We start from the raw sequence: 56,181 nt of genomic DNA, 5'->3' as shown, positions 1-56,181 counted from the left end.
TTGCGCCGCTATTCCTGACGAACTGGCAACAAGGGAAGAAGGCGCTGTGGCTGTAGCCACAGCCATTGAAGCTGGCGACGAACGCCGTGCTCGAGCAAAATTTCACTGGCAATTCCTGGAACATTATCCGGCTGCTCAGGACTGCGCTTATAAATTTATTGTCTGCGAGGATAAACCTGGCATACCCCGCCCTGCCCTCGATTCATGGGATGCTGAATATATGCAGGAAAACCGCTGGGATGAGGAGTCTGCTTCTTTTGTCCCGGTTGAGACTGAATCCGATCCGATGAACGTCACTTTTGACAAGCTGGCCCCTGAAGTACAGAACGCTGTCATGGTTAAGTTCGACACATGTGAAAACATCACCGTTGATATGGTTATTAGCGCACAGGAATTGTTGCAGGAAGACATGGCAACATTCGACGGACATATCGTTGAAGCGTTGATGAAAATGCCAGAAGTTAACGCCATGTATCCGGAGCTTAAGTTGCACGCCATTGGGTGGGTTAAGCATAAATGTATTCCTGGTGCTAAATGGCCCGAAATTCAGGCAGAGATGCGCATCTGGAAAAAACGTCGCGAAGGTGAACGCAAGGAAACCGGAAAATACACGTCTGTTGTTGATCTCGCCCGCGCCAGAGCCAATCAACAGTACACTGAAAATTCAACAGGAAAAATCAGCCCGGTCATTGCTGCCATTCATCGCGAATACAAGCAGACATGGAAAACACTGGATGACGAACTGGCCTACGCTCTCTGGCCTGGTGATGTGGATGCCGGAAACATTGACGGCAGCATCCATCGCTGGGCAAAAAATGAAGTTATCGACAACGACCGCGAAGACTGGAAGCGTATCTCGGCATCAATGCGCAAACAGCCTGATGCCCTTCGCTACGACCGCCAAACTATTTTTGGCCTTGTCCGTGAGCGTCCGATCGACATTCACAAAGATCCCGTAGCACTGAACAAATATATCTGCGAATACCTGACGACAAAGGGCGTGTTTGAGAATGAAGAAACAGACCTGGGCACTGTTGATGTTCTCCAGTCATCAGAAACACAAACTGATGCAGTGGAAACTGAGGTATCTGATATCCCAAAAAATGAAACCGCGCCGGAAGCTGAACCATCTGTAGAGCGTGAGGGGCCGTTCTATTTCCTCTTCGCAGATAAGGACGGAGAAAAATACGGTCGCGCAAACAAACTTTCTGGTCTGGATAAGGCACTGGCTGCTGGCGCCACTGAAATCACAAAAGAAGAATATTTTGCCCGAAAAAATGGCACATACACGGGCTTACCGCAAAATGTAGATACCGCTGAAGATTCAGAACAACCAGAGCCGATAAAAGTTACCGCTGACGAAGTAAACAAAATTATGCAGGCAGCCAATATCATCCAGCCTGACGCCGATAAGTTGCTTGCTGCATCACGTGGTGAATTTGTTGAAGGGATTAGTGACCCGAATGATCCGAAATGGGTTAAGGGGATCCAGACCCGCGATTCTGTGAACCAGAACCAGCATGAATCGGAACGGAACTACCAAAAAGCGGAACAAAACAGCCCAAATGCGTTACAAAACGAGCCAGAAACGAAACAGCCTGAATCAGTGGCGCAACAGGAAGTGGAAAAAGTCTGCACCGCCTGCGGTCAGACCGGCGGCGGCAACTGCCCTGATTGTGGCGCGGTAATGGGCGACGCAACATACCAGGAAACATTCGATGAAGAGTATCAGGTTGAAGTTCAGGAAGATGATCCGGAGGAAATGGAAGGCGCTGAACATCCACACAAGGAGAACACTGGCGGCAATCAGCATCACGATAGCGATAATGAAACTGGCGAGACGGCAGATCACTCAATTAAGGTGAACGGTCATCAAGAAATCACATCCACCAGCAGGACGTGTGACCATCTAATGATCGACCTTGAAACCATGGGAAAAAATCCTGATGCCCCGATCATCTCAATAGGTGCAATATTTTTCGATCCGCAAACCGGAGATATGGGACCGGAATTTAGTAAGACTATCGATCTGGAAACTGCTGGCGGAGTCATTGATCGGGACACCATTAAATGGTGGCTTAAGCAATCACGCGAAGCGCAATCTGCCATTATGACCGATGAAATCCCGTTAGATGATGCACTGTTACAATTGCGGGAATTTATCGACGAAAACTCCGGTGAATTTTTTGTTCAGGTCTGGGGAAATGGAGCCAACTTCGACAACACGATTTTGCGCCGTTCATACGAACGGCAGGGGATCCCCTGCCCGTGGCGTTACTACAACGATCGCGATGTACGCACAATCGTTGAGCTGGGGAAAGCCATAGACTTCGATGCCAGAACGGCTATTCCATTCGAAGGTGAGCGCCATAATGCACTTGATGACGCCCGTTACCAGGCAAAATACGTTTCAGTTATCTGGCAAAAACTGATCCCGAGTCAGGCTGATTCTTAATGTTCAACTGTCGCCGGTTGTGACTGGTATTCTGCAACCGGCGCTCGTCTGATGTAAGAGATAAAGAAATCGATGAGCGAAGTAATCATGATTGTCTCTCCCGGCAAATGGGTATCCGAAGAGCAGTTAATTGCGCTGAAAGGAATAAAAAAAGGTACGTTAAAAAAGGCCCGGGAAAAATCGTTTATGGAAGGAAGGGAATATAAGCATGTCGCTCATGACGGTATGCCATGGGATAACAGTCCATGCTTTTACAACCTGGAAGAAATTGATCGCTGGATTGAGCGCCAGGCATCAGCAAGACCAAGACGTCATCTTACTTGACTAAAAGCCACACTAACTAATGAGAGAAATTGAAATGAAATATCCGACAGGCGTGGAAAACCATGGAGGGAAATTACGCATCTGGTTTGTTTATAAAGGCGTAAGAGTCAGGGAAAACCTGGGGGTTCCTGACACAGCAAAAAACAGGCGCGTTGCAGGTGAGCTACGCGCCTCTGTTTGTTACGCAATAAAAACTGGTGTTTTCGACTATGCAAAACAGTTTCCCTCCTCACGCAATCTGGAAAAATTTGGTGAGACCCGACAAGATTTAACCATAAAAGAACTGGCTGAAAAATTTCTGGCACTGAAAGAAACTGAAGTCGCAAAAACATCACTCAACACATACCGTGCCGTCATCAAAAATATCCTGAGCATAATCGGTGAAAAAAATCTTGCCTCATCGATTAATAAAGAAAAATTACTGGAGGTTCGTAAAGAGCTACTGACTGGATACCAGATCCCCAAAAGTAACTATATTGTTACACAACCAGGGAGATCGGCTGTAACTGTAAATAATTACATGACAAATCTTAACGCCGTGTTCCAGTTTGGTGTTGATAACGGTTACCTGGCAGATAACCCGTTTAAGGGGATCTCGCCATTAAAGGAATCAAGAACCATTCCGGATCCTCTTTCGCGGGAGGAATTCATCCGTCTTATCGATGCGTGCAGAAATCAGCAAGCCAAAAATTTATGGTGTGTTTCTGTTTATACTGGCGTTCGCCCTGGTGAGCTGTGTGCACTTGGATGGGAGGACATAGATCTGAAAAATGGAACAATGATGATCAGGAGAAATTTAGCAAAAGACCGTTTCACGGTACCAAAAACACAGGCGGGAACCAATCGGGTCATTCATCTTATTAAGCCAGCAATCGACGCTCTCCGGAGTCAGATGACATTAACGAGACTGAGCAAAGAGCATATCATTGATGTTCACCTCAGAGAGTATGGCAGAACAGAAAAACATAAATGCACCTTTGTTTTTCAACCTGAAGTGTCAGCGAGAGTAAAAAATTATGGTGACCATTTTACCGTTGACTCAATAAGGCAGATGTGGGACGCAGCGATAAAACGTGCCGGACTCCGCCATCGAAAATCATATCAGTCGAGACATACTTATGCCTGCTGGTCGCTGACAGCTGGTGCTAACCCGGCATTTATAGCAAACCAGATGGGCCATGCAGATGCGCAAATGGTATTTCAGGTATACGGAAAATGGATGTCTGAAAACAATAATGCACAGGTAGCTTTGTTAAATACACAGTTAAGCGAGTTTGCCCCAACCATGCCCCATAACGAAGCAATAAAAAATTAATTTAATATTTATCAAATAGTTGACACGTATGACTCTTGAAATCCATAAATTCCAGGGCGGTGCCCAGCCAGCCAGATACGGCGGCTTTCACCAAATCTGACGTACTTCTTTGAGGTTGTGCTTGAGTCATAATGGCTATCTCTGAAAGGTAAGATGCGTACCACTTAGAGCCTGTCTTCGCAGGCTCTTTACCGCGTGAATTATTATTGGTCGAACGTGAGCAAGACTTTGCAGCACTGCCGCTGGTCTTTTTCAAACAGTTCGATGGCGTCTGTAACGTGGTGATAGTCAAATGTATGGGTGACCAGTTTTTCAGGGTCGATCAGCCCTTTTTCCAGCCAGTCAATGACCACCGGGAATTTGTTGGCATTCAGGCGCGAAGAGAAGATCGACAGCTCTTTGCCGGTGATCCCCTGCTGCACGATCTGGCTCGGGTCGCTGGAAAATCCCATCAGCACGATGCGCGCCGCCGGAGACGCCAGCGTAATCGCTTCCTGCAAAATGGACGGATGACAGGCAGCATCGATGATTAATGTCGGCTTGATGCCTTTTTCATCCAGCGCAGTCTGTAACGACTGCTCGCCGTTGTTGAAGACCCAGTCTGCGCCGCTGCGTTGCGCCATCTCCAGCCGCTCATCAATGCGATCTACCACGATGACCTGCTTCACCTTGTAAACGCCCTTCAGCGCCTGCACGGTGACCAGCCCCATCGGGCCTGCGCCGTAGATCAGCGCCACGTCCTGTTCGGTGGGTTTCGCCTGCCCCGTCACGTTGGCGGCAATGGTGAATGGCTCAACCATCACCGCGTGTTTGTCAGGGATCGCATCCGGAATGTGCCAGGCATTTTTCGCCGGCACGACGGCGTATTCGCTGAAACCACCGTCGCGATGGACGCCCAGCACCACCAGCGAGGTGCAAACGTTCGGTTTACCAACGGAACAGGGGTAGCAGTGCCCGCAGCTGATCACCGGATCCACCGAAACGCGCTGACCCAGTCGGGTGCCCTCCACGCCTTCGCCAACCGCGTCTATTTCGCCAAAGAATTCGTGACCGATTACCCGCGGATATTTTGCAAACGGGTTATGCCCGCGATAGATATGGCTGTCTGAACCGCAGATACCGGCGAGCTTAATTTTGACGCGGACGTCGCCTGCCCCCGGCAACGGGAGAGGACGCTCCTCAATCTCCAGCGCATTCGGCTGTTGGATCACTACGCTTTTCATCATTCGCTCCTCGTTTACCAGTTCCAGAGAGTGCCGTCTTCCAGACGGGCCACCGGCAGATAAGCCGGATCGTACGGGTATTTCGCTGCCAGCTTCTCATCAAACTCAATGCCCAGCCCTGGCTTGTCGCCCGGGTGCATATAGCCGTTATCGAAGCGCCAGCTGTGCGGGAACACTTCCAGCATCTGCTCTGAATAACCCATATACTCCTGCACACCAAAGTTCGGTACCCACAGGTCAAAATGCAGCGCCGCGGCGTGGCAAATCGGCGACAGATCCGACGGGCCGTGTGAGCCGGTACGCACCTGGTAGAGTGAGGCAAAGTCCGCAATGCGACGCATCCCGGTGATGCCGCCCGCATGGGTTATGGTGGCGCGGATATAGTCAATGAGCTGCTCTTCAATCAGCTGCTTGCAGTCCCAGATGCTGTTGAACACTTCCCCCACCGCAATTGGCGTGACGGTGTGCTGGCGGATCAGGCGGAAACACTCCTGGTTTTCAGCGGGAGTCGGATCTTCCATCCAGAACAGGCGGTACTCTTCAATACTTTTGCCGAACCGCGCCGCTTCGATGGGCGTCAGACGGTGATGCATGTCGTGAAGGAGATGTTCACTGAAACCGAACTGGCTGCGCACTGCGTCGAACAGTTTGGGCGTGAAGTCGAGGTATTTCTCGGTGGACCACAGCTGCTCTTCCGGCCAGGCGCCCTTGGTCGCAGGTTCATACGCCAGCCCTTTGCCTTTGGCCATGCCGTAGGTGGTTTTCATTCCCGGCACGCCGCACTGCACGCGAATTGCCTTGAAGCCCATCTCTTTATGACGGGCATAATCTTCCAGCACGTCGTCAATGGTGTGCCCGGTGGTGTGACAATAAACCATCACCCCTTCCCGGGAAGCCCCGCCCAGAAGCTGATAGAGCGGCATGTTCGCGGCTTTCGCCTTAATGTCCCATAGCGCCATATCCACGGCAGAAATCGCTGACATGGTGACCGGACCACGACGCCAGTAAGCGCCTTTATAGAAGAACTGCCAGATATCTTCGATGCGGTGCGCATCGCGGCCAATCAGCTGAGGGCACAGGTGATCTTTCAGGTAAGAGGCAACGGAAAGTTCGCGTCCGTTCAGCGTGGCATCACCCAGGCCGACAATGCCCTCATCGGTCGTAATTTTAAGGGTGACAAAGTTACGCCCCGGGCAAGTGACAAATACTTCAGCCCCGACAATCTTCATAATCCATTTCCTTACATCGCTCGTTGTGATGCAGGAAATTTACGCAACTACACTACTACCATACAAGTATAATGATCGTAAAATCAGCGGGCGATCACACTATAAGGACGCTTATGCGCGTCCCCAACCGGCCACGATGATCAACATGCCGCACAGGGCAATCAGCGCGCCTGCCCAGTCATACAGGCTTAGCCTGACGCCATCGACAACGCGCAGCCACAGCAGCGCGGTACAGACGTACACTCCGCCGTAGGCCGCATATACCCTCCCGCTGGCGGCCGGATGCAGGGTGAGCAGCCAGACAAAAAGGGCCAGGGACACACCCGCCGGGATCAGCAGCAGCGCGGAAGCGCCCCGCTTTAGCCAGAGCCACGGCAAAAAGCATCCGATGATTTCGCACAGCGCGGTCGCGAAAAAAAGCAGCGTCGTTTTGAACATTTTTCTCGTTTCGTGAGGATTGATTTAGACATCATACGCGATAATGTTCACATCGTTCCCATACCTGCCGCGCGGGTATGACACCCTTTCGGATTGGTGTAGAATCCAACGGGATAATCCGATTGTCTGCACCCGTTTAAAGGAAACGCTATGACTACATTAAGCAAACGCCTTTGTCTGGCAGCCGCACTGGCACTGTCCTCGTTCGCCTTCGCCGCAACGGCATCAGCCGAAACCAGCAAACTCATCATTGAGTCTGGTGACAGCGCGCAAAGCCGCCAGAATGCTGCCATGGACAAAGAACAATGGAATGACACCCGCAGCCTGCGTCAGAAAGTGAATAAGCGCGTGGAGAAAGAGTGGGATAAAGAAGACGTCGCGTTTGATGCCCGCGACAAATGCCAGCAAAGTGCCAACGTCAACGCTTACTGGGAGCCTAACACCCTGCGCTGTCTCGATCGTCGCACTGGCCGCACGGTAGCACCGTAATGTCGACGCCGTGTGACGTTAAGCTCCGTCCGCTGGAGCGCGAAGATTTACGCTTTGTTCACCAGCTCGACAACAATGCCAGCGTGATGCGCTACTGGTTTGAAGAGCCTTATGAGGCGTTTGTCGAGCTGTCCGATCTCTACGATAAGCATATCCACGATCAGAGTGAACGCCGGTTTGTGGTGGAGTGCGAAGGTGAAAAAGCCGGGCTGGTTGAACTGGTTGAGATCAACCACGTTCACCGTCGGGCGGAATTTCAGATCATTATTTCACCGGAGCACCAGGGGAAAGGTCTTGCGTCGCGAGCGGCAAAGCTGGCGATGGATTACGGGTTTAACGTCTTGAATCTCTACAAGCTTTACCTTATCGTCGACAAAGAGAACGAAAAAGCGATTCATATCTACCGTAAGCTGGGCTTTATGGTGGAAGGTGAACTGATCCATGAGTTCTTTATTAACGGCGAATACCGTAACACCATACGCATGTGCATTTTCCAGCATCAGCATCTGGCCGGGCATAAGTCCTCCTCCGCCAGCCTGCTTAAACCCACCGCGCAGTAACCTGCGCGGTTTTATTCTCAATAATATTCAATGCTGTTTTTGATGGTGTACTTGCGCTCAACGGCAGGTTTGACGCTGTCATCTGTTATCACCAGCTCACAGTTCACCGGGTTGTTGTGGCGATCGTAATCACAGCTCTGCTTTACATTGCCCATCGGTTTATCGTTCAACAGGCTTACCGCCGTATAATCCATGCGCTTGCGCAGATCTTTCGAAGGCACCGACTTGACCGATAAACGCTGGTCGCCGGAAACCGTAGTTTTACCCAGCGGGTAGCCGTCGGCGTCATACTGGTACTTCACTTCCATCTCTTTACTGTGCGCTGCAACCACAAACCCGTTATCGTCGGTGTCCCACGTCAGGCCGGCAGACGGCAGTTCCGCCAGCTGGCATTTCCCCTGTAACTTTACCTTCTGCTGCTGGGTTTCCGCATCGACGTAGTAGTTAGCATCCAGCACCAGCGCAACGCCCGTATTCGCTTCGAGATCGTGCAGTTCAAGCGTATCGAAACACCCTTCCGTTGACATCGTGCCGGTCACACGTTTAGAGACTTCACCCTTATCGTTGAATAGCGTCTGGGTAAAATCCTTCACCGGCCCGCGCAGAGGATCAAAGTCAAACTCGTTCGAAAAGCTCGCCATCTCCGGCGTAAATGACAGCGGCGCGGTGTTGTTGTCGCATCCCACCAGTACCGTTGCCAGTAGCGTTATCGCTGCGTATTTGTTCACATCATTTACCAAAAGGATGAAAGGATAGTGGCACTTATAGTAGCAAATAGTATGGTAACGATGTTGAATTGATTCAAATACTGGTAAAATGTAAGAATGTAGATGTAGTCCAGTCAAACAGTCTTTAAGGAACGTTCAAAGGATGAGAACTTTTATAATCAATCTCAAACACTCGCTCGAACGTCGTGCAAAAATGGAATCTCAACTATTAAAGCTGAACATAGCACACGAATTTATCGAAGCAATTGATGGTCGGAAAATGGCTGAAGCTGAACGCAAAAATGTTACGCGCGAGGTAAATTATGCTTTTCTCCCGGGTGAAGTTGGTTGCGCATTAAGTCATCAGGAAATATATAAAAAAATAATATATGAAAATATCGACACAGCTCTCATCCTCGAAGATGATGTTGTAATAAATAATGATTTACGTGAAATACTCGACAACGTAACGCTTAGCGCGACTAAACCTGAGATTATACTTCTTAGTCGAGTTAATAAATATTACAAAAAGCCTCTTAAAAGCATAAGCGGCTCATATAGCATTCATAAAACTCAACAAGCCACGACTGCTCACGCTTATATTATTAATCAAAAAGCTGCCAGTAATCTCCTTCAAAACCTATATCCTGTGTGGATGGTTTCTGACAAATGGACCTTGTTTGAAGATTTATCTTTAGCGAAAATTCATTCAATCGTGCCTTTTCCAGTACGTCTTTCCGAAGAAGCGAACGCCTCGACTATTAATGAATCGAAAGGCGATGCTGCTTTAGATGCCAAAAAGAAAGAAATCTGGGAGTTGCTGATGCGGGAAAGACCTTTAGCTGCAAAGCTTCGCCACCGTTATCGACGCGCGATTACGCCACTGTTCAATACAATAATTAATCAAGGGAAAGGGTAAGCTTATTATTCTTTTTGATTACAGCGCGTTTCAGCACCACCAGGACAATTCAGAAAGACAGACCCAAAAACAAAAGCTTACCCTAGCCCTGCTATGCTTACAGTCTACACAGTGAAAAGGAGCTACAGATGAAACGGTTACCCTGGATTACCGCCCTGCTGTTAATGAGTGCTTCACCCGCTCTTCTTGCGGCCCCGGATTCCTGCGAGCGCGTGAAAAGCGACATTCAGCAGAAGATTATCAACAACGGCGTACCGGAGTCTGGCTTTACCCTGAACATCGTCCCGAACGATCAGGCCGATCAGCCGGATGCGCAGGTCGTTGGGCATTGTGCCAACGATACTTTCAAAATTTTGTACACCCGCACCAGTAGCGGCAACTACCCGGTGAGCGGCGCAGGTACGCAGGAGAATGCGCCCGCTGAGCCGCAATGATTTTCCCACTCAATTCCCCTGATTTGACGAGGATTAATATTTAATACCTCTAAATAAGTAACACTCCCCCCATCATTAGCCCGGTTGTAGTCACGGGTGAAAATAATTATTAACAATGATGGGGTGAGTCATGTCCGAAGTTGAACATCACGGCGGGATAAGCCGTCGAACTCTGGTTAAATCTACTGCCATAGGATCTCTGGCGCTTGCCGCCGGTGGGATCGCATTACCTTTTGGTCTAAAAAGCGCCGCCGCCGCTGTGCAGTCCGCTATTCAGCCCGCAGATGACAAAGTCGTCTGGGGCGCCTGCTCGGTAAACTGCGGTAGCCGTTGTGCGCTGCGTCTGCACGTTCGCGATGACGAAGTCTATTGGGTTGAAACGGATAATACCGGCGAGGATGTTTACGGCAACCATCAGGTTCGCGCCTGCCTGCGAGGCCGTTCAATTCGCCGTCGCATCAATCACCCAGACCGTCTGAACTATCCGATGAAACGCGTGGTCGAAAAATACGGCAACGAAGCGGTCTACATTAACTACTCCTCCGGAATTGTAGGCGGCAACATCACCCGTTCCTCCCCTTACGCCTCGCTGGTCGCGCGCCTGATGAACTGCTACGGCGGCTTCCTCAGCCACTACGGCACCTACAGCACCGCGCAGATCGCCTGCGCAATGCCCTACACCTACGGCAGCAACGACGGCAACAGCACATCGGATATCGAAAACACCAAACTGGTGGTGATGTTCGGCAATAATCCGGCGGAAACGCGCATGAGCGGCGGCGGGATCACATACTTCCTTGAGCAGGCGCGCGAACGGTCAAACGCGCGGATGATCGTTATCGATCCGCGTTATACCGACACTGCCGCAGGGCGTGAAGACGAGTGGATCCCGATTCGTCCGGGCACCGATGCCGCGCTGGTGGCAGGTATTGCGTGGGTGCTGATTAATGAAAATCTGGTCGATCAACCTTTCCTCGATAAATACTGCGTGGGTTATGACGAAAAAACCCTGCCGGAAGGCGCACCAGCTAATGGTCATTACAAAGCCTATATTCTCGGCCAGGGTGATGACAAAACCGCGAAAACTCCGGATTGGGCGTCTCGCATAACGGGCATCCCTGCCGAACGCATCATTAAGCTGGCCCGTGAAATCGGTTCGGCGAAACCGGCCTACATTTGCCAGGGCTGGGGCCCGCAGCGTCAGGCAAACGGGGAGCAAACGTCCCGCGCCATCGCCATGCTGCCGATCCTGACCGGCAACGTCGGCATTAACGGCGGTAACAGCGGCGCACGCGAATCGACCTACACCATCACCATCGAACGCATGCCGCTGCCGGAAAATCCGGTGAAAACGCAAATCTCCTGCTTCAGCTGGACGGATGCCATCGTGCGTGGACCGGAGATGACCGCCCTGCGCGACGGCGTACGCGGCAAAGATAAGCTCGATGTGCCGATCAAGTTCATCTGGAACTACGCGGGTAATACCATCATCAACCAGCACTCCGATATCAACAAAACTCACGACATTTTGCAGGATGAGAGCAAGTGCGAAACGATCGTCGTCATTGATAACTTCATGACCTCGTCTGCGAAGTATGCCGATATTGTTCTGCCGGATCTGATGACCGTCGAGCAGGAAGATATCATCCCCAACGATTACGCCGGCAACATGGGATACCTGATTTTCCTCCAGCCGGTTACCGCCCCGAAGTTCGAGCGCAAGCCCATTTACTGGATCATGAGCGAAGTGGCGAAACGCCTCGGACCGGATATCCATCAGAAATTCACCGAAGGCCGTACGCAGGAGCAGTGGCTGCGCTACCTGTACGCCAAAATGGTCGCCAAAGATCCGCTGCTGCCGTCCTACGACGCGCTGAAAAAAATGGGTATTTATAAGCGCAAAGATCCAAATGGACATTTTGTGGCCTATAAAAAATTCCGTGACGATCCGGATGCCAATCCGCTGAAAACCCCGTCGGGCAAAATCGAGATCTACTCCAGCAAGCTGGCGGATATTGCGGCAACCTGGGAACTACAAAAAGACGAAACCATCACCCCGCTGCCGGTCTATACCTCAACCTTTGAAGGCTGGGACGCGCCCGAGCGCAGCAAATTCCCGCTGCAATTGTTCGGTTTCCACTTTAAAGCCCGTACCCACTCCAGTTACGGCAACGTAGATGTGCTCCAGGCCGCCTGTCGCCAGGAGGTGTGGCTTAACCCTGTGGATGCAGAGCAACGAGGTATCAAAAATGGGGATATGGTGCGCGTCTTCAACGACCGCGGCGAAGTGCGCATTGCTGCGAAAGTCACCCCGCGCATCATGCCCGGCGTAAGCGCGATGGGCCAGGGCGCCTGGCATGACGCCAACATGAACGGCGATCGTGTCGATCACGGCTCCTGCATCAATACCCTGACCACGCACCGCCCGTCACCGCTGGCGAAAGGCAACCCGCAGCACACGAACCTGGTGCAGATCGAGAAGGCATAAGGATTAACCGATGACAACCCAGTATGGATTTTTTATTGATTCCAGCCGCTGCACCGGGTGCAAAACCTGCGAGCTGGCCTGCAAGGATTACAAAGATCTGACCCCGGACGTTAGCTTCCGTCGTATTTATGAATATGCGGGCGGCGACTGGCAGGAGGATAACGGCGTCTGGCATCAGAATGTCTTCGCCTATTACCTGTCGATTGCCTGCAACCACTGCGAAGATCCGGCCTGCACCAAGGTCTGCCCGAGCGGGGCAATGCACAAGCGCGACGACGGTTTTGTGGTGGTGGACGAGGATGTCTGCATCGGCTGTCGCTACTGCCACATGGCCTGCCCGTACGGCGCGCCGCAGTACAATGCCGCCCAAGGCCACATGACCAAGTGCGACGGCTGCCACAGCCGGGTGGCGGACGGCAAAAAGCCTATCTGCGTCGAATCCTGCCCGCTGCGCGCGCTGGACTTTGGCCCGATTGAGGAGCTGCGCAAAAAACACGGCCAGCTTGCTGCCGTCGCGCCGCTGCCGTCTGCGCACTTCACAAAGCCGAGTATTGTGATTAAACCTAACGCCAACAGCCGTCCGACGGGGGACACCACCGGCTACCTGGCAAACCCGAAGGAGGTGTGAGATGGGAAGTGGATGGCATGAATGGCCGCTGGTGATCTTCACCGTTTTCGGGCAGTGTGTGGCCGGCGCGTTAATCGTGATGGGCTTCGTCTGGCTTAAGGAAAATGATGACAAGGCCAGAATGCGCATCGTGCGCAGCCTGTTTTTTCTCTGGCTGGTAATGGGTATTGGGTTTATGGCTTCGGTGCTGCATCTTGGCTCCCCGCTGCGTGCCTTCAACTCGCTTAACCGCGTGGGCGCGTCAGCGCTGAGTAATGAGATCGCGGCAGGTTCGATCTTCTTTGCCGTGGGCGGTTTCTGGTGGCTGGTGTCGGTTATCGGTAAAATGCCCCCAGCTTTGGGCAAAATCTGGCTGGTTGTCAGCCAGCTTCTGGGTATCGTTTTTGTCTGGGCGATGACCCGGGTCTATCAGATAGAGACTGTCCCGACCTGGTATACGGGTTACACCACGCTGAGCTTCTTCCTGACGATGGTCCTTGCTGGTCCTCTGCTGGCCGCGCTGCTGCTACGCGTCGCAAACGTGACATTCAAAGGTACTCTTGCCGCGTCTGTCAGCATACTGGCAATTATCGTCTGCGTGGCGGTCGTCGTGTTGCAAAGCAATACGCTGGGGACGATACAGAGTTCCATCCAGCAGGCCAGCGCCCTGCTGCCAGATTATGGTTCGCTTCAGGTATGGCGCATCGCGTTGCTGGCGGCGGGTTTAGGCTGCTGGATCTGCCCGCTTATTCGTCGTCAGGAGCCAAAAACACTCGGCCTGTTTGCAGGTGTCGTTCTGGTGGCGCTGGGTGAACTGATTGGCCGTGGGCTATTTTATGGTCTGCATATGACCGCAGGGTTAGCAATTGCAGGTTAACACAGGTGCGCGGGGCTACCCGCGCGCAAGTAAGGAAAGTTGTAATGAATGATGTCTCACACCGCGAATCGTTCGCGTTCAGCGCCCGGGTACTGGGCGCGCTGTTTTATTTCGCCCCAGACAGCGAGCAGATCGCGCCGCTGGTGAGTGCCCTGACCGCAGGTGACTGGGTTCAGGACTGGCCGCTGGCGGAGGAAAACCTGCTGCCTGTCGCCAGTATGTTTAAGACCCCATCGGATGAAGCGTTGAAAGACGCCTGGCAGCGTCTGTTTATTGGCCCGTATGCCCTGCCCGCCCCCCCGTGGGGCTCGGTCTGGCTTGATCGCGAGTCAGTGCTGTTTGGCGATTCGACCCTCGCGTTGCGTCAGTGGATGCGTGAAAACCATATCGCCTTTGAGATGCAGCAGAATGAGCCTGAAGATCATTTCGGAACGTTGCTGATGCTGGCGGCATGGCTTGCCGAGAATGGTCGCGAAACAGAACGCGACCAGCTTCTTGCCTGGCATCTGCTGCCATGGAGCACGCGTTTCCTTAGCGTATTCGTTGAAAACGCGGCCCATCCGTTCTACACCGCGCTGGGTAAACTTGCCCAGCTGACGCTGGCGGAATGGCAGTCCACTTTGCTGATCCCGATTGCCGAAAAAACGCTGTACCGATAACAGCACCTGGCTTGTCCACCCGTTGTGCAGGCCAGGCTCGCACATTTTTGCTGCAACACAACGTCACAACTGCTATACTGTATATAATTACAGTATACGGGGGTGCACAATGGCTGTTGAAACAAAATTTGTTGTCGTAAGAAAAGGTGAAGAAAAAATGACATTTGCCAGTAAGAAAGAGGCTGACGCTCACGACAAACTGCTCGATATGGCAGAAGCGTTTACCGACTGGCTGTTGCAAAGCGGAATGCAGATGGATGAAACGCAGGCGGAAAACCTTGGTCTGTATCTTGCCGAGCAGAAAGAGTCCGTGCAGCATATCCTGCGTACCAGCAAGCTTCCCGAGCGCAATGCTGCAACGGATAAAACAGCATCAGATGCGGATAGCAGCAAAAAAATCCGGGCCGTCAAAGCCGCCTGATCGTCAGAACGACTCATCACCTGTCATGCCGCCGCGGGCCGGAAACGGCTCGCGGCTTAATCATGCATTATGTCGATCTTCTCGAAAACAATGCGATTGAACATTTTAATCTGTTCTGGCGTAAAATTTGGTTACAGCATTTCCTCTCGTCAGACGTATGTTAAAAACACGTGAATCACACGTTCGGCGCCTCTGAATGGTGTGGTAAATTATCACATAACTCTTGCAACTCGTTGATCATCCTGGCTACATGGAAGCCATCACAAACAGAATGATGGACCTGAACGGCGAAAGGCAACAAGACTTTTTCATCCTGGTTATAGTATTTTCCAAACGTGAACATGGGCGCAAAAAAATTCCGCATGTTAGCGACGTTGACGTTAAAACTGCTAAAACTGACCCACGGAATATCAGATATGAAAAATATATTCTCCCGGGACTCTTCCTTAGGCCAGTAAGCAAGGATATTGCCATAGCGGGCAACATCTTCTGCATAAACGCGCTGAAAATGGTGAATATTTCCATCGTAATGACTCCATAACGATGAAAATGTCTCCGTTTCTTTATGGAAAAGGGTATAGCTTGGATGAACCTCATTCCATATTACAAGCTCATCATCCTTCATGGCCATACGGAATTCCGGATGCCGGTTTACGACGTCAGAAATAAGGGAAATAATCGCAGGATAAAATTTCCAGCCAACCTCTTTGATATGCTTTAGCAGTACGGTAATGTCCAGCTGAACCGTTTGGTTAAATGTAGATTGAGCAAAGCCCTGAAATACTTCAAAGTGTTCCTTTCTTGCCCAACGTGATAAGTCAACTACCGTATATTCTGGCATTATTTTTGTCATTTCAGAGCCTTAGTTGAGCTGCGCTATATAAAATAGTAGCGTATCACAAACGCAGGGGCTGTATAGACCATAGCGCAGAGGCACCCTAAATTTTCAGCGTATCAATCACCGCTCTCAGCGCCGGGGATACGTTGCGGTGTGGATAATAGAGGTACAGTCCGTCCATCCGCAGGCTGTAGCGCTGTAAGACGCGTATAAGCGTGCCACGCTCCAGATCGTCAGCCACCAGCTCAACCGGGACATAGGCCAGCCCGAGTCCCAGCCGGGCCGCTTCGGCCTCCATGTAGCTGTCGGAAAAGGCCCATTGCCCCTCCGGGCGGTGAGTCACTCGCTTCCCATCCTGCACAAGCTCCCATTGATAGTGGTTACCGTCGGCAAACTGGTAGGCAATGCAGGGATGAGCATCCAGATCGGCGGGCGTCTGCGGGAAACCATAGCGCCGAAAATGCGCCGGAGCGGCAACCACAGCCATCTCCATATCGGGCGTGATGCGCACGGCAATCATTCCTTGTCCCACCTCCGGCCCAAGCCGGACGCCCGCGTCGAATCGCTCGGCAATGATATCCACGAACCGGCTCTCATTCATCAATTCCAGACGGATATCCGGGTAACGCTGTTTGAAGATAGCGAGCTTTGGCAGCAGGCATTTTTCGATGGCGTGCTGGCTGGCATTAATACGCACCGTGCCGGATGGCGTCTGGCGGTAATGCGCCAGTCTGGTCAGCCCGGTATCGAGCGCATCAAAGGCTGAACCAGCGGTCTGGTAAAGTTGCTCCCCGGCGTGGGTCAGCGACAGTTTGCGCGTTGTACGCACCAGAAGCCGAACACCCAGCCGCTCTTCCAGCTCGCGAACCGATCGACTGATCCCGGATTGTGCCAGCCCGAGCCGTTGCGCGGCTGCCGTGAAGCTTCCCTCCCGCACCACCTGGATAAACAGATACAGCTCATTGTAGTTTTCCCGCTTCGCCATCATGCCTCATCAATTCATAACAATATGATATTAATCCTAGCAGCCTTTGGCCTCTAATCAGCACTATTTCTGCTAACTATAATGACCGCATTACAACAACACACGGTACCTCTTATGCAAACATTCGCCCAAAAACTGTCCGTTGCGCTGCTGCTATGCGCATCATTAAGTGGAGTGACAACAATGAGTTATGCAGAAACACGAAATCCTGCCGCCCCCGTTTCGATGGTGACAACCTGGGATAAGACCTTCGCCGAGAGCAATAAAGTCGACCACCGCAAGGTGACGTTCGAGAACCGATACGGGATCACCCTGGTCGGCGATCTGTACATTCCCAGGAACAGCGGCGACCAGAAGCTGGCGGCGATTGCCGTCAGTGGACCGTTCGGTGCGGTAAAAGAACAATCCAGTGGTCTTTACGCCCAGACTCTGGCTGAACAGGGGTTCGTGACCCTGGCCTTCGACCCATCCTACACGGGTGAAAGCGGCGGCCAGCCGCGTAACGTTGCCTCCCCTGACATCAACACCGAAGACTTTAGCGCCGCAGTGGATTTCCTCGGATTACAGAAAGAAGTCGACCGTAACCGTATCGGCATTCTCGGGATCTGCGGCTGGGGTGGTATGGCGCTGAACGCGGCATCCATGGATACCCGCGTGAAGGCGGTCGCCACCAGCGTTATGTACGATATGAGCCGCGCGATGGGTCACGGCGTGGGCGACGGGAAAGATCGTTATTCAGCGGCCGATCGCCGGGCCGTGTTGCAGTATCTGAACGCGCAACGCTGGAAGGATGCTGAAAGCGGCACCTTCGCCCATGGCGGCCACGATATTTATGTCGATGAAAACGGTAAGGTAACGGCGGCCGGGCGTATTCTGCCGGAAGCATTGCCCGCCGATCCGCATCCGGTACTGAAAGAGTTCTATGATTACTACCGTATGCCGCGCGGCTTCCATGCCCGTTCCGTAAACTCCACCGGCGCATGGACCGCGACCATGCCGTTGTCCTTTATGAATATGCCGCTGCTGAGCTATGCCGGGGAGATCACCATCCCAACGCTGATTGTGACCGGTGAAAACGCGCACTCACGTTTTTTTGCGGAAGATGCGTTTAAAGCTGTCGGCAGCAAACAGAAGGAACTGGTGATTGTTCCCGGTGCGAATCACGTTGATCTCTACGATAACGTCGCAGGGAAAATCCCGTTCGCGCAGTTCGTGCAGTTTTTCAAAACCAGTCTGGATTAATTCTCTTAGCCCCCGGCAATCAGGGGGCTTATCTTCTCTTCGCCGTGAATTACACCTATGTCCACACTGAATCAAACCTCATCCCGTGATGCTGAGCGTGCACACTGGGGCGGTATTTTTGCCATGACCCTGTGCGTTTTTGTCCTCATTGCCTCGGAATTTATGCCCGTCAGTCTGCTCACGCCCCTCGCCAGAGATTTAGGGGTGACAGAGGGGACGGCTGGCCAGGGGATCGCCCTCTCTGGTGCGCTGGCTGTCCTGACCAGCCTTTTTCTTTCCCGGCTTGCCGGGAATATGAATCGCAAACATCTTCTTTCAGGCATGACCGTCCTGATGGCGCTGTCAGGGATCATTATCGCCTTCGCCCCAAACGCTTCGATGTATATGGCAGGCCGGGCGCTGATCGGCATCGCCATCGGCGGTTTCTGGTCGATGTCTGCTGCCACCGCCATTCGGCTGGTGCCTCAGCATCAGGTCTCTCGTGCGCTGGCGATTTTTAACGGCGGCAACGCGCTGGCGACGGTGGTCGCCGCCCCGCTGGGCAGTTATCTCGGCTCGACCATTGGCTGGCGCGGCTCGTTTCTTTGCCTGGTTCCCGTGGCGATTGTGGCGTTCATCTGGCAATATTTTAGCCTGCCCAACATGGACGGGAACCAGCGGCCGTCGCCACGTAAAAGCGTATTTCGCCTGCTCCACCAGCCTGCGGTTTCGGTGGGTCTGATGGCGTGCGGCCTGTTCTTCATGGGACAGTTTGCGTTATTTACCTATGTGCGCCCCTTCCTCGAAACCGTCACCCACGTCAGTCCTTCCGGCTTATCGCTGATCCTGCTCACTATCGGTATCGCAGGTTTCATCGGCACGCTGATCGTCGCGCTGGTCCTGAATGCCGCGTTTTACCTCACCTTAATGGCCATACCGCTGCTTATGGCGCTGATTGCAGGGGTATTAATGCTCACCGGGGACAGCCTGTGGATCGTGGCCCTGCTGTTAGGTTTCTGGGGAATGCTGGCAACTGCGGCCCCCACGGGCTGGTGGACGTGGATAGCCCGTACGTTACCGGAAGATGCCGAGGCTGGCGGCGGGCTAATGGTCGCGGTGATCCAACTCTCCATTGCGCTTGGCTCAACGGCGGGTGGCGTGGTGTTTGATACCTTTGGCTGGCAGAGCACCTTCGCTTTAAGCAGCATATTACTCCTGAGTGCAGGGGTGCTGACTTTTACGACGTCGCGCCATCGGAAATAAGGCCTTATATTAACAGGGTTGTTTTATTTAATTACAAAACCTCGCTCACCTCCCGTAGAAATAATAATTAAGCAATATCCTGGTCAGCCAGCGACATCGCTTTGTTAGCTTGAGCGTTCAGGCAAAGCTCAAACCGGAGGTATTCTTTGCTGATTAAATTAAAGAAAGAACGAACGCATCAGGAGGATCGTCGTCTTGCCCTCTGGCTGGCGACCTCCGCGGGACTGCTGAATGCCATTGCGCTGGGCGCGTTCGGCTTTTTTCCCTCGCATATGACGGGCAATACCTCGCAGCTATCCAGCGAAGTTTCCTCCACCGATCTCAGCGATATTCTTTTCTTCGGCGCCATTATTCTTTCGTTTGTCTCAGGTGCCATCGCTGCGCGGATTATTGTTATCTGGGGGATTATCCATAACATCAGGCTGGTATTCAGCCAGGTTCTGTTTGTTGAAGGGCTATTACTGGCAGGGGTATCCCTGTACGAAATGTATTTTCACTCCTTTGCCACGAATCAGGAGATTATTATTTTCCTGTGCGGGTTGATGGGAATTCATAATTCCACCTCCACTCAGCTATCCGGTGGACGGGTAAGATCCACACACATCACCGGCACGCTGACCGATGCGGGCATTTCGCTGGCCTCCGTTATGGTCGCCATGCTGCGCCGGGATTATTCCAAAGATACGGCCGCGCAAAAGAGTCAGCTCAAAACCCATTTAACTACCCTTTTCTCCTTTATCAGCGGAGGTATCGCGGGGCTGATCCTGTTCAGAGAGTTTGGATTCCACGCGATGCTGGCGCTGGGCCTGATGCTGGTACTCGTCGCCGCCTTCTCTATCGTCCGCATCTCGTGGCGGGTACGAAAAGTGCGCGCCGCGCTTAGTCGACAGGTTTAATCAGCACGCCTTACGTGACATTGTCACGTAAGGCGTGCTTCTTTAAGACTATTCTGCCTGCCCACTGACAGCCCTTATGCCATAAGGCTTCACCCAGGTTGTCACTAATTTCATAGGGTTACTGTTTTACCCCCTTCGCTGGAACCCTTCCGTTTCGCTTGCTATAGGTGAAGTACCCCTGCCGAAACATGGCATAACAACAGGCAACCAGTGGTTGCTATAACGCATGCGCACAGGGAGACACACCGCAATGCACCCATTACTTAAACGTTCGCTGCTTTTTGTCGGCGCGATTATCGTGGTTCTCGCTCTCCTCACCTGGGGAATTGGACTGGAGACGATTAAGGCGCGCCAGGTTGACCTGATCTACCTCGGGCAACAGCACCTGATTCTGGTCTTTTCATCAATGTTCTTTGCCCTGCTGGTGGGCATTCCAAGCGGTATTTTGCTGAGCCGTCCAGCCGCGCGTGGTATCGCCGAATATGTGATGCAAATCTTTAACGTGGGTAACACCCTGCCGCCGCTGGCCGTTCTGGCGCTGGCGATGGTGGTGATTGGCATCGGTGATAAACCGGCCATTATCGCCCTCTTTCTGGCCTCTCTGCTGCCGATTGTGCGTAACACCTATGCCGGGCTGTGCTCTGTTCCCGCGTCGTTGCTGGAAGCGGCAAACGGTATCGGCATGACCAAATGGCAGCGCCTGCGTCAGGTTGAGATCCCTAACGCGTGGCCGGTGATGCTTTCTGGTATTCGCATTGCCACTGCGATTAACGTCGGTACCGCACCGCTGGCATTCCTGATTGGCGCCAGCAGCTACGGCGAGCTGATTTTCCCTGGGATCTACCTGAATGACTTCCCGACGCTGATCCTGGGCGCGGCGGCCACCGCCCTGTTCGCCCTGATTCTGGATACGCTGCTGGCGGCACTGGGTCGACTACTGAGCCCGCATCTCGCGCGATAATTATAACAAGGAGCTTCTATGAGACTGTTTTCCGGCCTGACGGCGCTATGCGCCGCCGCGCTCTTCACCAGCCAGGCGCTCGCCGCGCCGCTGATCCTGGCAACCAAGAGCTTTACCGAGCAGCACATTCTCTCGGCCATGACCGTGCAGTATCTGCAAAAGAAAGGGTTTCAGGTGCAGCCGCAGACCAATATTGCAACGGTGATTTCCCGTAACGCGATGATCAACAAGCAGATTGATATGACCTGGGAGTACACCGGCACGTCGCTGATCATCTTCAACCACATCAACAAACGCATGTCGCCGCAGGAGTCATACGAGACGGTGAAACGCCTCGACGCGAAGCACGGTCTGGTGTGGCTTAAACCTGCCGATATGAACAATACCTATGCCTTTGCCATGCAGCGCAAGCGCGCCGAGGCTGAACATATCAATACCATGTCTGAGATGGTGGCAAAGATTGAGCAGATCCGTAAAACCGATCCGGATAACAACTGGCTGCTGGGCCTTGACCTGGAATTTGCCGGACGCAGCGACGGGATGAAACCGTTGCAGGCGGCCTACAAGATGGAGCTGGACCGCCCGCAGATCCGCCAGATGGATCCGGGCCTGGTCTATAACGCGGTGCGCGACGGGTTTGTCGATGCAGGGCTGATCTACACCACCGATGGGCGCGTGAAGGGCTTCGATCTTAAAGTGCTGGAAGATGATAAAGGCTTCTTCCCGAGTTACGCCGTGACGCCAGTTGTTCGAAAAGACACGCTGGAGGCTAACCCGGGACTGGAGGAGGCGCTGAACACCCTCTCAGCCCAGCTCAATAACGACGTTATCACCGAACTGAATAAGAAGGTGGATATCGACCATCAGTCACCGCAGCAGGTCGCCCGTGATTTCCTGCGTAGCAAACAGTTGCTGTAGGAGGCGCTATGGAGACGATTCACTATATTCTCGACAACTGGGACTATCTCTTAACCCTGACGCTGCAACACCTGTGGCTGGTGGCGCTCACCGTCGGCCTGGCGATTGTGATTGGCGTGCCGCTGGGCATTTTAATTGTCCGCCATAAATGGCTGGCAACGCCGGTGCTGGGGATTGCCACCATTGTGCTCACCATCCCGTCAATTGCGCTTTTCGGCCTGATGATCCCGCTCTTTTCGCTGATCGGTCAGGGCATTGGCGCCCTGCCCGCGATTACGGCGGTGTTCCTCTATTCGCTGCTGCCAATTGTGCGTAACACCCATACGGCGCTCGACAGCCTGCCCCCCGGCCTGCGTGAAGCGGGACGCGGTATCGGCATGACCTTCTGGCAGCGTCTGCGCTGGGTGGAGATCCCGATGGCGCTGCCGGTGATTTTTGGCGGTATCCGCACCGCCGTGGTGATGAACATTGGCGTCATGGCGATTGCCGCCGTGATCGGTGCGGGCGGGCTGGGCCTGCTGCTGCTTAACGGTATTGGCGGGAGTGATATTCGTATGTTGATTGCGGGCGCGCTGATGATTTGTCTTTTAGCGATTGTGCTCGACTGGTTGCTGCACCGTTTGCAGGTGGTACTGACTCCGAAGGGGATTCGATAATGATAAAAGTAGAACCGTACAAACGGCCTACATAGCATCAGCGCCTAAGACTCTAATTTCAGTAAGGTTTATGATAATCGACAGAAAAACCTTTTGATTGCAGAGACTTATCATGACTACAAAAATTGAGCACACTTCATACACGGATGAAAAACGGCTACGTATGGCGTAAGCGTTGCCAATCAGGGATGATTTCTATCAGCATCAAAACGCGTGAACCACAGGAAGCGCTTCAACGTGCTACCCGTATGCACTTACGTTTTCTTGAGCTTGAGAAAGCGCAGCTTAACAGGGCTGAGATTCAGGGAGCCTTAACCCGTTTCCGTGATGATATGATTCGTGACCGTAAAATAGAAGCCCTCTCTGCTGTTCTGACAGGTTCAGTGGCACAGCCTACCCTATCCAGCGTTGCAGCACAGATAACGCTACAGGAAGCCGTAGCAGAGCAAATAGGGCATCTATATAAACTAGCAGCCTCACGTAATATCAATAAGTTACCTCAGTGTGCATCTATGGATGTGTATGTGTCACGCTTACACTTGAGAACACTCCTGAGAATGGTTTTCACTACCATTAGCTTGCTGCTGGCTGGTATGCCCTGTGACCCTTAACCATTCATTAGCACTAACTAAACAAACCATCATTCAGCAGGTGCAATAATTAGTAGTATTGGTATTTACAGTAATTAGTTTAAGTGTATGTATTTTCTTCTTTCCGTGTATCTTTTGACGTTAAGTGTAATAAATATCAGCGCATCCCCATTCTACTAGTCCTGCCTGTGCCTCTATGCGCATTTGCATCACCCATTACGCCTGTGTTCTGTCCATTAGCTTATCCATTAACACAACCTCCGTGTAACGCTGATAAGAAGAGCATAACTTTTATTTAACAGTGTTAACTCCAGCTCAATAATTTCCTAAGGTATTTGTGCGCATTTAGTGTATTTGTGCTTATCTAAACATTTAGGTTATTGACGCCATTTAGCATGTATAAGATAATTCTCATCGCAGCAAGCAGTGAACGCACTGCAATTAACTAAACGATAGACACTAAACATGAACGCTAAACAGTTAAATGCAATGACACTGATGAACAACATCAAACGCTACATTGAAATGCTGACTAATACTAAAGCAACCATGAAAGCAGTAGTGAAAGATTGGAACACTTACATTGAACAATCAGGTGCAGACTTCCTTACCTTTGATTTCCCTGTAGAGGGCTGGACACGTAAAGCGCAACTGATTGCTGAATTTGAACGTGTAGCTGTTCAACTGAATAACATCATGGAAGGTCGTGAAGCTTTAGAGAACGCTCCTGTGAAGCATGAAACGATGGTACAGGACATTAAGAAGGGTGATGTGGTTATGTGCCCTGCTCGCCCTTCTCAGTGTCAGACAGTGACAAATGTAGACGATTTCTCTTGTTACTTCATCATTACGTTTAGCGGTGATATGGGGCAACAATACTTTGACCGTGGAGAAACGTTAATTGTGTGTGAGCCTGTGAATGGTTCACAAATAACTAATGTTTCAACTACTGAGGTAAATGATATGAATGAAGCAAATAACCAGCTAGTGCCAGCAATCGATTCAGAATCATCAATCATGGAATTACGCGCCAATTGTTTATACATGCTTTTCCGGTCGTACAACCCTACCCCTGAGGCAATCAATCAGGTGACTCGTGCAGCAATTACCACGGCAATGATTCATTACCAGAACGAACCATGCCAGCACACGCTAAACTCAATCCTTCTAATCGGTGATATCATTGCTGATGGTCGTTATTCGCAAACACTAAACGGCAATGATGATGCTGCGCGTGAATTTTACCGTTCATTCGCCCTTATTGTATCTGCCACCGAACCAGAAGCATTAAGAAGCATTCTTAGTAATCACATGGCAGAAACCCTAAACGTTTAAGCACTATTAGCTAATTAACGAATGTGGGCTAGGAGTAATCTTAGCCCCGTTGCAAAAGGCAACGTAAACCAACTATTGAGGATTGAAAAATGGCTATCGAACTAACCACTATTGAACGTGATGCACAGACTCGTAACGTTGATTTAGAACTGATGCTGAAAAATGGCGCTGATAATGCCGTTCGTAAAGCTGAACTGGCTAAACTGTTAGACCTTATCAATAACGAACAGACAAGCGAGGGTAATGATTATCTTGCTGCTCTGTATCGCTACGCTAAGACCAATTACAAAACAGGCATTGTGTCACGTATCACGCTCACAAGCTGGACGGACAAACTGAATGAAAACGATGGTGTAGCACCTGCACCTAAAGCTAAACGCTCTGCTTCTGTTCAGCGTAAACAGAATGCTTCACCTGCTCCTGTGGCTGATGGTGGGCGCTGGTTATCTAAAGCTGAGGCTTATTTCTTTGACGCTGTGTTAGCGAGCATGAGCGATTCAGATATTGAAAATTGTCAGTTAATCGCACAGGCACGTATTGCACAGGAAGCATTAGCAGCGATTCAGGAACAGGCCGCTAAAGAAGTGAATCCACTTATGGAGCAGATTAAAGCCCGTCGTGCTGCATTACATGCCTCAATGAGTGAAGCACAGAACGACACAGACGAGCCACAGAGCGCTCCTGAGGCTGAGTAAGGCAATCACATTGCCTGTGCTAATACAAACGCCCTACGGGGCGCACAGGCTCAAATTTACGGGGTGTAGAAATGGCAACTAAACAGCGTCCTCTTCAATGGGTTCATTTTCAGGTGAACGGGGTAACGGGGTTCGTAGAAATTGAACCTAACGGCGCTATGTGGTGCAACTTCTGTGGTCAACGCCTTGCCTATGGCGCTATGCAGGGAAAATTGAAGAGCACCGTTCATAGCGTCATGGTGCAGCATTCATTAACTAGTAGCTGGCATGGCTAGCATTTAATATCTGAGGTTAATATGAAAAAGTATTTATTAGTGGCGCTTGCTGCTTTGGCTCTCTCTGGCTGTGATAATGCTCCAGCCAATAAAATATTTACCTGTATGGATAGCGCTAAAGAGTCTATGCAATTTGGTTTCAGTGTTGATATGAGTGCTTTCCCTGCTTATGTGACACTGAGCGGTAAACGTTTATATCCTGATGAAACAATAGCCGTGAATAATATGAGTAATGTCACCATGTATTCATTCACCAAAACTAAAACAGATGATTCAGGTTATTTCACCTCTGATGAAATTCAGATGCAGAAGTCTAATCAGAAATGGACAGATATTTTTAACGCTCTGAGAACAGGTGATTTTGAAAGAGCATATAACATCTATCAAACAGGGTTTACTTTCGGTACTTATTCCCACGTGGAATTGAACGGATTGCAGACCGTAGTAAACAACAATATTTCAGGTTATTGTGAGGCTAACTAATGAAACGTTTAATTATCGCTGCTGCACTATTCGCCACTCTCGGTGCTAATGCTTCTACGCATATCCTTCACACCATTTATCAATGTGGTAATCATGTTGTGGATAAACATGCCATGAAAACGGATGGTGAAGCACACTGGCATACTACCGATAAAGCCACCACTAATGGGATAGTTGTGTATAACGGTAGCTCTTTGGATATCCCTTATCATGGAACACCTGATAACGACACAGGATTTTATAATTTTGATGGATTTGTGTTTGCTACCACTGTATCTGATAATTCATCAGCGTATTCAAATGACGGTGGAGCGCACTTTTATAAATGCACTCAGCACACCACCGAAAAGACTATTCAATAATGAAGCTTTCCCCTGTTCAGATGTACCAGAACAGCAGGGAGCAATTAACGCACACAGGACGAGCCATACGGCGTTTAGAGGTTCACCCCTACGGAAACCTATCAGAACGTTATCAGAAGTGGTTAGAACGCGATACACAAGCTTTACGGGCTATCAGGAAACTAAACGATGAATAAAACAATTATGGGGCTGTGCTTAATTGCCCTGAGTGGGTTAGCCAATGCACATATGACTAATTACACCTGTGTTAAGAACGGCTCTGTGAAAGTGCCAATGCAAACGAGTATGGCGCAAGGTGATTGGGCTATTGATATAGACGGTAAATCAGCCTCTATAGATACTCAATATGCTACGCCAACAAAGAACCTTAAAGGAGGTGAGGTTTATCATAACGATGGTGAAGGTGGAGGTAATTTAAATATTTATTGGGATAAAACTAAACCTGATGATTACTTTATTGAATACCAGAAACCAGAGCATGAATTTTCTGAACAGGTTTCTGATGATGTTTACTACTGCACAAAGAACGCTGGAGAATGGTAAATGAAAACTTTGATTATAGCGCTGATGATGTTTAGCGCTGGTGCAATTGCTTGCCCTCGTGGGGAGCATATCCACGGAGGATATAACAATCACCATAAAGGTGGTTATTGTTCCTACTACAAATAAATAATTATTAATGATGATAGTAAACTTTATTTTCTAACTACACTCAGGATTTATTTAAATGAAACGTTCACTAATAGCTTTTCTTGTATTAGCTTCTTTCGGCGCGTCTGCACATGGTCATAATCATGGTGGAAATATGGGAGGGCATAGTTTTAACGGTCATTCATTTAACGGTGGTCATTTTGGTCATGGTCGCCACATGGGGAATGGTCATTCATTCACTGGATTTAGCCGCGGCTCTATCAACATGACTGATGGAACTAAATCATTCACTGGTAAGAATGGTGGAACAGCTTCAATCACTGTTTCCGGCGCTGGTACATCTACCGCTTCAATTAGCACCACCGTAAACGCTCCTAATTTCACTGCTTCCTCATGGGCTGGCGGCTTAGGAAACGGACAGGTAGAAGCACAGAGAAGTATTCAGACTGCGCATTACACAAAAAATGTAAGTGTGCTAACTGATAACATGGGCGGGATTAGTCGGAATGTTTCAATAAACATTTCCAGCGCTACAAATATTAGCCGTCCGTTCGTGGCTATTAATCGTGATGCTTACTATTCCCCTGTAGCTGGTTCATATATCAGTTTTGATAAACACGTTGCATTACCGAACGCCGATTATAATCACGATATTGTTTACAGCACTCAGCAAGCAGACAGAACACTTTCATTTGACCGTTCACTAGAACATGACACAGGGAGCTATGTAAATGCTTTCAGCGTTTCACACGTGGCTGATTTAGACGCGCACACGTTCACTGTTACTCGTGGTTTCCATGACTCCAACCGGAGCACGTACAAACAACACCCCTACGCTATTTTAACCAGCGTCTATAGCAAGGATGGTGTAATACGTTCGCTAGACACGAACATCCACATCACGCCACAACCAGCACCTACCCCCGCTGCACCTGCTAAGACATATGATGATAGCAAAGGCGATACAATTTCTTTCTGGTGGATGTGATGAAAATATTCTGGTCAGTGTTAGCAGCACTGATAGCGTTTAGCGCTCTGTGTGGCTTAGGATTCTTTGTTTATCAGGATAACGCTTATCAGGCCAAAGTAGATAAATGCGTTAATAACATGAATAAGCTAATCATTCAGAAAGGCGATTATGATTTACTAACTTCAATGAAAACTGAAATATTGAAAGAATGCAGAGAAGCAAATGAATAATTAACTTTTCTTTCTTTCAGCGTTAAGGCCTCATAAAGAGGCCTTTTTCTTTTATATTATTTAGAGGTTAGAATAAATAGGTTAGTATACATGAATTTATTTCACCCCCTCCCCTGAAATTATTTCATGGGGTGTAGAACGATAAACATCACCCCTATGTTCATTCTTCTACCCCTAGAACGATAAGCACCACCCGTAGTACCTATGAGGTATCTAAATAATCTAACCTCTAGGAGCTACCCGCTATGGAAAACTTTTATATCCCACGTGCAGACGTGTTAAACCTCCCTTCATTTATTACCACTCTTGATTTAGTTGTTTTCGGTTATCTGGTAACTGCTGCTAATGGTGAAGAAAAATCTGTCACTGTTTCACTGAACGAATTAGCCAAACGCCTACGCACATCACGCCGCGTATTAACTACCGTAATGCAGCGATTAGATAAAGCTGGATTGGTAAGCCTTAAATCATTCACCAGTGAATTTAAACCTACCTATTACATTCATTCCACTGACAGCTTCATTTAATCGAAAAGGAGAATTGAGAAATGAAAGAGGAAAAATATAAAGTCCGTTACTTTGAATCCTTTTATGCATTATTTGAACGTTGTGAAAAACTCTCATTAGTGGAGGCAGTTATTTATTGCCACCTGCAAAACGATGGAACGTTTTACGGCGCTGAGTATGCACCTACATTGAAACGTCTTGCTCGTCTGGCTAAATGCACTACCCGAACGGCAAGCACAGCAATGGATAGCCTTGAAAAGCTAGGCCTGATGATACTTTAGATGGTACTGTGGGACAGAAGCTAGTTCAGAAAGTAACTCTTTCTCTGGATGAAGCTGATGATGGAACATATCAGTATTCATGGTATTTAAACGGCAATGGTGGCGGTTTTGGCACTATCTTTAGTGATGAAGCTAGACAACATGCAGTAAGTCAGTAGACATTCACTACAGGGCTACAATCAGTTTATTTCTCTACCAATGACATTAACGGTGGCTCTGACAAGCTGACAGCTACAGGTAAGGTTTATTGGGGTGTGAACGTGAAAAATACTCATGGGAACATCTATAAATACCCTTCCAACTGGACAAGCGGGAACGGGAACACCAACACCGCTACAATCACCATCAGTTAACCTTTTAAGCCTTTTCCGAATGGAAAGGGCTTTTTTATTGCCTATGCTTTCATATACTTATAACCCTGTGTATAGTACTACTTGCACTATTAATACACACACAATACAATGTTATTTCACAGGGTTATCTAAACTACTGAATCTAAAGGAATCAGGGCAGTTATGATAAAACTGGAAAACCTCACCAAACAATTTTCACAGAAACACGGCCAGACGTTTAAGGCCGTCGACAACGTTAACCTGAACGTGCCTGAAGGGGAAATGTGCGTGCTGCTCGGCCCGTCCGGCTGCGGGAAAACCACTACACTGAAGATGATCAACCGTCTCATTACGCCAAGTAGCGGGACAATCCTGATTAACGGCGAAGACACCAGCGGAATGGACACCGTGACCCTGCGCCGCAACATTGGCTACGTGATCCAGCAGATTGGCCTGTTCCCGAACATGACCATCGAAGAGAACATTACCGTCGTGCCGCGCATGCTGGGCTGGGACAAGGCACGCTGTAAATCCCGTGCCGAAGAGCTGATGGATATGGTGGCAATGGATCCGCATAAATTCCTTCACCGCTATCCGCGCGAAATGTCCGGCGGGCAGCAGCAGCGTATCGGCGTCATCCGCGCGCTGGCAGCCGATCCTCCGGTCCTGCTGATGGATGAACCGTTCGGTGCAGTCGACCCGATCAACCGTGAGGTGATCCAGAACCAATTCCTGGAGATGCAGCGCAAGCTGAAAAAGACCGTGATGCTGGTGAGCCACGATATTGACGAAGCGCTGAAGCTGGGCGACCGTATTGCCGTCTTCCGTCAGGGGCGTATCGTGCAGTGCGCCAGCCCGGACGAGCTGCTGGCGAAACCCGCGAATGAGTTTGTTGGCTCGTTTGTTGGTCAGGACCGGACGTTGAAACGCCTGCTGCTGGTATCGGCGGGCGACGTCACCGACCAGCAGCCGACGATTACGGTACGCGAATCGACGCCGCTGCCGGAGGCCTTCGCCACCATGGATGACAACGATATTCGCGCCATTACCGTGGTTGATGAGCACGGCAAACCGCTCGGCTTTGTGAAGCGCCGCGAAGCGCGTAACGCCAGCGGCAACTGCGGGGATATTCTGCATCCGTTCCGTATGACCGGTAAGGCCGAGGATAACCTGCGCGTGGTGCTTTCTCGCCTGTATGAGAGCAACACCAGCTGGATGCCGATTGTGGACGAGGACGGACGCTATAACGGCGAGATATCCCAGGATTATATTGCGGAGTATTTGAGTTCAGGGCGTACGCGCCGGGCATTAAATATTCATAGCGAGAGTTAAGCATTCAGGCCGGGTACTGCCCGGCCTTTTTCCGCACGCATACCTTTTGCTAACCTCCCGATTTCCCGCCACAATATTGTATCGTCCCCGTTAAATCACGACTTCATGCAACGTCTTCACGCTTACCCCGACATCCGCGCGATGTTTCGCCGTCTCCTGATTGCTACCGTCACCGGCGTGCTGGCGGCGCTGGCCGTTGCGGTGTTCCGCCACAGCATGTATCTGCTGGAGTGGCTATTTCTCAGCAACGAAAGCGGAAGTCTGGTGAACGCCGCAGCCGCGTTATCGCCCTGGCGGCGGGCGCTGACGCCTGCGCTAGGTGGTCTGGCCGCGGGGATGCTGCTGTGGGGATGGCAGCGCATGACGGCACAACGTCCCCACGCCCCGACCGATTATATGGAAGCGCTTGAGACGGGAGACGGCCAGTTTGACTACGGCGCCAGCCTGGTGAAATCCCTCGCGTCGTTGCTGGTGGTCGCCAGCGGCAGCGCCATCGGCCGTGAAGGCGCCATGATCCTGCTCGCCGCCCTCGCCGCCTCCTTTTTTGCACAACGTTGTACGCCAAAATCCGAATGGAAACTGTGGATCGCCTGCGGTGCCGCCGCCGGGATGGCCAGCGCCTATCATGCGCCGCTGGCGGGCAGCCTGTTTATCGCAGAGATCCTGTTTGGCACGCTGATGCTGGCCTCCCTCGGCCCGGTGGTGATTGCCGCTGTAGTGGCCCTGCTGACCACGCGCCTGTTAAGTCCCGGCGCGAATACGCTATATGATGTCCATCTCAGCGAGATGCTTACGGCGGTGGATTATTTCCTGATCGTTGGCGTGGGTCTGCTGGCTGGCGTTTGCGGCCCGCTGCTGATGTGGCTGATGGCGGCCAGCCACAGGCTGTTTCTGCGTCTCAAACTCTCACCGCCGTGGCAGCTGGCGCTGGGTGGTCTGATCGTCGGGCTGCTGTCGCTGCTGACGCCGAAAGTATGGGGGAATGGCTATAGCGTGGTTCAGGCGTTTTTGCAGTCGCCGCCGCTGCTGTCGGTGATTGCTGGCGTCTTTATTTGCAAGCTGCTGGCGGTACTGGCAAGCAGCGGGTCCGGCGCGCCGGGAGGCGTGTTCACGCCAACCTTGTTCGTTGGTATGGCAACGGGAATGCTGTTTGCGCAGATCTTTGCGCTGTGGTTTCCTGGCTCTGAGACGGCGATCCTGCTTGGGCTGGCGGGAATGGCGACGCTGCTCGCCGCCACAACGCATGCGCCAATCATGTCGGCCTTGATGGTCTGTGAGATGACCGGGCAGTATTTTTTACTTCCCGGTTTGCTGGTTGCCTGTGTTGTGGCATCGGTATTGTCGAGAACGCTACGCCACGACTCGATCTATGGCCAGCATACCGCCGAAAGCCGAGAGATCGATATAGTGCGCTAATTCGCGCTGCTCTGCGCGGGGCAGATAAGGCAGTTCGCCTACCAGCGGGCCAGGCAGCTTTTTGCTCAGCACGTCGATGATTTCAGCGTAGTGCGCAAGGCCCGGGTTAATACGATTCGCCACCCAACCAATCAGCGGCAGGCCGTCATTAGCGATAGCCTGCGCCGTCAGCAAGGCATGGTTGATGCACCCTTCCTGGATGCCCACGACCATAATCACCGGCAATTGCTCCTGCACCACCCATTCGGAAAGGGGACGTAAATCGTTCATCAGGCTGCGCCAGCCACCGGTCCCTTCAACGACAACGTGGTCAACCTTTTCACTCAGATTTGCCAGGCCATCAGAAAGCAGGCTGTAGTTGATAAGCCCACTGTGAGCGACGCTGCTTTCCTCTTCGCTTAACGCGATAGGATTGACGGCATCATAAGGCAGTTCCAGAGACGAGACGCTTTGCAGAACCAGGGCGTCCTTATTGCGCAGCCCTTCTGGCGTCTCTTTACTGCCTTTTGCAACCGGCTTGTATCCTGCAACGCGTTTACCGCTTGCCGCCAGGGCCTGGAGTAACGCGCGGGATACGACTGTCTTCCCGACAGACGTATCCGTACCAGTAATAAAGAAACGCTTAAGCATGACTCATTCCACCTCTTGGGTATGCTTCAAAATATAAACCAGGTAAATAATTCAGTGGGGAAAGTCTACGGGATGCGTGCGCTACCGGGCTTGAGATAGCGCAATTTTTCGTACATCTCTGGAAAAGAGTTAGCCCTGTAGCAAACGAATCAGTAACGAGCCGTTGTACATCGCATCTTTTACCAGCGCGGCGCCGGCCATCGTGCCCTGGTTGGAAAATTGCGTACTTTCGACCACGATGTTTTTACTGTACGCGGGAAGCGCCTGCTGATTGATGCAGGCGGAAATCGCCGGAAAGAGGATATCCGCCGCCTGGCTGAGCGGGGAGCCGATCAGTATTTTTTGCGGGTTAAACAGGTTCACCATAATGGCCAGAATGCGCCCGACATTATTGCCCACGCCGGTAATAATGTCCTTCGCCAGCAGATCGCCCTGCCTTGCCGCAGCGCACAGTGCCTCGACGCTTAACGGTTGACCGTGCAGCGTGGAGCTCATCGACTGGCTGAGCCGCACTTGCGCCAGCTCCAGCACGCTTTCGACGCTGGCAATCGTCTCCAGACAGCCATGGTTACCGCAGTAGCAGCGTTTTCCGTACGGATCGACCTGCGTATGGCCGATCTCCACCAGGCTACTGCTGCCAGCATGCAACAGACGCCCGTCGGTAATCACACCAGCGCCAACGTTATGATCAATCACCACCTGAATCACGTCGCGCGCGCCCCGGGAAGCGCCAAACAACGCCTCCGCCATCGTCCAGGCGCTGATATCATGCTGAATGTAGACCGGTACACCGGTGTGGTTTTCCAGCACGTCGCCCAGTGGCATCTCTTTGACGTTTTCATAAAACGGCATGCGGTGCACAATGCCATTTTCGGTATCAATAATTCCCGGCAGGGTGATCGCAATCGCCGTTAAACGTTCAAGACGCTGCTGGTGACGAATAAAGAACTGGTCGATGTGGGTCAGAATGGCATCGAGAAGTGGTTGCTCTGCATTAAGCGGGAGTTCCAGCCGGTCTTCCACCACCAGCTTGCTGCTGAGGTCGCGCAGCGCGAGGAAGATTTCCCCGCGGCTAATCCGCAGCGACAGGTAGTGCCAGGCTTCCGTTTCCACCACCAGCCCTACCGCCGGACGGCCACGACTGCCCGGCTCCTGAATTTCTGTCTCCTGAACCAGATGGGCTTCCAGCATTTCGCGGACAATCTTGGTAATACTGGCGGGTGCCAGTTGTGCCAGGCGCGAAAGATCGATACGCGAAACCGGACCAAGCTGATCAATCAGGCGATAAACGGCACCCGCGTTGGTCTGCTTGATCTGATCGATATGCCCTGGCTGACTATCAGCAACCACCTCGTACTCCCTTATTTTCGAGCTTCGAAATAAACTGAGGGCTATGGTGAAGCACTTCAATGGCTGACGTCAAATTTTTACTTAGCCATGTGATTTACTGCACATTTTCGCCCACTTTTCCCTATAAATAACGCCCGCGAGAAGCGGTAATTAATTGTTCTTTGAAACGCTGTGCCGCATGGCTCTGTTCATGATGTTTAGACCACACCAGCCACATCTCTGAGACTGCATCCTGCTCGGCTATCTTCACCCAGCGCATTTCCGGCAATTGTACCCGTTTAAACGAGGCCGGGAGAATCGACACGCCAAGCCCTGCGGCAACGAGACCAATGATCGTCATGGCTTCCCCCACCTCCTGCGCGATAGTCGGGACAAGGCCATATCGCCGCATCAAACCAAGAATATCGTCATACAACCCGGTTCCCACCTGAGGGTCAAAAAAGACAAATGGCTCTTTCGCCAGTTCAGCCAGCGTGACGCTGTGCTGCGCGGCGAGCGGATGATCCCGGGGGATCATCGCCATCAGCGGTTCGCGCAGGATCACCTGCCACGCCAGGGTATCAGGCAACTGCGTGTTACGCATCAGCCCCAGATCGAGCGATCCTTCGTTAAGCGGCGATATCTGCTCGCGAGTATTTATTTCGCGCGTCTGAATATGCACATCCGGAAAGTTACGGCGAAACGAAGATAGCGTTTGTGAAACAGCGCTGATAAAGGGGGCCGATGAGGTAAACCCGATGCGCAGCTCTCCCGTCTCCCCGAGATAAAGCCGTTCCGCTCTGGCGGCGGCGTCCTCCACCATACTCAGGATTTGTCGGCTATCGGCAAGAAACTGTTTTCCCGCCGCCGTCAGGCTCACGCTGCGGTTGGTTCGCGCCAGCAGACGCGCCCCGACCTGCTGCTCCAGGATCTGTATCTGCTGGCTTAGCGGTGGCTGAGAGATATTCAGCCTTGCCGCCGCACGACCAAAATGCAGCTCTTCGGCGACGGCGACAAAATAGCGTAGATGGCGCAGCTCGATATTCATATTTTTAAAGTATCATTTGAGATTATTAATATATTAGACAGAATATTTACATTTTCCTACCCTAATCTTGTGGTCATACCCGTCACCAGAAACCACGGGGATGTTTAAGCAAGGATTATGTGTGAGCCGTACAACGACCGTTGATATCGCGCCGGCCAGCGACATTGATGATTTACCCGCAGCACCGCAGCCGGTTCAGTTTATTAAACGTGGTACCCCCCAGTTTATGCGCGTCACGCTGGCGCTCTTCTCAGCGGGTCTCGCCACTTTCGCCCTGCTCTACTGCGTTCAGCCGATCCTGCCGGTCCTGTCGCATGAATTTGGCGTGTCGCCAGCCAGCAGCAGTATTTCGCTCTCCATTTCAACCGGGATGCTGGCGATCGGTCTGCTGTTCACCGGGCCACTTTCGGATGCCATCGGGCGTAAGCAGGTCATGGTAACGGCGTTAATGCTGGCCTCCGTGTGTACCTTGTTGTCCACCATGATGACCAGCTGGCACGGCATTCTGATCATGCGCGCGCTGATTGGGTTATCCCTGAGCGGCGTGGCGGCGGTCGGGATGACCTATCTCAGCGAGGAGATCCACCCGAGCTTCGTGGCCTTCTCCATGGGGCTGTACATTAGCGGGAACTCTATCGGCGGGATGAGCGGACGCCTGCTTAGCGGTGTGTTTACTGATTTCTTTAACTGGCGCATTGCGCTGGCCGTTATCGGCTGCTTCGCCCTCGCTTCGGCGCTGATGTTCTGGAAAATCCTGCCGGAATCGCGCCATTTCCGCCCGACCTCCCTGCGTCCGAAAACGTTATTTATCAACTTTCGCCTGCACTGGCGCGATCAAGGGCTGCCCCGTTTGTTCCTGACCGGTTTCCTGCTGATGGGCTCGTTCGTGACGCTGTTCAACTACATTGGCTATCGTCTGATGCTTTCACCGTGGCATCTTAGCCAGGCATTAGTGGGTTTGCTCTCTGTGGCATATCTCACCGGGACATGGAGTTCGCCAAAAGCGGGCGCCATGACCGCGCGCTTCGGCCGTGGTCCGGTGATGCTGGTATCCACCGCCGTGATGCTGTTCGGACTGCTGATGACGCTTTTCTCTTCCCTGTGGCTGATTTTTGCCGGAATGCTGCTCTTCTCTGCGGGCTTCTTTGCCGCGCATTCCGTTGCCAGCAGCTGGATTGGCCCACGCGCGCGCCGCGCTAAAGGTCAGGCTTCGTCACTGTATCTGTTCAGTTACTATCTTGGTTCCAGCATAGCCGGTACGCTCGGCGGGGTGTTCTGGCATAACTACGGCTGGAACGGCGTGGGCGGATTTATCGCGCTGATGCTGTGCGCGGCACTGCTGGTGGGCGCGAGCCTGCATAAACGACTGCATTAACATTCAGCCCTCTTCGTGTTTAAATCGAGCCGATGCTAATTTTTGTCATCGGCTGATTCAGACACGAGGACTTCATGAAAAACAATAACTATCAACAACTCACCCGCACCTTCCAGCGCCTCTCCCGCTTCTCTCACCTCTCCTCCATCGCCAGCTGGGACATGTTCACCATGATGCCGCCAGGCGGCAGCGCCGCGCGCGGTGAAGCGCTGGCGGAGATGAGCGTCCTGCAACATCAGATCCTGACCGATAAAAAAGTGGGTGAATGGCTGGCGGCGGCGGCAGACGAAGATCTGAACGACGTTGAGCTGGCCAACCTGCGTGAAATGACGCGCTACTACCAGCAGGCAACTTTACTGCCGGAATCGCTGGTGGAGGCCAAATCGCTGGCGGGCAGCAGGTGTGAACACGCGTGGCGCACTCAGCGTCCGGCCAACGACTGGCAGGGCTTTTCAGCCAACCTGAAAGAGGTGGTGAAACTCAGTCGTGAAGAAGCCCGCCTGCGCGCTGAGGCTAAAGGCTGCACGCCTTACGACGCGCTGCTGGATATCTTTGAACCCGACATGACCAGCGCTCGCCTGGATGTGCTGTTCGGCGAGCTGAAGTCCTGGCTACCGGAGTTGCTGGCAAAGGTTGTGGAAAAACAGGCTCAACGATCGTTCGTTCCGCCACAGGGTCCCTTCCCGACCGCCACGCAGCGCGAGCTGGGCCTGGAAGCGATGAAAATGCTTGGCTTCGATTTTAACGGCGGTCGTCTGGACGTTAGCGCCCACCCGTTCTGCGGCGGCGTGCCGGAAGATGTGCGTATCACCACGCGTTACGATGAAGATGAACTGCTCAGCGCGCTTTTCGGCGTGATCCACGAAACCGGACATGCCCGCTACGAGCAAAACCTTCCGCGAGCATGGGCCGGTCAGCCCGTTGCGCTGGCGCGCTCTACGGCGATCCATGAATCCCAGAGCTTGTTCTTTGAAATGCAGCTAGGCCGCAGCGACGCTTTCCTGAAGCATCTGCTTCCGGCGGTTCATGCCCGTTTCGGCAGCCAGGCGGCATTCAGCGAAGAGAATTTCATTGCCTGGAACCAGCGCGTGAAGCCGGGCTACATCCGCGTTGATGCGGATGAAGTGAGCTATCCGGCGCATGTGGTGCTGCGCTATGAGATCGAGCGCGCGCTAATCAATGGCGAAATTGAAGTCGATGATATTCCCGCGTTATGGGATGAGAAAATGCAGGCCTGGCTTGGGTTATCCACCAAAGATAACTATCGCAACGGCTGTATGCAGGATATCCACTGGACCGACGGCGGTTTTGGCTACTTCCCGTCTTACACGCTGGGAGCAATGTATGCGGCACAGCTGTTCCATGCCGCCAAAACTGCGCTGCCCGGGTTGCAGGCATCCATCGCCGGGGGCGATTTCTCGGCGCTGTTTGACTGGCTGCGTCAGAATATCTGGCAGCACGGCAGCCGTTTCAGCACATCGCAGCTCATCACCCAGGCCACGGGTGAAGATCTGAATATCCGCTACTTCCGCGAACACCTGACATCCCGCTACCTGTAACCGAATGCGTCGGGGATCTGCCCCGGCGTTGTACATACGGTTACACGCCGATACCAATCACTCACGGAAACCCCGAATTTACAGGGATATAGTTATTTCAACGGCCCCGCAGTGGGGTTAAATGAAAAACCAAATTCGAGGGTATGAAAATGAAAAAAGTATTAGCTCTGGTTGTTGCCGCTGCTATGGGTCTGTCTTCCGCTGCATTCGCGGCTGAAACTACCGCCACCGCAGCGCCTGCGGCTTCCACCGCTGCTCCGGCCAAAACGGTTCACCATAAAAAACATCACAAAGCGGCTAAACCAGCGGCAGAACAGAAAGCGCAGGCCGCTAAAAAGCACCACAAAAAAGCGGCAAAACCAGCGGTAGAGCAGAAAGCACAGGCGGCTAAAAAGCATCACAAAAAAGCAGCAAAACACGAAGCGGCTAAACCTGCTGCACAGCCAGCAGCGTAAGAGTACAAGCTTAACCGTGCCCTTCGGGGCACGTTGGTAAACCGGCGCTGAACGGGTTTGCGGTCAGCGCCGTTTTTTATCCGGAGGGCGTATGCTGCGGCGCTATCGGTTTGAGTTCATTCTTATCCTGCTAATTTTATGCGCGCTCATCGCCAGCCACTTTTATCTTTCCTGAATGTAGCACGCTGATTTTACTCCCACTTTCTCGCCGTCGCGTCTATAGTATTTTTATAGGGATCACTTTTAATAATCATAATTACCCCCCACCAGAGTGTGATATGCGTAAATCTGTTGTGTTGTTACTGGGAACGTTTAGCCTTTTTGCTGGCTTTTCACATGCGGATGATGGCGACGATGACGCCATTAGCGCCAAAGAGGTAAAGACGCTGTTTTTTGGTCATGACGATCGTACGCGTGTCACCGATCCTACCGAATCGCCCTGGGATGCCATCGGGCAACTGGAAACCGCCAGCGGCAATTTATGTACTGCAACCCTCATTACGCCACGCCTTGCGCTGACGGCGGGTCATTGCCTGTTAATGCCGCCTGAAGGCAAACCGGATAAAGCGATCGCCCTGCGCTTTGTGTCGCAAAAAGGAATATGGCGCTACGAAATTCACGGTATTGAGGGGCGGGTGGATCCGTCGCTTGGCAAACGCCTGAAACCGGATGGTGATGGCTGGATTGTGCCGCCCGGGGCGGCCTCCTGGGATTTCGGGCTGATCGTTTTACGTTATCCGCCGTCCGGGATCACCCCGCTGCCGCTCTTTGATGGCGATAAAGCCGCGCTCACCGCCGCCCTGAAAGCCGCCGATCGAAAAGTAACGCAGTCAGGCTACCCTGTTGATCACCTCGATTCGCTGTACACCCATACGGACTGCGTGGTGACGGGTTGGGCGCAAAACAGCGTGCTGTCGCATCAGTGCGATACGCTACCGGGTGATAGCGGATCGCCGCTGATGTTAAAAACCGATAACGGCTGGCAGCTGATTGGCGTTCAAAGTTCTGCGCCAGCGGCGAAAGACCGCTGGCGCGCCGATAACCGGGCGTTGTCGGTGACCGGTTTTCGCGACCGGCTGGAAGCCCTGGCGCAGCAGTAGGTCACTCAGGCCAGTTTAATCATGATCATGCCGGCGAGCAGTAATACCAGCCCTATCCAGCCTTTATTGTTTAAACGCTGCCCGAACATAATCCAGCCTGCCGCCAGGGTGGCGGCAATACCGAAGCCACCCCACAGCGCATAGGCCAAGGACAGATCGATGCCTTTCACCGCCTGCGACAGGGCGCTAAACGCCCCCAGAACCGCGGCAATCGATAACAGGCCGTAGGCTTTGCGACGAAAACCGTCGGAGAACTTCAGAAAGACGTTCGCAATAATTTCCAGAACGATGGCGAAAGCCAGCCAGGCCGCGTGGATCCATTCAAACTGCTGCATGGGTCTGCTCCTTCTGCTGTTTTGCCGGTTTGCGTGTACCCGATTTAATCAGCACGATACCCGCGACCAGGGTCGTCAGCCCGGCAATTTTCATTGTCGTCAGGGTTTCATCAAATAACATGACGCTAAACAGCGTAATCAATAAAATACCAACACCTTCCCACAATGCGTATGCCACGCCCAGCGCGATTTTTTTAACCGCGAAAGAGAGGAAAATATAGGAAAGCGTAATCATGACCAGCATCAAAATAAAACCGGTGCTGCCATCACTCACGCTCGCCCATTTCATCGACAAGGTGCCGGTAATTTCAGCGACGATCGCCAGAGCTAATAAAATCCAGTAAAACATGTTTTTTCTCCTGCTTGAGAATATAATCCATCGAGGCTCGCTGCGGACAGCAAACCAAAAAGTTGGGAATTAAATCAGTTAGCTAAGCGCATAGCGCCAGCTCAGGCAGAAGACGTGACTATAGCGCGGAATGCCAGTGTTGCTCACCAGAAAGCAGGCAGAGGGAGGTTGAAAACAGAGCAGAGTTGTTTGAAAAATACGTCCTGAACAAATTGTCCATAAAATTACAATTATCCGCGGTGTTGCTTCTCGTCTTTGCGGATGAAAATTGTCCTCGGTAGTTGAACACGCCTGATTTGTATCATAAGCCAGGAATTTACTCAAAGCCTTTTCATTTCTTTACCCAGTCTGTTTGATTTTGGTTAGTTTTTTTAATCCGCTTTCCCCTCTATTATAAATAAAAAACTGTTCAGGAACGTCCATGGCCAAACCTATTATCACCCTCAACGGGCTTAAGATCGTCATCATGCTGGGCATGCTGGTGATCATTCTGACCGGCGTTCGTTTTGCGGCCGATATCATCGTGCCTTTTATCCTGGCGCTTTTTATCGCGGTGATCCTCAATCCGCTGGTGCAGCGAATGGTGCGGCTGCGCATCCCGCGTGTGCTGGCGATAAGCCTGCTTATCAGTATTATTATCGTTGCGATGGTGCTGTTAGTCGCCTATCTGGGAACCTCCCTGAACGAGCTGGCGCGGACGCTACCGATATACCGCTCTTCCCTGGCGACCCCGCTGCTGCAAATTGAACCCTGGCTGCAACGCGCGGGTATCGAAGTCTCGGTTGAGGAACTGCTTAAATACATCGATCCGAATGCCGCCATGACGATTGTCACCAGCCTGCTGGCACAACTCTCCAACGCCATGACCTCGATTTTCCTGCTGTTCCTGACGGTTGTGTTTATGCTGCTGGAAGTTCCACAGCTGCCTGCAAAACTCCAGCACATCATGGTGCGTCCGGTAGAGGGAATGGGCGCCATTCAGCGCGCGCTCGACAGCGTTTCACGCTATCTGGTGCTGAAAACGGCCATCAGCCTGGTGACGGGATTAGTGGTCTGGGGGATGCTCGCCGCGCTGGATGTGCGTTTTGCCTTCGTCTGGGGGCTGCTGGCCTTTGCGCTCAACTATATTCCTAACATCGGCTCCGTGCTGGCGGCGATCCCCCCTATCCTTCAGGTGCTGGTTTTCAGCGGTTTGTATGATGCCCTGATTCTGCTGGCAGGCTATCTGGTGATTAACCTTGTCTTCGGGAACATTCTTGAACCACGGATAATGGGACGCGGGCTGGGGCTTTCAACCCTTGTTGTGTTCCTGTCCCTGATTTTCTGGGGCTGGCTGCTCGGGCCTGTCGGCATGCTGCTCTCCGTTCCGCTGACAATTATTGTCAAAATTGGCCTCGAGCAGACCGCCGGTGGGCAAAGTATCGCTGTACTGCTGAGCGACATGAGCCATAAGGCCGATTAATTGTCCATCGACAGCATGGGCTTGCCCGTTCTTCCCGCTTCGCGATAGTTGCCTACTGCCCGCTGCCATTCCGACAGCGGGTAGAGGGTGACATCGCTGCACTGACTGGCGCGCAGTTTAGGCCAGATGCGCCGAAACTCCGCCTGCCACGCCTCAGCGCTCAGCGCGTCCAGATAGTTACGAATGTGAAACCACGCCACGCACGGCAACGGCCGCTGCTGCCGGAAGGTCTGCCCGGAGAGCAGCCCGTAGCAGACAAAGGTGCCGGCTTCGGGCATCACGCTCAGGATCGTCTCCGCCAGGCTGCCGCCCGTGGCGTCGTACACCACGTCTGCGCGCGCGGCGGCAGCGTTGACGGCGGCCATATCGTGTTGCGCAATCGGGACGATCCCCTTTTCAGCCAGACGTTGAGCGTGCACGGGCGAGCGATGGATCCCGTAAACCGCCTCTGCACCCGCCTGGCGTGCCCATTGCCCGAGCAGAACGGCGCAGTCAGAACCGGCAGCGGTGAGCAGCACCGTTTTCCCGACCGGAGGATAGCGGTCCAGCATCATCTGTGCGGCAAGCGGATTGATATACGCCCGCGCGGCAAGAAGCGAGTCGACGTCGTCCGGGACGGGAACCGCATACGCCGCCGGGCAGTCGACATAGCGCTGCCAGGTTCCCTGCCCCCGTAACGGCAGGACCCGCTTGCCCAGCAGCGCCGGATAAGCGGCGGGCGTTTCGGTCACTATTCCGACCCCTTCATAACCGGCTATCGCAGGCAGCGACGTGCGATGGCGATATGCCCCGGTGATGGGAATGAGATCGGAGGCGTTCACCGGAGAAAAAAGCATGCGCACACGTATCTCTCCCGGCTGTCGCGGGGACAATGGTGTGGTTTCCGCTTGCAGTACCGATTCAGGCTCACCAAACCGGCGATACCAGAGGGCCAGATTACGCATTGCGATCGCGCCACCCCATTTCCGGTGCGACATGTTTCAGGATGGACTCGATCACATGTGCGTTGTATTCCACGCCCAGCTGATTCGGCACGGTAAGCAACAGCGTATCCGCTTCCGCGATCGCTTCATCCTTTTTCAACTGTTCAATCAGCTTGTCTGGCTCTGCGGCATAGCTGCGTCCGAAAATGGCCCGCGTTTTCTCATCCAGATAGCCCACGCTGTCGCTCTCATTGCGGCTTGAACCGAAATACATCCGGTCGCGTTCGTCCATCAGGGCAAAAATACTGCGGCTGACCGAAACGCGTGGCTGACGGGTATGCCCTGCCTCAGCCCAGGCCTGTCGGTAGGCACGGATCTGTTTTGCCTGCTGAATATGGAACGGCTCGCCGGTTTCATCATCTTTCAGCGTTGAGCTTTGCAGGTTCATCCCCAGTTTTGCCGCCCATACTGCCGTTGCATTAGAGCCAGCCCCCCACCAGATACGATCGCGTAAGCCTTCTGAATGCGGCTCCAGACGCAACAATCCCGGCGGGTTTGGGAACATCGGCTGTGGGTTAGGCTTCGCAAACCCTTCACCGCGTAATACATCAAGCAGTACCTCAGTGTGGCGGCGCGCCATATCAGATTCGGTTTCCCCTTCCTGCGGCACGTAACCAAAATAACGCCAGCCATCAATCACCTGCTCCGGGGAACCCCGGCTGATACCAAGCTGTAATCGCCCGCCGGAGATGAGGTCTGCCGCGCCAGCATCTTCCGCCATATACAGCGGATTTTCATACCGCATGTCGATCACGCCCGTCCCGATTTCGATGCGTTTGGTTTTCGCGCCTATTGCCGCCAGCAAGGGGAATGGCGAACTGAGCTGGCGGGCAAAGTGGTGCACACGGAAATAAGCCCCGTCCGCGCCCAGCTCTTCGGCTGCGACCGCCAGATCGATGGACTGTAGCAGCGTGTCAGCCGCGGTTCGCGTGCCGGACTGGGGTGACGGCGTCCAGTGACCAAACGACAAAAATCCGATCTTTTTCATAGTGGAGTATCCTGATAAAGCATTGCGTTATCCCTACTCTACGCATTAACGGATGAGAATAAATGGTGATTATTTAACGGAATGCTTCAAATAAACTGACAGAAATACGCAAATCGCAGGCTGCCTTCCCGCAGAGGAGGCATTCTCCTGACATCTCATAATGGGATATAGTGTGAACTATTCTCTTTTTAACAGGTAACATCAGCAATGGCTCTGATCCCCAAAAACTACGCACGGCTGGAAAGCGGCTACCGTGAAAAAGCGCTAAAAATCTACCCCTGGGTTTGTGGACGCTGCTCGCGTGAGTTTGTTTATTCAAATCTTCGTGAACTCACGGTTCACCATATCGACCACGATCACACCAATAACCCGGAAGATGGCAGTAACTGGGAGCTGTTGTGCCTGTTTTGTCACGATCACGAACACTCAAAGTACACCGAAGCGGATCAGTATGGCACCACCGTTGTCGCGGGTGAGGATGCGCAAAAAGACGTGGGTGTCGCCACGTTTAACCCCTTTGCCGATCTCAAGGCGATGATGGACAAGAAGAAGTAATATCGACGGCTTCACTGCCCATACCTGCCGTATGGGCACTTATATTCCTTAAACATTTCATTAAATACCCTTTCCGCCAGATTTGCCTCGCCGCCATTCTGGACATAACCCTCGCCCTCCTGCACCCGTACGACGTCACTCCTCGTTCCCCCTTGATCTTTGCTATCAATATACAATACTGTATATAAATACAGTATTTATTAACGGTGATCATAATGCAGTTTTTCACCCCACCTGGCGATACCAGAGCGAGCTGACCATGTTTGCACTGTGTGATGTGAACGCTTTCTATGCTTCCTGTGAAACGGTTTTTCGCCCGGACCTGAAGGGACGACCGGTGGTCGTGTTGTCCAATAACGATGGGTGCGTCATCTCTCGCTCCGCTGAAGCCAAACCCTTTGTGAAAATGGGTGAACCGTACTTCAAACAGAAAGATCGCTTCAGGCATCATGGCGTGGTTTGTTTCAGCAGTAATTATGAACTTTACGCGGATATGTCCAACCGGGTAATGAACACGCTTGAAGAGATGTCGCCTCGTAGCGAAATATACTCCATTGATGAGATCTTTTGCGATCTTACCGGGGTACGTAATTGTCGCGATCTTTCCGATTTTGGGCATGAAATGAGAGCGACCGTACTGCAACGCACCCATCTGACCGTCGGGGTGGGCATCGCACCCACAAAGACGCTGGCGAAACTGGCAAATCACGCGGCAAAACGCTGGCAGCGCCAGACGGGAGGCGTTGTTGATTTATCCAATGTGGATCGTCAGAGAAAGCTGATGGCGGCGCTACCCGTCGAAGACGTTTGGGGTGTAGGACGTCGCATAGCGAAGAAGCTTGAGATGATGGGGATTAAGACCGTCCTGCAACTGGCAGACACCGATATCCGGTTCATAAGAAAACATTTCAATGTCGTGCTGGAGAGAACGGTGCGTGAATTACGGGGCGAACCGTGTCTTGAACTGGAAGAGTTTGCCCCGGTAAAGCAAGAAATCGTCTGTTCGCGCTCGTTTGGCGAACGCATCACCGAATATGACGATGTACGCCAGGCCATCTGTAGTTATGCCGCCCGGGCAGCAGAAAAACTTCGCAATGAGCATCAGCATTGCCGCTTTATCTCCGTATTTGTTAAAACCTCGCCCTTCGCGCTTAACGAGCCATATTATGGCAATAGCGCGTCGGTAAAACTGCTTACCCCAACCCAGGATAGCCGGGATATTATCGGCGCATCAGTTCGTTGTCTGGATGCGGTCTGGAAGAACGGCCATCGGTACCAGAAAGCCGGCGTGATGCTGGGAGATTTTTATAGCCAGGGCGTCGCGCAACTTAATCTGTTTGACGACAACGCACCCAGGAAAAACAGCCAAAAGTTAATGGATGTATTAGACCATCTGAATGCTGAAAATGGCCGTGGCACGCTTTACTTCGCGGGACAGGGTATTCAGCAGCCGTGGCAGATGAAACGGGAAATGCTTTCACCCCGCTACACAACCCGCTTTGCGGATCTCCTCACTGTTAAGTGATATTAACAATTGCTGCTAAGTTGTAATTTTCCCCTTGCTGGACCGGACAAATCGGTTATCGTGCCAGGCAACTTTCACAGCAATAAAAGACAGTGGGATGCGCTATGGCGATTTTTGATGGTCACAATGACCTGTTGCTTAATTTATGGCTTCACCATCGCCAGGATCCGGTAACGGCCTTCTTCTCCGGCATTGAAAACGGACACCTCGATTATCCGCGCATGCAGCAAGGCGGATTTTCCGGCGGGCTGTTCGCGCTGTTCGTGCCGCCGCAGGAGTATATCGCCCGCATGGCGCCACAATACGCCTGCGAGCCGTGGCAGCCGGTCGACATTCTCTGGCAGCAGCTGACGATCCTTAAGCAGCTTGTCGCCCACTCCGACGGCCGGGCGCGATTGTGCCTGAGCGCGGCGGATATCGAACGCTGCCGTCAGGATAAGGTGCTGGCGATGGTAGCGCATATTGAGGGCGCGGGCGGTTTTGACGGCGAGGGAGGCGATCTACAGGCTTTCTATGCCGCCGGGGTGCGTAGCATTGGGCCTTTCTGGAACATTGCTAACCGTTTTGGCACCGGCGTTAACGGGGTGTTTCCCGGCAGCCCGGACAGCGGCCCAGGGCTTACCGCAGAGGGTATCGCCCTCATTAAGCACGCTAATGCCCTGAACATGCTGATTGACGTTTCGCATATGAATGAAAAGGCGTTCTGGGATACCGCTCGTCATTCCTCATCACCGCTGGTCGCCACCCACTCCAACGCCCATACGCTGTGCCCGCAACCGCGCAATCTGACCGATCGGCAGCTGCTGGCTATCCGCAACAGCGGCGGCGTGGCTGGCGTCAATTTCGGCAACGCGTTTCTGCGCGCCGACGGTAAACGCGATAGCGATACCCCGCTGAGTACGATTGTTCGCCATATCGACTATCTTATTAACATCATGGGTGACGATCATGTCGCGCTGGGCTCCGATTTTGACGGCATTACGTTGCCTGATGACTTACACGATGTGAGTGGTTTACCACGGCTAATCAGCGCGTTGCGTGACAGCGGCTATGATCAATTTGTGCTGAATAAGCTGCTGTGGGGTAACTGGCAAAAGGTATTGCAAAATGTTTGGCAACAATAGTTTACGTTGTAAACATTAAGTTAATTCCTTACATCTTTCGGGTTGAGCTTTGCCCTCCTGTGACGCATTATTTGATGACCATCACAAAACTGGCACAAACAATGGCGTTGGTGCTGCATTTTTAAAGAGGAAAAAACGATGTGGAAGAAACCTGCTTTTATTGATTTACGTCTTGGCCTGGAAGTGACCCTGTACATTTCCAACCGCTAATCGCTCTGCCCGCCATCCGTGCGGGCATTTTTGTTTGACTACCTGGCCCATCTTCATGTTTATTAAAGTCCTCGGTTCCGCCGCTGGCGGTGGTTTCCCCCAGTGGAACTGTAACTGCGCCAACTGTCAGGGTTTGCGCGACGGTACCCTTCAGGCGACCCCTCGCACCCAGTCGTCGATCATCGTCAGTGATAACGGCAAAGAGTGGGTGCTGTGTAACGCCTCCCCCGATATCAGCCAGCAGATTGCCCATACGCCAGAACTGAATAAGAAAGAGGTTCTGCGCGGCACGCATATTGGCGGCATTATTCTCACCGATAGCCAGATTGACCACACCACCGGGCTGCTCAGCCTGCGCGAAGGGTGCCCACATCAGGTATGGTGTACGCCGGAGGTGCATGAAGATCTTTCCAGCGGATTCCCGATTTTTACCATGCTCCGGCACTGGAACGGCGGCCTGATTCATCACCCGATTGCGCCGCTCACCGCCTTTAGCGTGGAAGCCTGCCCTGATTTGCAGTTTACCGCTGTCCCCATCGCCAGTAACGCACCGCCCTATTCGCCGTGGCGCGACCGCCCGCTGCCGGGGCATAACGTGGCGCTGTTTATCGAAAACCGCCGCAACGGTCAGACGCTGTTCTACGCACCGGGTCTCGGTGAACCCGATGACGCTATCCTGCCGTGGCTCAAAAAGGCGGACTGTCTGCTGATTGACGGCACCGTCTGGCAGGACGATGAACTCCAGGCCACCGGCGTCGGGCGCAATACCGGCCGCGACATGGGCCATCTGGCGCTCGGCGATGAACACGGCATGATGGCGCTGCTGGCCTCGCTGCCGGCAAAGCGCAAGATTCTGATCCACATTAATAACACCAACCCGATCCTTAACGAGCAGTCGCCGCAGCGTCACGCCCTTGCGCAGCAGGGAATAGAAGTGAGCTGGGACGGGATGAACATCACGCTTCAGGACTAACTATGCACATTCGCGAAACGCTCTCGCCGCAAGAGTTTGAGCACGCCCTTCGGGCGAAAGGCGCCTACTATCATATTCACCATCCGTACCATATCGCGATGCATAACGGCGAGGCCAGCCGCGAGCAGATCCAGGGCTGGGTGGCGAACCGGTTTTACTACCAGACGACGATCCCACTGAAAGACGCGGCAATTATGGCGAACTGCCCGGATCCGCACACGCGTCGCAAATGGGTGCAGCGGATCCTCGATCACGACGGCAGCAACGGTCATGACGGCGGTATCGAAGCCTGGCTACAGCTGGGCGAAGCCGTGGGGCTCAGCCGCGAGGACTTAATCAGCGAACGCCACGTGCTGCCCGGCGTCCGTTTCGCCGTCGACGCTTACGTTAACTTCGCCCGCCGCGCCAACTGGCAGGAGGCTGCATGCAGTTCGCTCACCGAACTGTTCGCCCCGCAAATCCATCAGTCGCGTCTCGACAGCTGGCCACAGCACTACCCGTGGATCAAAGAGGAAGGCTATTTTTATTTCCGCAGCCGCCTCAGCCAGGCCAGCCGCGACGTTGAACACGGTCTGGAGCTGGCGAAGCGTTATTGCGATAGCGCGGAAAAGCAGAATCGGATGCTGGAGATCCTTCAGTTCAAACTCGATATCCTGTGGTCGATGCTCGACGCGATGACCATGGCCTACGCGCTACAGCGTCCGCCTTATCACACGGTCACCGACAAAGCGGCCTGGCACACAACCCGACTGGTATAAGCATGCAAAAAAACTCCATCGTCGCCTTTCGTCGCGGCTATCGCCTGCAATGGGAAGCCGCTCAGGACAGCCATGTCATCCTCTATCCGGAAGGCATGGCTAAACTCAATGAGACCGCCGCCGCGATCCTCGAACTGGTCGATGGCCAACGCGACGCGGCGGCCATCATTGCCATACTCAACGAACGGTTCCCGGAAGCCGGCGGCGTGGATGACGACGTCGTAGAATTCCTGCAAATTGCTTATCAACAGAAGTGGATTATTTTCCGTGAGCCAGAATAAACCTGCCGTCAATCCACCGCTGTGGCTGCTGGCGGAGCTGACCTATCGCTGTCCGCTACAGTGTCCTTACTGCTCTAACCCGCTGGACTTCGCCCGGCAGGATCAGGAGCTGACCACTGAACAGTGGATTGAGGTTTTCCGCCAGGCGCGGGCGATGGGCAGCGTGCAGATAGGTTTTTCCGGCGGCGAACCGTTGACGCGTAAAGATCTGCCGGAGCTGATCCGCGCCGCCCGCGATCTCGGTTTTTATACCAACCTGATCACCTCGGGAATTGGCCTGACGGAAAGCAAGCTCGACGCATTCAGCGAGGCCGGTCTGGACCATATCCAGATTAGCTTCCAGGCCAGCGATGAAGTGCTCAACGCTGCGCTGGCGGGGAATAAAAAAGCCTTCCAGCAGAAGCTGGCGATGGCCAAAGCGGTTAAAGCGCGCGATTACCCGATGGTGCTGAATTTCGTCCTGCACCGGCATAATATCGATCAGATCGATAAAATCATCGAACTGTGCATCGAGCTGGACGCCGACGACGTCGAACTTGCCACCTGCCAGTTCTACGGTTGGGCGTTCCTTAATCGTCAGGGGCTTCTGCCGACGCGGGAACAGATTGCCCACGCGGAACGCGTGGTTGCCGAATATCGGCAAAAAATGGCCGCCAGCGGCAATCTGACCAACCTGCTGTTCGTCACTCCCGATTATTACGAGGAGCGGCCCAAAGGCTGCATGGGCGGCTGGGGGTCGATTTTCCTCAGCGTGACCCCGGAAGGCACGGCGCTGCCCTGCCACAGCGCGCGCCAGCTGCCGGTGGAATTCCCCTCGGTGCTTGAGCAGAGCCTGGAATCCATCTGGTATGACTCTTTCGGCTTCAACCGCTATCGCGGATTTGACTGGATGCCGGAGCCGTGCCGCTCCTGCGATGAAAAAGAGAAAGACTTCGGCGGCTGCCGCTGCCAGGCCTTTATGCTCACCGGGAATGCGGATAACGCCGATCCGGTGTGCAGCAAATCGCCGCATCATCATAAAATCCTCGAGGCGCGACGCGAAGCAGCCTGTAGTGATATGAAGATCGGTCAGCTTCAGTTTCGCAACCGAACCCGTTCTCAGCTTATCTATAAAACCCGGGAACTGTAACGATAATGACCATCCGCATCGTGGAACTGGCAGGCGGTTTACGCGCAACGCTGGTGCATCAGCCGCAGGCGACACGCGCGGCGGCGCTGGCGCGCGTGAGTGCCGGAAGCCATCACGAGCCACCGCGATTCGCCGGTCTCGCGCATTTGCTTGAGCACCTGCTGTTCCGCGGTAGCCAGCGCTATCAGGGCGATGATCGACTCATGGCCTGGGTCCAGCGCCAGGGCGGCAACGTCAATGCCACCACGCTGGCTCGCCACAGCGCTTTTTTCTTCGACGTTGCCGCCGATAACCTGTCCGACGGCGTCGCGCGACTGCGGGATATGTTGCAGGCGCCGCTGCTTTCCCGGCAGGACATCCAGCGCGAAGTGGCGGTCATTGATGCGGAAAACCGGCTTATCCAGCAGCATGATCCCGCCCGGCGCGAAGCCGCGGCGCGCCACGCGATGGAACAACCGGAGGTTTTTCGCCGTTTTCAGGTGGGTAGCCATGATTCTCTGGGGCAAGACACGGGATCGCTGCACGCCGCGTTGCGCGGATTTCATCGCCGCTATTATGGGGCCAGACACCTGCAATTGTGGCTACAGGGACCGCAAACGCTGGATGCGTTAGCCGAGCTTGCCCATACGTTTGCGACAGGTTTTGCTTCAGGTGGCGTGCCTGAAGCCGCCCCCCCGTTACGCCTTAGCGCTGAAGCAGATTATCAGCTGGCAGTGACGGAGCGACCCGCGCTGTGGCGCTGTCCGTTGATCCGAAAAAGTGACAACGTCACCTTGCTTCGGGAATTTTTGCTGGACGAGGCCCCCGGAAGCCTGATTGACGGGCTGCGGGCGCGCGGGCTGGCAGAAGAGGTATCGCTGGACTGGCTTTATCAGGATGACGATTACGGCTGGCTGGCGCTAACGCTTGACGGCGAACGGCCCGAGGCCATAGACGCGCAAATCACGCGCTGGCTGCGGGCCCTACAGCAAACGACGCAAGAGCAACAGCGGCATTATTATAGGCTGGCACAGCAGCGCTTTAGCGCCCTGTCGCCCCTTGACCAGCTTCGCCAGCGGGCGTTTGGTTTTGCGCCCGGCGCGGCGCCGGTTGATTTTTCCGCCTTCTGTGCCGACTTACTGGCGGCGCCCACCTCGTATCTGGCCTGCAAAAAAATGGAAACCGCTGAAATTATCGCCAGCCAGGGATTTGCCCTGCCGCTTAGCCACTGGCGTCGCCAGCCGGTTGCGGATGAGAGCCCCATCGCGTTTTCCTTCTACCCGCAGGCTACCCAATATTCTGCCCCAGCCCTGACGCCAGAAGCCGTTCCGCTGCTGCATTTACCGGCGCAGGCACAAGCGCCGACGCTGATCCTCCGCAGGCCTTTTTATTCGCGCGTAAGCGAGTCACAGGGAGTGGCGATCGGCAAACAATTACGCCCTCTTCTAGCTGAAATGCGCCATATCGGCAGCAGCGGCGAGTGGCAAACGGTTGACGGTAGCTGGCAGCTAACCCTGCGGCTTCCTGACGCCGTGGTGATGGCGGAACCCATCATCGGGGCGATAATCGATCGCCTCTCCCGCCCCACACCGGCTATTACGCCTGCGCCAGATGGCATTGCGATCCGTCAGTTGCTTAAGCAATTGCCTGAACGACTGGCATCGGAACCGTCACGGAATGGCTGGCTGGCGGCGTTAGCTGGCGGCAGCGCCGGACACGCGCACGGGTTAGCCCGGCAGCTTGGCCTGCTCCGGGCGCCGGTTAACGCTAAGCCGTTGCCGTTAAGCGATTGTCCCGGCGGGGTCGAACACATTCCGCACGCCAGCGAGGATTCGGCGCTGCTGGTGTTTATTCCCCTGCCGCCGGGTGCGTCGCTCGCCGCGCTGCGGCTGCTGGCGTTATGCTGCGAACCGCGATTTTTCCAGCGCCTGCGCGTGGAACAGCAGATTGGCTACGTGGTCAGCTGTCGTTATCAGCGTATTGCCGATCGCGATGGCCTGCTGCTGGCGTTACAGTCGCCTGATCGTTCTCCCGTGAACCTGTTGGGTTGCTGCAAACGATTTTTGCGAGAGCTGACGCTGTGCGATGAATCCGAGTTCAGCCTATTGCGACAGCAGCTGGCGACGCAGATCCGCTCACCGATGGATGCCAGCGCCACGGCAGTGGCCGCCCTGCGCCAGCGCTATGGTTTGCCGGTGTTAACGCCGCAGGCTATTGATGCCCTGCAACCTGACGAGATAGTCGCGCTATGGCGCGAGATGACTCGCCGTCGCCGTCGCTGGCGGGTGCTTTTCACGGGCTGACCGGAACCGCAGCTTTCTTCCTGTGCGTGGTTTTTAGTCAAAAAAAAGCCCCGTACTACGACGGGGCCAGGCTGTTTATTTCGCTGTTATTTATCCAGCGCGTAGGCAATCACGTAGTCACCACGATCCGGCGACTGGCGTGCACCGCCAGCAGAGATCAGAATGTACTGTTTGCCGGTTTTCGGTGATACATAGCTGATAGGTCCGCCCTGGCTACCCACCGGGAGACGCGCTTTCCACACTTCTTCCCCCGTAGAGGAATCAAAGGCGCGCAGGTAGTAATCCTGGGTTCCCGCAATGAAGACCAGACCGCCCTGCGTGGCCAGCGTACCGCCCAGCGTCGGCATACCGACAGGCATCTGCATACGCATTTTTACCCCAAACGGACCGGTATCCTGAACGGTACCGACCGGCACCTGCCAGACGATTTTCTGTGTTTTCAGGTCAATCGCAGAGAGAGAGCCAAACGGTGGTTTCTGGCACGGAATACCCAGCGGTGACATGAAACGGTTTTTGTTGACCGAATACGGCGTTCCTTTCATCGGAACAGCGCCCATACCGGCGTTCACGGCTTCACCGCCCGTGTTTGCCACTGCGCTTTGCGGATCTTGTTTAATCAGCTGGACCCACAGACCCAGACGCATGTCGTTGACGAAGATGTACTGGTTGTTCGGATCCGTGGACAGACTACCCCAGTTCATTCCCCCCAGCGAGCCCGGGAAGCTCAGGGAAATATCGGTTCCCGGCATCGTGTACAGACCGTCATAACGCATTGATTTGAAGCTGATACGACAGGCCAGCTGGTCAAACGGCGTCGCCCCCCACATATCCGATTCTTTCAGGGTTTCCGCGCCAATCTGCGGCATCCCCACAGAGCGCGGCTGCGTTGTCGGGTACTGTTCACGTGGAATATCCGCTGGTTTTACCGGAACCTCTTTCACTTCAGTGAGCGGTTTACCCGTCAGGCGATCAAGAACATAAATTTGCCCCGCTTTGGTGCCCACCACCACCGCGGGCTTGTTGCCCTCTTTTGTCGGGAAATCAACCAGGCTCGGCTGCATCGGGATATCGAAATCCCAGAGGTCGTTATGCACGGTCTGGTATACCCACTTCTCTTTCCCGGTAGTCGCATCCAGCGCGAGGATTGAGGTGGCGTATTTATGATCTTCCGGAATACGGTCAGCGCCCCACAGGTCGACGGAGGAACTCCCCATCGGGATAAACACGGTATTCATCGACGCATCCCAGGACATAGGGGCCCAGGAGTTTGCAGAGCTACGTTTGTAGTGTTCGCCCGGCTTCAGAACATAGTTCGGATCCGGATTACGCGGGTCGAACGCCCAGCGCAGCTGGCCGGTGATCACGTCATAACCACGTATAACACCTCCCGGCATATCGGTGCTGACGTTATCCGCAACGCGGCCACCAACGACAACCGTCGTACCCGCCAGCGTCGGGGCCGACGTCAGCACGTAGGTGGGATCTGACGCGTCGCCCATCCCTTCATGCAGGTTAACGCTGCCGTTAGTACCGAAGTCCGGACAGAATTTGCCGTTATCGGCGTCTAACGCGATCAGCTTACCGTCAATGGTATTCATCAGGATACGGCGCTGGCATGCAGCGCCCGGTGCGACCTGCGCTGGCAGAACCGGCGTGGAGCCCGCTACCGTTGGCTGTGCCAGCGGTTTGGTGGCATCAAAGTATGCCAGGCCACGGCAGCGCATCCAGATTGCAGATTTGGCGTTGATTTCCGCTTTCCAGATCTCTTTCCCACTATCGGCATCCACGGCGATCACGTTGTTATGCGGCGTACAGAGGAAGACACGATCGCCAACCTGTAGCGGCGTTTGCTGATCTTCTGCGCCATTGCCGTCCGGACTTTCCGGTACGTCACCGGTATGGTAGGTCCAGACCGGTTTCAGGTTTTTCACGTTGTCACGGGTTATCTGGTCCAGCGCCACAAAGCGACTACCGCCGGCCGTATTACCGTAGTGATCCCAGTTCTGCTGTTTCGCATCATCTTTTACCGGTACCAGCGGACGTTTTTCACCGCTAAACGGCACGGTCGGATGGGGTTGAAACATCTGAACAAAGGTGACGCCCATGGCGATAATAAGGACCGCGCAGACCCCCAGGGCCCCTTTTGCGCAGGACGGTTTTCCTTCACGTTTACGCAATGCAGGCCAGGTGGCAGCTGCCAGCACCATCAGCCCGGCGGGTACCATTAAACGGGAAACCAGCGGCCAGAAGTCGAGCCCGGCATCGAAAAATGCCCAAATCAGGGTGCCAAGAAACACCAGGGCAAACAGCCCCACGGCAGAGGACTTGCGGCGGAAGAACTGAATCGCAGAGAGCAGAGTGATAACCCCGGCGATGAGAAAATACCAACTCCCCCCCAGGGAAACCAGTTTAAAACCGCCGATAGCAAAAAAGAGCCCCGTTACAAGAAGTATCACACCCACCAGCAGGCACCACGGGCCTAACCAGCCGGATGAGCGGGGATTATTGTCTGACATAAAAATGAATCTCCTGATTACTTTATAACAGCAGGGTTTTATTGACTGCCACGATGCTAAAACCCTGCGTAACATCAATTGTTCGTGTGCGAATCATAAATTAAAATTATAATGTAGACAAAATGTATTCTGTCGGAAGAAAAGAAAACTCACTAAAGTGCAGGAACATAACAAAATAAAAAAATGGGATATCACTCTGTAATTCGCCAATACCGGAATATTTGACCAGTCAGTTCCGGCTTATGCGATGAATATCAGGTTTGCCGACAAGACAGCCCGGGTAACGTAAGATTTTTGCATGATGAGAATTAACTTATTGCCTATTAATTAAGCTTCACAAACACGATCAGCTCGCGGATTTCACGATATACGTCACTACACCAAAGATATCGAGCGTATCGTCGCTGCCGACAATAATCGGTGAATAGGCGCTGTTCATGGGGTTGAGTTGAATATTGGGACGCAGCTGGAGGCGCTTCACGGTAAATTCGCCCTCTACCGCCGCAATCACGATATCGCCATGCTCAGGCTTGCGGGAACTGTCCACCACCAGCAAATCACCGTTATTGATCCCCCCTTCTATCATCGAGTCACCGGCGGCTTTGACAAAGTAAGTGGAGCTGGGATGGGCGACTAATAACTCGTTTAAATCGATACGCCGCTCTACATAATCCGCTGCCGGGCTGGGGAAGCCGCACTGTACTAAGTCGCTGAAAAGTGGAATAGCAACGATTTCACGCAACTCTGCGGGTCTGAAAAAGATCATGATAAACACCTCCATGTCGCGGTAGGGATACCCGTTACCGGGTACCCCCCGCACAGATCCCGGCGTGCGCTATTCACGCACCGGGCTCCTGCCTTGGGTGTCTGGCGG

61 protein-coding genes (1 of these 61 only partly in view) are annotated in these 56,181 nt (G+C 53.1%); 45 read left to right on the top strand and 16 right to left on the bottom strand.

The window, feature by feature from the left end:
• The 3 genes from ACOTXL_RS00305 to ACOTXL_RS00295 form a co-directional block, all read left to right on the top strand.
• Positions 1 to 2,455 carry the 3' portion of an exonuclease gene (locus ACOTXL_RS00305; RefSeq protein ID WP_001537739.1) on the top strand. Its footprint begins 17 nt before the window's first position, so 2,455 of the gene's 2,472 nt are visible here — the last part of the coding sequence; the start codon falls outside the window, past its left edge; the stop codon is at positions 2,453 to 2,455.
• A 72-nt stretch (positions 2,456 to 2,527) separates the two neighbouring features.
• Positions 2,528 to 2,779 carry an excisionase family protein gene (locus ACOTXL_RS00300; RefSeq protein WP_000005552.1) on the top strand — a complete coding sequence of 84 codons (252 nt, stop codon included), beginning with the start codon at positions 2,528 to 2,530 and terminating at the stop codon, positions 2,777 to 2,779.
• A 34-nt stretch (positions 2,780 to 2,813) separates the two neighbouring features.
• Complete coding sequence (locus ACOTXL_RS00295) at positions 2,814 to 4,094, top strand: tyrosine-type recombinase/integrase (RefSeq protein WP_000876985.1); 1,281 nt, start codon at positions 2,814 to 2,816, stop codon at positions 4,092 to 4,094.
• A 203-nt stretch (positions 4,095 to 4,297) separates the two neighbouring features.
• Here ACOTXL_RS00295 and ACOTXL_RS00290 read toward each other — a convergent pair whose 3' ends face one another.
• From ACOTXL_RS00290 to ACOTXL_RS00280, 3 genes are all read right to left on the bottom strand, one after another.
• Positions 4,298 to 5,317, bottom strand: a complete 1,020-nt coding sequence (locus ACOTXL_RS00290) for a Zn-dependent oxidoreductase (protein ID WP_003857408.1) — start codon at positions 5,315 to 5,317, stop codon at positions 4,298 to 4,300.
• A 14-nt stretch (positions 5,318 to 5,331) separates the two neighbouring features.
• On the bottom strand, positions 5,332 to 6,546 hold the full coding sequence (manD, locus tag ACOTXL_RS00285; protein ID WP_003857410.1) for a D-mannonate dehydratase ManD: 1,215 nt from the start codon (positions 6,544 to 6,546) through the stop codon (positions 5,332 to 5,334).
• Between the two features lie 111 nt (positions 6,547 to 6,657).
• Positions 6,658 to 6,984 carry a YnfA family protein gene (locus ACOTXL_RS00280; protein WP_003857412.1) on the bottom strand — a complete coding sequence of 109 codons (327 nt, stop codon included), beginning with the start codon at positions 6,982 to 6,984 and terminating at the stop codon, positions 6,658 to 6,660.
• Positions 6,985 to 7,134: 150 nt separating this feature from the next.
• Between ACOTXL_RS00280 and ACOTXL_RS00275 the strand changes: the two genes are divergently transcribed.
• Both ACOTXL_RS00275 and speG read left to right on the top strand, forming a co-directional pair.
• Entirely contained in the window at positions 7,135 to 7,473 is a 339-nt protein-coding gene (locus ACOTXL_RS00275; RefSeq protein ID WP_003857414.1) for a DUF1283 family protein, read from the top strand.
• Positions 7,473 to 8,033, top strand: coding sequence for a spermidine N1-acetyltransferase (speG, locus tag ACOTXL_RS00270; RefSeq protein WP_003857416.1), 561 nt, complete (start codon positions 7,473 to 7,475; stop codon positions 8,031 to 8,033). The genes ACOTXL_RS00275 and speG overlap by 1 nt, the downstream gene beginning before the upstream one ends.
• Before the next feature lie 17 nt (positions 8,034 to 8,050).
• On the opposite strand, the gene ACOTXL_RS00265 is transcribed toward speG, so the two are convergent.
• Complete coding sequence (locus ACOTXL_RS00265; RefSeq protein WP_003857419.1) at positions 8,051 to 8,761, bottom strand: YnfC family lipoprotein; 711 nt, start codon at positions 8,759 to 8,761, stop codon at positions 8,051 to 8,053.
• Between the two features lie 142 nt (positions 8,762 to 8,903).
• On the opposite strand from ACOTXL_RS00265, the gene ACOTXL_RS00260 reads away from it, so the two are divergent.
• The 7 genes from ACOTXL_RS00260 to ACOTXL_RS00230 all read left to right on the top strand — a co-directional run bounded on the left by ACOTXL_RS00260 (position 8,904) and on the right by ACOTXL_RS00230 (position 15,145).
• Positions 8,904 to 9,659: a glycosyltransferase family 25 protein gene (locus tag ACOTXL_RS00260; RefSeq protein ID WP_045350651.1), complete on the top strand. Its 756-nt coding sequence runs from the start codon at positions 8,904 to 8,906 to the stop codon at positions 9,657 to 9,659.
• Between the two features lie 128 nt (positions 9,660 to 9,787).
• A complete protein-coding gene (locus ACOTXL_RS00255; protein WP_003857424.1) occupies positions 9,788 to 10,093 on the top strand; it encodes a DUF1161 domain-containing protein in 306 nt (101 codons plus the stop codon).
• Positions 10,094 to 10,223: 130 nt separating this feature from the next.
• A complete protein-coding gene (locus ACOTXL_RS00250; protein ID WP_045350652.1) occupies positions 10,224 to 12,581 on the top strand; it encodes a DmsA/YnfE/YnfF family dimethyl sulfoxide reductase in 2,358 nt (785 codons plus the stop codon).
• Positions 12,582 to 12,591: 10 nt separating this feature from the next.
• Positions 12,592 to 13,209: a DMSO/selenate family reductase complex B subunit gene (locus ACOTXL_RS00245; RefSeq protein ID WP_023314068.1), complete on the top strand. Its 618-nt coding sequence runs from the start codon at positions 12,592 to 12,594 to the stop codon at positions 13,207 to 13,209.
• 1 nt (position 13,210) lies between these two features.
• Positions 13,211 to 14,065, top strand: coding sequence for a dimethyl sulfoxide reductase anchor subunit family protein (locus ACOTXL_RS00240; protein ID WP_003857433.1), 855 nt, complete (start codon positions 13,211 to 13,213; stop codon positions 14,063 to 14,065).
• Between the two features lie 44 nt (positions 14,066 to 14,109).
• On the top strand, positions 14,110 to 14,724 hold the full coding sequence (gene dmsD / locus ACOTXL_RS00235; RefSeq protein WP_003857435.1) for a Tat proofreading chaperone DmsD: 615 nt from the start codon (positions 14,110 to 14,112) through the stop codon (positions 14,722 to 14,724).
• Between the two features lie 109 nt (positions 14,725 to 14,833).
• Positions 14,834 to 15,145 (top strand): YebG family protein, encoded by a 312-nt coding sequence (locus tag ACOTXL_RS00230; RefSeq protein ID WP_003857437.1) that lies wholly within the window; start codon positions 14,834 to 14,836, stop codon positions 15,143 to 15,145.
• Between the two features lie 175 nt (positions 15,146 to 15,320).
• On the opposite strand, the gene catA is transcribed toward ACOTXL_RS00230, so the two are convergent.
• Entirely contained in the window at positions 15,321 to 15,998 is a 678-nt protein-coding gene (catA, locus tag ACOTXL_RS00225; protein ID WP_045351135.1) for a type A chloramphenicol O-acetyltransferase, read from the bottom strand.
• A gap of 85 nt (positions 15,999 to 16,083) precedes the next feature.
• On the bottom strand, positions 16,084 to 16,968 hold the full coding sequence (locus ACOTXL_RS00220; RefSeq protein WP_045351134.1) for a LysR family transcriptional regulator: 885 nt from the start codon (positions 16,966 to 16,968) through the stop codon (positions 16,084 to 16,086).
• 114 nt (positions 16,969 to 17,082) lie between these two features.
• On the opposite strand from ACOTXL_RS00220, the gene ACOTXL_RS00215 reads away from it, so the two are divergent.
• The 18 genes from ACOTXL_RS00215 to clcB all read left to right on the top strand — a co-directional run bounded on the left by ACOTXL_RS00215 (position 17,083) and on the right by clcB (position 32,341).
• On the top strand, positions 17,083 to 18,210 hold the full coding sequence (locus ACOTXL_RS00215) for an alpha/beta hydrolase (RefSeq protein WP_045351133.1): 1,128 nt from the start codon (positions 17,083 to 17,085) through the stop codon (positions 18,208 to 18,210).
• Between the two features lie 57 nt (positions 18,211 to 18,267).
• Positions 18,268 to 19,452: an MFS transporter gene (locus tag ACOTXL_RS00210; RefSeq protein WP_045351132.1), complete on the top strand. Its 1,185-nt coding sequence runs from the start codon at positions 18,268 to 18,270 to the stop codon at positions 19,450 to 19,452.
• Positions 19,453 to 19,598: 146 nt separating this feature from the next.
• Complete coding sequence (locus ACOTXL_RS00205) at positions 19,599 to 20,348, top strand: YoaK family protein (protein WP_045351131.1); 750 nt, start codon at positions 19,599 to 19,601, stop codon at positions 20,346 to 20,348.
• Between the two features lie 250 nt (positions 20,349 to 20,598).
• Positions 20,599 to 21,309, top strand: a complete 711-nt coding sequence (gene osmY / locus ACOTXL_RS00200) for an osmoprotectant ABC transporter permease OsmY (RefSeq protein ID WP_003857442.1) — start codon at positions 20,599 to 20,601, stop codon at positions 21,307 to 21,309.
• A gap of 18 nt (positions 21,310 to 21,327) precedes the next feature.
• Positions 21,328 to 22,227, top strand: a complete 900-nt coding sequence (gene osmX, locus ACOTXL_RS00195; RefSeq protein WP_045351130.1) for an osmoprotectant ABC transporter substrate-binding protein OsmX — start codon at positions 21,328 to 21,330, stop codon at positions 22,225 to 22,227.
• 8 nt (positions 22,228 to 22,235) lie between these two features.
• Complete coding sequence (gene osmW / locus ACOTXL_RS00190; protein ID WP_045351129.1) at positions 22,236 to 22,883, top strand: osmoprotectant ABC transporter permease OsmW; 648 nt, start codon at positions 22,236 to 22,238, stop codon at positions 22,881 to 22,883.
• 125 nt (positions 22,884 to 23,008) lie between these two features.
• A complete protein-coding gene (locus ACOTXL_RS00185) occupies positions 23,009 to 23,494 on the top strand; it encodes a hypothetical protein (protein ID WP_131631790.1) in 486 nt (161 codons plus the stop codon).
• Positions 23,495 to 23,938: 444 nt separating this feature from the next.
• A complete protein-coding gene (locus ACOTXL_RS00180) occupies positions 23,939 to 24,808 on the top strand; it encodes a hypothetical protein (RefSeq protein WP_045351127.1) in 870 nt (289 codons plus the stop codon).
• 89 nt (positions 24,809 to 24,897) lie between these two features.
• A complete protein-coding gene (locus ACOTXL_RS00175) occupies positions 24,898 to 25,503 on the top strand; it encodes a hypothetical protein (RefSeq protein ID WP_045351126.1) in 606 nt (201 codons plus the stop codon).
• Between the two features lie 296 nt (positions 25,504 to 25,799).
• Positions 25,800 to 26,261, top strand: coding sequence for a lipoprotein (locus ACOTXL_RS00170; protein WP_045351125.1), 462 nt, complete (start codon positions 25,800 to 25,802; stop codon positions 26,259 to 26,261).
• Positions 26,261 to 26,623: a hypothetical protein gene (locus ACOTXL_RS00165; RefSeq protein WP_127341247.1), complete on the top strand. Its 363-nt coding sequence runs from the start codon at positions 26,261 to 26,263 to the stop codon at positions 26,621 to 26,623. Before ACOTXL_RS00170 ends, ACOTXL_RS00165 begins: the two co-directional genes overlap by 1 nt.
• 168 nt (positions 26,624 to 26,791) lie before the next feature.
• Complete coding sequence (locus ACOTXL_RS00160; RefSeq protein WP_045351123.1) at positions 26,792 to 27,166, top strand: hypothetical protein; 375 nt, start codon at positions 26,792 to 26,794, stop codon at positions 27,164 to 27,166.
• Between the two features lie 184 nt (positions 27,167 to 27,350).
• Entirely contained in the window at positions 27,351 to 28,262 is a 912-nt protein-coding gene (locus ACOTXL_RS00155; RefSeq protein WP_127341246.1) for a hypothetical protein, read from the top strand.
• On the top strand, positions 28,262 to 28,474 hold the full coding sequence (locus ACOTXL_RS00150) for a hypothetical protein (RefSeq protein ID WP_045351122.1): 213 nt from the start codon (positions 28,262 to 28,264) through the stop codon (positions 28,472 to 28,474). The genes ACOTXL_RS00155 and ACOTXL_RS00150 overlap by 1 nt, the downstream gene beginning before the upstream one ends.
• A gap of 245 nt (positions 28,475 to 28,719) precedes the next feature.
• Positions 28,720 to 29,001: an Rrf2 family transcriptional regulator gene (locus ACOTXL_RS00145; protein WP_072050228.1), complete on the top strand. Its 282-nt coding sequence runs from the start codon at positions 28,720 to 28,722 to the stop codon at positions 28,999 to 29,001.
• Positions 29,002 to 29,021: 20 nt separating this feature from the next.
• On the top strand, positions 29,022 to 29,261 hold the full coding sequence (locus ACOTXL_RS00140; protein WP_045351121.1) for a hypothetical protein: 240 nt from the start codon (positions 29,022 to 29,024) through the stop codon (positions 29,259 to 29,261).
• Positions 29,262 to 29,776: 515 nt separating this feature from the next.
• Positions 29,777 to 30,925 (top strand): osmoprotectant ABC transporter ATP-binding protein OsmV, encoded by a 1,149-nt coding sequence (gene osmV / locus ACOTXL_RS00135; RefSeq protein WP_032658281.1) that lies wholly within the window; start codon positions 29,777 to 29,779, stop codon positions 30,923 to 30,925.
• Positions 30,926 to 31,030: 105 nt separating this feature from the next.
• Entirely contained in the window at positions 31,031 to 32,341 is a 1,311-nt protein-coding gene (clcB, locus tag ACOTXL_RS00130) for a voltage-gated ClC-type chloride channel ClcB (protein WP_022651052.1), read from the top strand.
• On the opposite strand, the gene bioD is transcribed toward clcB, so the two are convergent.
• The 3 genes from bioD to ACOTXL_RS00115 all read right to left on the bottom strand — a co-directional run bounded on the left by bioD (position 32,276) and on the right by ACOTXL_RS00115 (position 35,348).
• Positions 32,276 to 32,971: a dethiobiotin synthase gene (gene bioD / locus ACOTXL_RS00125; RefSeq protein ID WP_022651051.1), complete on the bottom strand. Its 696-nt coding sequence runs from the start codon at positions 32,969 to 32,971 to the stop codon at positions 32,276 to 32,278. The genes clcB and bioD overlap by 66 nt on opposite strands.
• A 129-nt stretch (positions 32,972 to 33,100) precedes the next feature.
• A complete protein-coding gene (mlc, locus tag ACOTXL_RS00120; protein WP_003857451.1) occupies positions 33,101 to 34,321 on the bottom strand; it encodes a sugar metabolism global transcriptional regulator Mlc in 1,221 nt (406 codons plus the stop codon).
• A 121-nt stretch (positions 34,322 to 34,442) separates the two neighbouring features.
• A complete protein-coding gene (locus tag ACOTXL_RS00115) occupies positions 34,443 to 35,348 on the bottom strand; it encodes a LysR family transcriptional regulator (protein WP_003857454.1) in 906 nt (301 codons plus the stop codon).
• A 121-nt stretch (positions 35,349 to 35,469) separates the two neighbouring features.
• Between ACOTXL_RS00115 and ACOTXL_RS00110 the strand changes: the two genes are divergently transcribed.
• From ACOTXL_RS00110 to ACOTXL_RS00090, 5 genes are all read left to right on the top strand, one after another.
• On the top strand, positions 35,470 to 36,723 hold the full coding sequence (locus ACOTXL_RS00110; RefSeq protein ID WP_003857455.1) for an MFS transporter: 1,254 nt from the start codon (positions 35,470 to 35,472) through the stop codon (positions 36,721 to 36,723).
• A 74-nt stretch (positions 36,724 to 36,797) separates the two neighbouring features.
• Complete coding sequence (locus tag ACOTXL_RS00105) at positions 36,798 to 38,282, top strand: carboxypeptidase M32 (RefSeq protein ID WP_045351120.1); 1,485 nt, start codon at positions 36,798 to 36,800, stop codon at positions 38,280 to 38,282.
• 149 nt (positions 38,283 to 38,431) lie between these two features.
• Positions 38,432 to 38,737: an acid resistance repetitive basic protein Asr gene (gene asr, locus ACOTXL_RS00100; RefSeq protein WP_003857459.1), complete on the top strand. Its 306-nt coding sequence runs from the start codon at positions 38,432 to 38,434 to the stop codon at positions 38,735 to 38,737.
• 91 nt (positions 38,738 to 38,828) lie between these two features.
• The gene (locus tag ACOTXL_RS00095) at positions 38,829 to 38,912 is read left to right on the top strand and encodes a hypothetical protein (protein WP_057979992.1); all 84 of its coding nucleotides are present in this window, start codon (positions 38,829 to 38,831) and stop codon (positions 38,910 to 38,912) included.
• A gap of 103 nt (positions 38,913 to 39,015) precedes the next feature.
• The gene (locus tag ACOTXL_RS00090) at positions 39,016 to 39,837 is read left to right on the top strand and encodes a trypsin-like serine peptidase (protein WP_003857461.1); all 822 of its coding nucleotides are present in this window, start codon (positions 39,016 to 39,018) and stop codon (positions 39,835 to 39,837) included.
• A 5-nt stretch (positions 39,838 to 39,842) separates the two neighbouring features.
• Here the strand turns inward: ACOTXL_RS00090 and mdtI are convergent, their stop codons facing one another.
• The 3 genes from mdtI to ACOTXL_RS00075 all read right to left on the bottom strand — a co-directional run bounded on the left by mdtI (position 39,843) and on the right by ACOTXL_RS00075 (position 40,810).
• The gene (gene mdtI / locus ACOTXL_RS00085) at positions 39,843 to 40,172 is read right to left on the bottom strand and encodes a multidrug/spermidine efflux SMR transporter subunit MdtI (protein WP_045351119.1); all 330 of its coding nucleotides are present in this window, start codon (positions 40,170 to 40,172) and stop codon (positions 39,843 to 39,845) included.
• A complete protein-coding gene (mdtJ, locus tag ACOTXL_RS00080; RefSeq protein ID WP_003857465.1) occupies positions 40,159 to 40,521 on the bottom strand; it encodes a multidrug/spermidine efflux SMR transporter subunit MdtJ in 363 nt (120 codons plus the stop codon). Before mdtJ ends, mdtI begins: the two co-directional genes overlap by 14 nt.
• Positions 40,522 to 40,639: 118 nt before the next feature.
• Positions 40,640 to 40,810, bottom strand: a complete 171-nt coding sequence (locus ACOTXL_RS00075) for a hypothetical protein (protein ID WP_086532010.1) — start codon at positions 40,808 to 40,810, stop codon at positions 40,640 to 40,642.
• Positions 40,811 to 40,942: 132 nt separating this feature from the next.
• On the opposite strand from ACOTXL_RS00075, the gene ACOTXL_RS00070 reads away from it, so the two are divergent.
• Positions 40,943 to 41,983, top strand: coding sequence for an AI-2E family transporter (locus ACOTXL_RS00070; protein WP_045351118.1), 1,041 nt, complete (start codon positions 40,943 to 40,945; stop codon positions 41,981 to 41,983).
• Here ACOTXL_RS00070 and ACOTXL_RS00065 read toward each other — a convergent pair.
• On the bottom strand, positions 41,980 to 42,927 hold the full coding sequence (locus tag ACOTXL_RS00065) for a zinc-dependent alcohol dehydrogenase family protein (protein WP_045351117.1): 948 nt from the start codon (positions 42,925 to 42,927) through the stop codon (positions 41,980 to 41,982). The genes ACOTXL_RS00070 and ACOTXL_RS00065 overlap by 4 nt on opposite strands.
• Positions 42,920 to 43,954: an LLM class flavin-dependent oxidoreductase gene (locus ACOTXL_RS00060; protein ID WP_003857470.1), complete on the bottom strand. Its 1,035-nt coding sequence runs from the start codon at positions 43,952 to 43,954 to the stop codon at positions 42,920 to 42,922. Before ACOTXL_RS00060 ends, ACOTXL_RS00065 begins: the two co-directional genes overlap by 8 nt.
• Positions 43,955 to 44,161: 207 nt before the next feature.
• Between ACOTXL_RS00060 and yajD the strand changes: the two genes are divergently transcribed.
• The 9 genes from yajD to pqqF all read left to right on the top strand — a co-directional run bounded on the left by yajD (position 44,162) and on the right by pqqF (position 52,791).
• Positions 44,162 to 44,509: an HNH nuclease YajD gene (gene yajD / locus ACOTXL_RS00055; RefSeq protein ID WP_003857471.1), complete on the top strand. Its 348-nt coding sequence runs from the start codon at positions 44,162 to 44,164 to the stop codon at positions 44,507 to 44,509.
• Positions 44,510 to 44,768: 259 nt separating this feature from the next.
• Positions 44,769 to 46,034 carry a Y-family DNA polymerase gene (locus ACOTXL_RS00050; RefSeq protein WP_003857473.1) on the top strand — a complete coding sequence of 422 codons (1,266 nt, stop codon included), beginning with the start codon at positions 44,769 to 44,771 and terminating at the stop codon, positions 46,032 to 46,034.
• 104 nt (positions 46,035 to 46,138) lie between these two features.
• Complete coding sequence (locus ACOTXL_RS00045) at positions 46,139 to 47,158, top strand: dipeptidase (RefSeq protein WP_045351209.1); 1,020 nt, start codon at positions 46,139 to 46,141, stop codon at positions 47,156 to 47,158.
• A gap of 138 nt (positions 47,159 to 47,296) precedes the next feature.
• A complete protein-coding gene (gene pqqA, locus ACOTXL_RS00040) occupies positions 47,297 to 47,368 on the top strand; it encodes a pyrroloquinoline quinone precursor peptide PqqA (protein WP_002905689.1) in 72 nt (23 codons plus the stop codon).
• Between the two features lie 55 nt (positions 47,369 to 47,423).
• Positions 47,424 to 48,341: a pyrroloquinoline quinone biosynthesis protein PqqB gene (pqqB, locus tag ACOTXL_RS00035; protein ID WP_003857504.1), complete on the top strand. Its 918-nt coding sequence runs from the start codon at positions 47,424 to 47,426 to the stop codon at positions 48,339 to 48,341.
• Between the two features lie 2 nt (positions 48,342 to 48,343).
• Positions 48,344 to 49,099: a pyrroloquinoline-quinone synthase PqqC gene (gene pqqC / locus ACOTXL_RS00030; protein WP_003857506.1), complete on the top strand. Its 756-nt coding sequence runs from the start codon at positions 48,344 to 48,346 to the stop codon at positions 49,097 to 49,099.
• 2 nt (positions 49,100 to 49,101) lie between these two features.
• Positions 49,102 to 49,380, top strand: coding sequence for a pyrroloquinoline quinone biosynthesis peptide chaperone PqqD (pqqD, locus tag ACOTXL_RS00025; RefSeq protein ID WP_003857508.1), 279 nt, complete (start codon positions 49,102 to 49,104; stop codon positions 49,378 to 49,380).
• The gene (gene pqqE, locus ACOTXL_RS00020) at positions 49,367 to 50,509 is read left to right on the top strand and encodes a pyrroloquinoline quinone biosynthesis protein PqqE (protein WP_023324563.1); all 1,143 of its coding nucleotides are present in this window, start codon (positions 49,367 to 49,369) and stop codon (positions 50,507 to 50,509) included. Before pqqD ends, pqqE begins: the two co-directional genes overlap by 14 nt.
• 5 nt (positions 50,510 to 50,514) lie before the next feature.
• Positions 50,515 to 52,791 carry a pyrroloquinoline quinone biosynthesis protein PqqF gene (pqqF, locus tag ACOTXL_RS00015; RefSeq protein WP_032609078.1) on the top strand — a complete coding sequence of 759 codons (2,277 nt, stop codon included), beginning with the start codon at positions 50,515 to 50,517 and terminating at the stop codon, positions 52,789 to 52,791.
• A gap of 86 nt (positions 52,792 to 52,877) precedes the next feature.
• Here the strand turns inward: pqqF and ACOTXL_RS00010 are convergent, their stop codons facing one another.
• Together ACOTXL_RS00010 and ACOTXL_RS00005 are read right to left on the bottom strand one after the other, a co-directional pair.
• Positions 52,878 to 55,307: a glucose/quinate/shikimate family membrane-bound PQQ-dependent dehydrogenase gene (locus ACOTXL_RS00010; protein WP_045343445.1), complete on the bottom strand. Its 2,430-nt coding sequence runs from the start codon at positions 55,305 to 55,307 to the stop codon at positions 52,878 to 52,880.
• A 346-nt stretch (positions 55,308 to 55,653) separates the two neighbouring features.
• Positions 55,654 to 56,073, bottom strand: a complete 420-nt coding sequence (locus ACOTXL_RS00005; protein WP_003857514.1) for a translesion error-prone DNA polymerase V autoproteolytic subunit — start codon at positions 56,071 to 56,073, stop codon at positions 55,654 to 55,656.
• Positions 56,074 to 56,181 lie beyond the last annotated feature (108 nt).

This window comes from Enterobacter cloacae complex sp. IR5402 (genome assembly GCF_049238125.1).
GTDB classification, from domain to species: domain Bacteria; phylum Pseudomonadota; class Gammaproteobacteria; order Enterobacterales; family Enterobacteriaceae; genus Enterobacter; species Enterobacter hormaechei_C.
This window is presented reverse-complemented; position numbering and strand designations above follow the sequence as displayed.

Coding starts and splice junctions, on each gene's coding strand:
- ACOTXL_RS00170 (WP_045351125.1), top strand. CDS start 25,800: ATGAAAAAGTATTTATTAGTGGCGCTTGCTGCTTTGGCTCTCTCTGGC.
- ACOTXL_RS00280 (WP_003857412.1), bottom strand. CDS start 6,984: ATGTTCAAAACGACGCTGCTTTTTTTCGCGACCGCGCTGTGCGAAATC.
- ACOTXL_RS00140 (WP_045351121.1), top strand. CDS start 29,022: ATGAAAGAGGAAAAATATAAAGTCCGTTACTTTGAATCCTTTTATGCA.
- osmW (WP_045351129.1), top strand. CDS start 22,236: ATGGAGACGATTCACTATATTCTCGACAACTGGGACTATCTCTTAACC.
- ACOTXL_RS00065 (WP_045351117.1), bottom strand. CDS start 42,927: ATGCGTAATCTGGCCCTCTGGTATCGCCGGTTTGGTGAGCCTGAATCG.
- asr (WP_003857459.1), top strand. CDS start 38,432: ATGAAAAAAGTATTAGCTCTGGTTGTTGCCGCTGCTATGGGTCTGTCT.
- ACOTXL_RS00180 (WP_045351127.1), top strand. CDS start 23,939: ATGAACGCTAAACAGTTAAATGCAATGACACTGATGAACAACATCAAA.
- speG (WP_003857416.1), top strand. CDS start 7,473: ATGTCGACGCCGTGTGACGTTAAGCTCCGTCCGCTGGAGCGCGAAGAT.
- ACOTXL_RS00250 (WP_045350652.1), top strand. CDS start 10,224: ATGTCCGAAGTTGAACATCACGGCGGGATAAGCCGTCGAACTCTGGTT.
- catA (WP_045351135.1), bottom strand. CDS start 15,998: ATGACAAAAATAATGCCAGAATATACGGTAGTTGACTTATCACGTTGG.
- ACOTXL_RS00010 (WP_045343445.1), bottom strand. CDS start 55,307: ATGTCAGACAATAATCCCCGCTCATCCGGCTGGTTAGGCCCGTGGTGC.
- ACOTXL_RS00160 (WP_045351123.1), top strand. CDS start 26,792: ATGAATAAAACAATTATGGGGCTGTGCTTAATTGCCCTGAGTGGGTTA.
- ACOTXL_RS00115 (WP_003857454.1), bottom strand. CDS start 35,348: ATGAATATCGAGCTGCGCCATCTACGCTATTTTGTCGCCGTCGCCGAA.
- ACOTXL_RS00095 (WP_057979992.1), top strand. CDS start 38,829: ATGCTGCGGCGCTATCGGTTTGAGTTCATTCTTATCCTGCTAATTTTA.
- pqqB (WP_003857504.1), top strand. CDS start 47,424: ATGTTTATTAAAGTCCTCGGTTCCGCCGCTGGCGGTGGTTTCCCCCAG.
- ACOTXL_RS00175 (WP_045351126.1), top strand. CDS start 24,898: ATGGCTATCGAACTAACCACTATTGAACGTGATGCACAGACTCGTAAC.
- ACOTXL_RS00155 (WP_127341246.1), top strand. CDS start 27,351: ATGAAACGTTCACTAATAGCTTTTCTTGTATTAGCTTCTTTCGGCGCG.
- ACOTXL_RS00295 (WP_000876985.1), top strand. CDS start 2,814: ATGAAATATCCGACAGGCGTGGAAAACCATGGAGGGAAATTACGCATC.
- ACOTXL_RS00230 (WP_003857437.1), top strand. CDS start 14,834: ATGGCTGTTGAAACAAAATTTGTTGTCGTAAGAAAAGGTGAAGAAAAA.
- pqqC (WP_003857506.1), top strand. CDS start 48,344: ATGCACATTCGCGAAACGCTCTCGCCGCAAGAGTTTGAGCACGCCCTT.
- osmY (WP_003857442.1), top strand. CDS start 20,599: ATGCACCCATTACTTAAACGTTCGCTGCTTTTTGTCGGCGCGATTATC.
- ACOTXL_RS00245 (WP_023314068.1), top strand. CDS start 12,592: ATGACAACCCAGTATGGATTTTTTATTGATTCCAGCCGCTGCACCGGG.
- ACOTXL_RS00275 (WP_003857414.1), top strand. CDS start 7,135: ATGACTACATTAAGCAAACGCCTTTGTCTGGCAGCCGCACTGGCACTG.
- ACOTXL_RS00260 (WP_045350651.1), top strand. CDS start 8,904: ATGAGAACTTTTATAATCAATCTCAAACACTCGCTCGAACGTCGTGCA.
- ACOTXL_RS00045 (WP_045351209.1), top strand. CDS start 46,139: ATGGCGATTTTTGATGGTCACAATGACCTGTTGCTTAATTTATGGCTT.
- ACOTXL_RS00215 (WP_045351133.1), top strand. CDS start 17,083: ATGCAAACATTCGCCCAAAAACTGTCCGTTGCGCTGCTGCTATGCGCA.
- osmV (WP_032658281.1), top strand. CDS start 29,777: ATGATAAAACTGGAAAACCTCACCAAACAATTTTCACAGAAACACGGC.
- osmX (WP_045351130.1), top strand. CDS start 21,328: ATGAGACTGTTTTCCGGCCTGACGGCGCTATGCGCCGCCGCGCTCTTC.
- ACOTXL_RS00300 (WP_000005552.1), top strand. CDS start 2,528: ATGAGCGAAGTAATCATGATTGTCTCTCCCGGCAAATGGGTATCCGAA.
- ACOTXL_RS00210 (WP_045351132.1), top strand. CDS start 18,268: ATGTCCACACTGAATCAAACCTCATCCCGTGATGCTGAGCGTGCACAC.
- ACOTXL_RS00150 (WP_045351122.1), top strand. CDS start 28,262: ATGAAAATATTCTGGTCAGTGTTAGCAGCACTGATAGCGTTTAGCGCT.
- ACOTXL_RS00050 (WP_003857473.1), top strand. CDS start 44,769: ATGTTTGCACTGTGTGATGTGAACGCTTTCTATGCTTCCTGTGAAACG.
- ACOTXL_RS00145 (WP_072050228.1), top strand. CDS start 28,720: ATGGAAAACTTTTATATCCCACGTGCAGACGTGTTAAACCTCCCTTCA.
- ACOTXL_RS00220 (WP_045351134.1), bottom strand. CDS start 16,968: ATGGCGAAGCGGGAAAACTACAATGAGCTGTATCTGTTTATCCAGGTG.
- pqqF (WP_032609078.1), top strand. CDS start 50,515: ATGACCATCCGCATCGTGGAACTGGCAGGCGGTTTACGCGCAACGCTG.
- clcB (WP_022651052.1), top strand. CDS start 31,031: ATGCAACGTCTTCACGCTTACCCCGACATCCGCGCGATGTTTCGCCGT.
- ACOTXL_RS00060 (WP_003857470.1), bottom strand. CDS start 43,954: ATGAAAAAGATCGGATTTTTGTCGTTTGGTCACTGGACGCCGTCACCC.
- mdtI (WP_045351119.1), bottom strand. CDS start 40,172: ATGCAGCAGTTTGAATGGATCCACGCGGCCTGGCTGGCTTTCGCCATC.
- pqqD (WP_003857508.1), top strand. CDS start 49,102: ATGCAAAAAAACTCCATCGTCGCCTTTCGTCGCGGCTATCGCCTGCAA.
- ACOTXL_RS00070 (WP_045351118.1), top strand. CDS start 40,943: ATGGCCAAACCTATTATCACCCTCAACGGGCTTAAGATCGTCATCATG.
- ACOTXL_RS00165 (WP_127341247.1), top strand. CDS start 26,261: ATGAAACGTTTAATTATCGCTGCTGCACTATTCGCCACTCTCGGTGCT.
- ACOTXL_RS00290 (WP_003857408.1), bottom strand. CDS start 5,317: ATGAAAAGCGTAGTGATCCAACAGCCGAATGCGCTGGAGATTGAGGAG.
- ACOTXL_RS00090 (WP_003857461.1), top strand. CDS start 39,016: ATGCGTAAATCTGTTGTGTTGTTACTGGGAACGTTTAGCCTTTTTGCT.
- ACOTXL_RS00105 (WP_045351120.1), top strand. CDS start 36,798: ATGAAAAACAATAACTATCAACAACTCACCCGCACCTTCCAGCGCCTC.
- yajD (WP_003857471.1), top strand. CDS start 44,162: ATGGCTCTGATCCCCAAAAACTACGCACGGCTGGAAAGCGGCTACCGT.
- manD (WP_003857410.1), bottom strand. CDS start 6,546: ATGAAGATTGTCGGGGCTGAAGTATTTGTCACTTGCCCGGGGCGTAAC.
- mdtJ (WP_003857465.1), bottom strand. CDS start 40,521: ATGTTTTACTGGATTTTATTAGCTCTGGCGATCGTCGCTGAAATTACC.
- dmsD (WP_003857435.1), top strand. CDS start 14,110: ATGAATGATGTCTCACACCGCGAATCGTTCGCGTTCAGCGCCCGGGTA.
- ACOTXL_RS00005 (WP_003857514.1), bottom strand. CDS start 56,073: ATGATCTTTTTCAGACCCGCAGAGTTGCGTGAAATCGTTGCTATTCCA.
- bioD (WP_022651051.1), bottom strand. CDS start 32,971: ATGCTTAAGCGTTTCTTTATTACTGGTACGGATACGTCTGTCGGGAAG.
- ACOTXL_RS00240 (WP_003857433.1), top strand. CDS start 13,211: ATGGGAAGTGGATGGCATGAATGGCCGCTGGTGATCTTCACCGTTTTC.
- ACOTXL_RS00255 (WP_003857424.1), top strand. CDS start 9,788: ATGAAACGGTTACCCTGGATTACCGCCCTGCTGTTAATGAGTGCTTCA.